General features: G+C 71.6%; 51 protein-coding genes and 1 pseudogene (2 of these 52 only partly in view). 23 read left to right on the forward strand and 29 right to left on the reverse strand.

The window, feature by feature from the left end; genetic code table 11:
• The 8 genes from ACIBVL_RS20540 to ACIBVL_RS20575 form a co-directional block, all read right to left on the reverse strand.
• Positions 1-840 carry the 5' portion of a LacI family DNA-binding transcriptional regulator gene (locus tag ACIBVL_RS20540; protein ID WP_399098871.1) on the reverse strand. Its footprint begins 198 nt before the window's first position, so the window shows 840 of its 1,038 coding nt (coding positions 1-840); it begins with the start codon at positions 838-840; its stop codon lies off the left edge, out of view.
• Positions 841-936: 96 nt separating this feature from the next.
• Positions 937-3,018 carry an alpha-L-fucosidase gene (locus tag ACIBVL_RS20545; protein ID WP_399098634.1) on the reverse strand — a complete coding sequence of 694 codons (2,082 nt, stop codon included), beginning with the start codon at positions 3,016-3,018 and terminating at the stop codon, positions 937-939.
• 26 nt (positions 3,019-3,044) lie between these two features.
• Positions 3,045-4,655, reverse strand: a complete 1,611-nt coding sequence (locus tag ACIBVL_RS20550; protein WP_399098635.1) for a GxGYxYP domain-containing protein — start codon at positions 4,653-4,655, stop codon at positions 3,045-3,047.
• Positions 4,652-5,746, reverse strand: coding sequence for an ABC transporter ATP-binding protein (locus ACIBVL_RS20555; RefSeq protein WP_399098637.1), 1,095 nt, complete (start codon positions 5,744-5,746; stop codon positions 4,652-4,654). Before ACIBVL_RS20555 ends, ACIBVL_RS20550 begins: the two co-directional genes overlap by 4 nt.
• The gene (locus ACIBVL_RS20560) at positions 5,730-6,800 is read right to left on the reverse strand and encodes an ABC transporter ATP-binding protein (protein WP_399098638.1); all 1,071 of its coding nucleotides are present in this window, start codon (positions 6,798-6,800) and stop codon (positions 5,730-5,732) included. The genes ACIBVL_RS20555 and ACIBVL_RS20560 overlap by 17 nt, the downstream gene beginning before the upstream one ends.
• A gap of 136 nt (positions 6,801-6,936) precedes the next feature.
• On the reverse strand, positions 6,937-7,902 hold the full coding sequence (locus tag ACIBVL_RS20565; RefSeq protein ID WP_399098639.1) for an ABC transporter permease: 966 nt from the start codon (positions 7,900-7,902) through the stop codon (positions 6,937-6,939).
• A 7-nt stretch (positions 7,903-7,909) separates the two neighbouring features.
• A complete protein-coding gene (locus tag ACIBVL_RS20570) occupies positions 7,910-8,992 on the reverse strand; it encodes an ABC transporter permease (RefSeq protein ID WP_399098640.1) in 1,083 nt (360 codons plus the stop codon).
• Positions 8,993-9,003: 11 nt separating this feature from the next.
• Complete coding sequence (locus ACIBVL_RS20575; protein ID WP_399098641.1) at positions 9,004-10,653, reverse strand: ABC transporter substrate-binding protein; 1,650 nt, start codon at positions 10,651-10,653, stop codon at positions 9,004-9,006.
• Positions 10,654-11,106: 453 nt separating this feature from the next.
• Here ACIBVL_RS20575 and ACIBVL_RS20580 point away from each other — a divergent pair, with 453 nt between their 5' ends.
• Together ACIBVL_RS20580 and ACIBVL_RS20585 are read left to right on the forward strand one after the other, a co-directional pair.
• Positions 11,107-14,160, forward strand: coding sequence for an alpha-mannosidase (locus tag ACIBVL_RS20580; protein ID WP_399098642.1), 3,054 nt, complete (start codon positions 11,107-11,109; stop codon positions 14,158-14,160).
• Positions 14,161-14,231: 71 nt separating this feature from the next.
• Positions 14,232-17,315: a glycoside hydrolase family 2 TIM barrel-domain containing protein gene (locus tag ACIBVL_RS20585; RefSeq protein WP_399098644.1), complete on the forward strand. Its 3,084-nt coding sequence runs from the start codon at positions 14,232-14,234 to the stop codon at positions 17,313-17,315.
• A gap of 545 nt (positions 17,316-17,860) precedes the next feature.
• On the opposite strand, the gene ACIBVL_RS20590 is transcribed toward ACIBVL_RS20585, so the two are convergent.
• Positions 17,861-18,499 carry a DUF305 domain-containing protein gene (locus ACIBVL_RS20590; protein ID WP_399098645.1) on the reverse strand — a complete coding sequence of 213 codons (639 nt, stop codon included), beginning with the start codon at positions 18,497-18,499 and terminating at the stop codon, positions 17,861-17,863.
• A 155-nt stretch (positions 18,500-18,654) separates the two neighbouring features.
• Here ACIBVL_RS20590 and ACIBVL_RS20595 point away from each other — a divergent pair, with 155 nt between their 5' ends.
• Positions 18,655-20,154, forward strand: a complete 1,500-nt coding sequence (locus tag ACIBVL_RS20595) for an LVIVD repeat-containing protein (RefSeq protein ID WP_399098646.1) — start codon at positions 18,655-18,657, stop codon at positions 20,152-20,154.
• On the opposite strand, the gene ACIBVL_RS20600 is transcribed toward ACIBVL_RS20595, so the two are convergent.
• The 5 genes from ACIBVL_RS20600 to ACIBVL_RS20620 form a co-directional block, all read right to left on the reverse strand.
• Positions 20,142-20,816 carry a TetR/AcrR family transcriptional regulator gene (locus tag ACIBVL_RS20600; protein WP_399098647.1) on the reverse strand — a complete coding sequence of 225 codons (675 nt, stop codon included), beginning with the start codon at positions 20,814-20,816 and terminating at the stop codon, positions 20,142-20,144. The two genes, ACIBVL_RS20595 and ACIBVL_RS20600, sit on opposite strands and share 13 nt — an antisense overlap.
• A gap of 153 nt (positions 20,817-20,969) precedes the next feature.
• Positions 20,970-21,683, reverse strand: a complete 714-nt coding sequence (locus tag ACIBVL_RS20605) for an HAD family hydrolase (RefSeq protein ID WP_399098648.1) — start codon at positions 21,681-21,683, stop codon at positions 20,970-20,972.
• A gap of 85 nt (positions 21,684-21,768) precedes the next feature.
• Positions 21,769-22,437 carry a phosphatase PAP2 family protein gene (locus ACIBVL_RS20610; RefSeq protein WP_399098649.1) on the reverse strand — a complete coding sequence of 223 codons (669 nt, stop codon included), beginning with the start codon at positions 22,435-22,437 and terminating at the stop codon, positions 21,769-21,771.
• A gap of 67 nt (positions 22,438-22,504) precedes the next feature.
• Positions 22,505-23,437 carry a M56 family metallopeptidase gene (locus ACIBVL_RS20615; protein WP_399098650.1) on the reverse strand — a complete coding sequence of 311 codons (933 nt, stop codon included), beginning with the start codon at positions 23,435-23,437 and terminating at the stop codon, positions 22,505-22,507.
• A gap of 81 nt (positions 23,438-23,518) precedes the next feature.
• Positions 23,519-24,079 carry a DUF5134 domain-containing protein gene (locus ACIBVL_RS20620; protein WP_399098651.1) on the reverse strand — a complete coding sequence of 187 codons (561 nt, stop codon included), beginning with the start codon at positions 24,077-24,079 and terminating at the stop codon, positions 23,519-23,521.
• 153 nt (positions 24,080-24,232) lie between these two features.
• Here ACIBVL_RS20620 and ACIBVL_RS20625 point away from each other — a divergent pair, with 153 nt between their 5' ends.
• Both ACIBVL_RS20625 and ACIBVL_RS20630 read left to right on the forward strand, forming a co-directional pair.
• Entirely contained in the window at positions 24,233-25,942 is a 1,710-nt protein-coding gene (locus ACIBVL_RS20625; protein WP_399098652.1) for an FUSC family protein, read from the forward strand.
• 17 nt (positions 25,943-25,959) lie between these two features.
• Positions 25,960-26,556 (forward strand): MarR family winged helix-turn-helix transcriptional regulator, encoded by a 597-nt coding sequence (locus ACIBVL_RS20630; RefSeq protein ID WP_399098872.1) that lies wholly within the window; start codon positions 25,960-25,962, stop codon positions 26,554-26,556.
• A 30-nt stretch (positions 26,557-26,586) separates the two neighbouring features.
• On the opposite strand, the gene ACIBVL_RS20635 is transcribed toward ACIBVL_RS20630, so the two are convergent.
• A complete protein-coding gene (locus ACIBVL_RS20635) occupies positions 26,587-27,351 on the reverse strand; it encodes a VOC family protein (RefSeq protein ID WP_399098653.1) in 765 nt (254 codons plus the stop codon).
• 250 nt (positions 27,352-27,601) lie between these two features.
• Positions 27,602-27,994, reverse strand: a complete 393-nt coding sequence (locus ACIBVL_RS20640) for a VOC family protein (protein ID WP_399098654.1) — start codon at positions 27,992-27,994, stop codon at positions 27,602-27,604.
• Between the two features lie 73 nt (positions 27,995-28,067).
• Between ACIBVL_RS20640 and ACIBVL_RS20645 the strand changes: the two genes are divergently transcribed.
• The gene (locus tag ACIBVL_RS20645; RefSeq protein ID WP_399098655.1) at positions 28,068-28,607 is read left to right on the forward strand and encodes a GNAT family N-acetyltransferase; all 540 of its coding nucleotides are present in this window, start codon (positions 28,068-28,070) and stop codon (positions 28,605-28,607) included.
• 6 nt (positions 28,608-28,613) lie between these two features.
• Here the strand turns inward: ACIBVL_RS20645 and ACIBVL_RS20650 are convergent, their stop codons facing one another.
• Positions 28,614-29,297: a glycerophosphodiester phosphodiesterase gene (locus ACIBVL_RS20650; protein WP_399098656.1), complete on the reverse strand. Its 684-nt coding sequence runs from the start codon at positions 29,295-29,297 to the stop codon at positions 28,614-28,616.
• Positions 29,298-29,571: 274 nt separating this feature from the next.
• Between ACIBVL_RS20650 and ACIBVL_RS20655 the strand changes: the two genes are divergently transcribed.
• The 4 genes from ACIBVL_RS20655 to ACIBVL_RS20670 all read left to right on the forward strand — a co-directional run bounded on the left by ACIBVL_RS20655 (position 29,572) and on the right by ACIBVL_RS20670 (position 33,483).
• On the forward strand, positions 29,572-30,969 hold the full coding sequence (locus tag ACIBVL_RS20655) for a DUF6421 family protein (protein WP_399098657.1): 1,398 nt from the start codon (positions 29,572-29,574) through the stop codon (positions 30,967-30,969).
• 41 nt (positions 30,970-31,010) lie between these two features.
• A complete protein-coding gene (locus ACIBVL_RS20660; protein ID WP_399098873.1) occupies positions 31,011-31,757 on the forward strand; it encodes an SDR family NAD(P)-dependent oxidoreductase in 747 nt (248 codons plus the stop codon).
• Complete coding sequence (locus ACIBVL_RS20665; protein WP_399098658.1) at positions 31,754-32,824, forward strand: threonine aldolase family protein; 1,071 nt, start codon at positions 31,754-31,756, stop codon at positions 32,822-32,824. Before ACIBVL_RS20660 ends, ACIBVL_RS20665 begins: the two co-directional genes overlap by 4 nt.
• An 83-nt stretch (positions 32,825-32,907) precedes the next feature.
• A complete protein-coding gene (locus ACIBVL_RS20670) occupies positions 32,908-33,483 on the forward strand; it encodes a transglutaminase family protein (RefSeq protein ID WP_399098659.1) in 576 nt (191 codons plus the stop codon).
• A gap of 18 nt (positions 33,484-33,501) precedes the next feature.
• Here the strand turns inward: ACIBVL_RS20670 and ACIBVL_RS20675 are convergent, their stop codons facing one another.
• Positions 33,502-34,230 (reverse strand): lysophospholipid acyltransferase family protein, encoded by a 729-nt coding sequence (locus ACIBVL_RS20675; RefSeq protein ID WP_399098660.1) that lies wholly within the window; start codon positions 34,228-34,230, stop codon positions 33,502-33,504.
• A gap of 186 nt (positions 34,231-34,416) precedes the next feature.
• A complete protein-coding gene (locus ACIBVL_RS20680; protein WP_399098661.1) occupies positions 34,417-34,833 on the reverse strand; it encodes a DUF4395 domain-containing protein in 417 nt (138 codons plus the stop codon).
• 75 nt (positions 34,834-34,908) lie between these two features.
• Here ACIBVL_RS20680 and ACIBVL_RS20685 point away from each other — a divergent pair, with 75 nt between their 5' ends.
• The 5 genes from ACIBVL_RS20685 (at position 34,909) to ACIBVL_RS20705 (ending at position 38,238) form a co-directional block, all read left to right on the forward strand.
• Positions 34,909-35,322: a TlpA family protein disulfide reductase gene (locus ACIBVL_RS20685; RefSeq protein ID WP_399098662.1), complete on the forward strand. Its 414-nt coding sequence runs from the start codon at positions 34,909-34,911 to the stop codon at positions 35,320-35,322.
• Between the two features lie 82 nt (positions 35,323-35,404).
• On the forward strand, positions 35,405-35,485 hold the full coding sequence (locus tag ACIBVL_RS20690; protein WP_399098874.1) for a putative leader peptide: 81 nt from the start codon (positions 35,405-35,407) through the stop codon (positions 35,483-35,485).
• 47 nt (positions 35,486-35,532) lie between these two features.
• A complete protein-coding gene (locus ACIBVL_RS20695; protein WP_399098875.1) occupies positions 35,533-36,042 on the forward strand; it encodes a flavin reductase family protein in 510 nt (169 codons plus the stop codon).
• A gap of 218 nt (positions 36,043-36,260) precedes the next feature.
• Positions 36,261-37,049 (forward strand): electron transfer flavoprotein subunit beta/FixA family protein, encoded by a 789-nt coding sequence (locus ACIBVL_RS20700; RefSeq protein ID WP_399098663.1) that lies wholly within the window; start codon positions 36,261-36,263, stop codon positions 37,047-37,049.
• A 226-nt stretch (positions 37,050-37,275) separates the two neighbouring features.
• Positions 37,276-38,238: an electron transfer flavoprotein subunit alpha/FixB family protein gene (locus ACIBVL_RS20705; RefSeq protein ID WP_399098664.1), complete on the forward strand. Its 963-nt coding sequence runs from the start codon at positions 37,276-37,278 to the stop codon at positions 38,236-38,238.
• A gap of 60 nt (positions 38,239-38,298) precedes the next feature.
• Here ACIBVL_RS20705 and ACIBVL_RS20710 read toward each other — a convergent pair whose 3' ends face one another.
• Entirely contained in the window at positions 38,299-39,207 is a 909-nt protein-coding gene (locus ACIBVL_RS20710) for an endonuclease/exonuclease/phosphatase family protein (protein WP_399098665.1), read from the reverse strand.
• Between the two features lie 184 nt (positions 39,208-39,391).
• Here ACIBVL_RS20710 and ACIBVL_RS20715 point away from each other — a divergent pair, with 184 nt between their 5' ends.
• Positions 39,392-40,696 (forward strand): DUF6986 family protein, encoded by a 1,305-nt coding sequence (locus ACIBVL_RS20715; RefSeq protein ID WP_399098666.1) that lies wholly within the window; start codon positions 39,392-39,394, stop codon positions 40,694-40,696.
• Between the two features lie 9 nt (positions 40,697-40,705).
• Here the strand turns inward: ACIBVL_RS20715 and ACIBVL_RS20720 are convergent, their stop codons facing one another.
• From ACIBVL_RS20720 to ACIBVL_RS20730, 3 genes are all read right to left on the reverse strand, one after another.
• The gene (locus ACIBVL_RS20720) at positions 40,706-41,095 is read right to left on the reverse strand and encodes a VOC family protein (protein ID WP_399098667.1); all 390 of its coding nucleotides are present in this window, start codon (positions 41,093-41,095) and stop codon (positions 40,706-40,708) included.
• An 86-nt stretch (positions 41,096-41,181) separates the two neighbouring features.
• Positions 41,182-41,919, reverse strand: a complete 738-nt coding sequence (locus ACIBVL_RS20725) for a hypothetical protein (RefSeq protein ID WP_399098668.1) — start codon at positions 41,917-41,919, stop codon at positions 41,182-41,184.
• Between the two features lie 93 nt (positions 41,920-42,012).
• The gene (locus ACIBVL_RS20730; RefSeq protein ID WP_399098669.1) at positions 42,013-43,050 is read right to left on the reverse strand and encodes a LacI family DNA-binding transcriptional regulator; all 1,038 of its coding nucleotides are present in this window, start codon (positions 43,048-43,050) and stop codon (positions 42,013-42,015) included.
• Positions 43,051-43,287: 237 nt separating this feature from the next.
• On the opposite strand from ACIBVL_RS20730, the gene ACIBVL_RS20735 reads away from it, so the two are divergent.
• The 3 genes from ACIBVL_RS20735 to ACIBVL_RS20745 all read left to right on the forward strand — a co-directional run bounded on the left by ACIBVL_RS20735 (position 43,288) and on the right by ACIBVL_RS20745 (position 45,738).
• Complete coding sequence (locus tag ACIBVL_RS20735; protein ID WP_399098671.1) at positions 43,288-44,232, forward strand: ROK family protein; 945 nt, start codon at positions 43,288-43,290, stop codon at positions 44,230-44,232.
• A gap of 120 nt (positions 44,233-44,352) precedes the next feature.
• Positions 44,353-44,547 carry a hypothetical protein gene (locus tag ACIBVL_RS20740; RefSeq protein ID WP_399098672.1) on the forward strand — a complete coding sequence of 65 codons (195 nt, stop codon included), beginning with the start codon at positions 44,353-44,355 and terminating at the stop codon, positions 44,545-44,547.
• 147 nt (positions 44,548-44,694) lie between these two features.
• The gene (locus ACIBVL_RS20745) at positions 44,695-45,738 is read left to right on the forward strand and encodes an NUDIX domain-containing protein (RefSeq protein WP_399098673.1); all 1,044 of its coding nucleotides are present in this window, start codon (positions 44,695-44,697) and stop codon (positions 45,736-45,738) included.
• A 268-nt stretch (positions 45,739-46,006) separates the two neighbouring features.
• Here the strand turns inward: ACIBVL_RS20745 and ACIBVL_RS20750 are convergent, their stop codons facing one another.
• Positions 46,007-47,362, reverse strand: coding sequence for a dipeptidase (locus ACIBVL_RS20750; protein WP_399098674.1), 1,356 nt, complete (start codon positions 47,360-47,362; stop codon positions 46,007-46,009).
• A 202-nt stretch (positions 47,363-47,564) separates the two neighbouring features.
• On the opposite strand from ACIBVL_RS20750, the gene ACIBVL_RS20755 reads away from it, so the two are divergent.
• The 3 genes from ACIBVL_RS20755 to ACIBVL_RS20765 all read left to right on the forward strand — a co-directional run bounded on the left by ACIBVL_RS20755 (position 47,565) and on the right by ACIBVL_RS20765 (position 51,036).
• On the forward strand, positions 47,565-48,815 hold the full coding sequence (locus ACIBVL_RS20755; RefSeq protein ID WP_399098675.1) for a geranylgeranyl reductase family protein: 1,251 nt from the start codon (positions 47,565-47,567) through the stop codon (positions 48,813-48,815).
• Positions 48,816-49,129: 314 nt separating this feature from the next.
• Positions 49,130-50,374: a sensor histidine kinase gene (locus ACIBVL_RS20760; RefSeq protein ID WP_399098676.1), complete on the forward strand. Its 1,245-nt coding sequence runs from the start codon at positions 49,130-49,132 to the stop codon at positions 50,372-50,374.
• Positions 50,371-51,036 (forward strand): response regulator, encoded by a 666-nt coding sequence (locus tag ACIBVL_RS20765; protein ID WP_399098677.1) that lies wholly within the window; start codon positions 50,371-50,373, stop codon positions 51,034-51,036. The genes ACIBVL_RS20760 and ACIBVL_RS20765 overlap by 4 nt, the downstream gene beginning before the upstream one ends.
• On the opposite strand, the gene ACIBVL_RS20770 is transcribed toward ACIBVL_RS20765, so the two are convergent.
• Positions 50,997-51,281: a DUF6332 family protein gene (locus tag ACIBVL_RS20770; RefSeq protein WP_399098678.1), complete on the reverse strand. Its 285-nt coding sequence runs from the start codon at positions 51,279-51,281 to the stop codon at positions 50,997-50,999. The two genes, ACIBVL_RS20765 and ACIBVL_RS20770, sit on opposite strands and share 40 nt — an antisense overlap.
• Before the next feature lie 114 nt (positions 51,282-51,395).
• Between ACIBVL_RS20770 and ACIBVL_RS20775 the strand changes: the two are divergent.
• Positions 51,396-51,755, forward strand: a pseudogene (locus tag ACIBVL_RS20775) (MarR family transcriptional regulator).
• Here the strand turns inward: ACIBVL_RS20775 and ACIBVL_RS20780 are convergent.
• The 4 genes from ACIBVL_RS20780 to ACIBVL_RS20795 all read right to left on the reverse strand — a co-directional run.
• A complete protein-coding gene (locus tag ACIBVL_RS20780; protein WP_399098679.1) occupies positions 51,748-52,497 on the reverse strand; it encodes a maleylpyruvate isomerase family mycothiol-dependent enzyme in 750 nt (249 codons plus the stop codon). The pseudogene ACIBVL_RS20775 and the gene ACIBVL_RS20780 sit on opposite strands and share 8 nt — an antisense overlap.
• A gap of 54 nt (positions 52,498-52,551) precedes the next feature.
• Positions 52,552-53,748: an MFS transporter gene (locus ACIBVL_RS20785; RefSeq protein WP_399098680.1), complete on the reverse strand. Its 1,197-nt coding sequence runs from the start codon at positions 53,746-53,748 to the stop codon at positions 52,552-52,554.
• A gap of 109 nt (positions 53,749-53,857) precedes the next feature.
• Positions 53,858-54,490: a response regulator gene (locus ACIBVL_RS20790; protein WP_399098681.1), complete on the reverse strand. Its 633-nt coding sequence runs from the start codon at positions 54,488-54,490 to the stop codon at positions 53,858-53,860.
• Positions 54,487-55,599, reverse strand: the 3' portion of a protein-coding gene (locus ACIBVL_RS20795) for a sensor histidine kinase (protein ID WP_399098682.1). Its footprint extends 102 nt past the window's final position; the window shows 1,113 of its 1,215 coding nt (coding positions 103-1,215); its start codon lies off the right edge, out of view; it ends in the stop codon at positions 54,487-54,489. The genes ACIBVL_RS20790 and ACIBVL_RS20795 overlap by 4 nt, the downstream gene beginning before the upstream one ends.

The following is a 55,599-nucleotide window of genomic DNA, read 5'->3' on the forward strand; positions in this document are numbered from 1 at the left end:
GTCGGGCACCCGCAGGCCGCGCCGGCGAGCGGCCCGCATGCCGCCGATCGCGACCAGGTCGTTGAAACCGACGACAGCGGTCACATCCGGATGCCGCTCCAGCAGCTCTTCAAGGGCCTGTTCGCCTCCGGCCAGGCTGTGGCCGCCGCACAGGACGAGCCAGTCCGGGCCCACCGGAAGCCCGTGGGCCCGTGCCTCGGCGAGGAAGTACTCGCCACGAGGACTGCGGGTCCCCGGCAGCGCGCAGTCCAGCATGCCGATCCTCCGGTGCCCGCGCTCCGTCAGATGGGCCACGCCCTGCCGCATACCGGCCGCGAAGTCGATGCCCACCGACCCGAACCGGGTCTCGTCCGGCGCCCGTTCCAGAAGCACCACCGGCAGGCCGGAGGCGTACTGGTCCAGTACGTCGTCGTCGCTGTCGCAGTAGCCGACGATCGCGTCAGCCTGCCGGGCGAGCAGGTCGAGTGCCGCGCGCTCCTCCTCGGCGTCGTTGCGGGACTCGCACACCGTCACGTTCCAGCCCTGCGGCTTGGCCGATTCCAGCACCCCGGCCGCGACCTCCGGGAAGTACGGGTTGGCCAGATCGGAGATGATCAGCCCGACCATCACCGAACCGGCCCGCCTGAGGCCCCGGGCGTGCCGGCTGGGCCGGTAGTCGAGGGTCCGCGCCGCCTCGAGCACCCGTTCCTTCGTCGCGGGATCGATCTCGCCCTTGTCGTTGATCGCGCGCGAGACCGTCTGCCGGGACACTCCGGCCAGGCTCGCGACGTCGAGGATCGTGGCCCGGCCCGCTCGCTTCAGCGGATGACGGGCGAGTCGCTCCTGTTTGCCCCCTACCACGCTCAACCGTCCTCATATCTCGACGCAACTGGCACGCTCGTTCCGGCGACCGCCCGGACCAGGGGACATAGCCCGTCCGAGCACTCTAACGCGGCCTCAGCCGACCGCGACGGCGAAGATGTGCACTCCTGGCTCCTCAGGACTGGCCCCCTCTCCATAGCGGGGAAGCGTGATCGACTCCAGCGTCCTCGCCGGGTCGAGTGGTGCCGCGCACCAGCCGACGCGGGCGGGCTCGTCCACGCGTCCGGCCGGACGGTTGTGGTACGGCGTCGACACGACCGTCTGCGCGGCGGCCGGGTAGTCGCCTTCCCCGAGGGTGTCCAGGGCCAGCAGAGGGATCTCCTGTTGCGTGCCGTCCGTGTAGGTCGCAAGGCCCGGCCCGAAACTGCGGTCCGCGGTGCCGGCGAGCAGGAAACCGATCCGGGAGCCCGATCCGCCGATCCGGATGGTCTGGCCGTCGGCCCTCACGTTGTCCGGCTCCCCGGGGGCGACGTCGGGCCACCGGAACTCCAGCCCGCCGTGCGCGACCCGGCCGCCGGGGACGACGCCGGCCGCCGCCAGAGCCTGCGCGGACAGGCTCATACCGGTGCCGTCGAGATCGGCGAGCCGCGGCGCGTCGTCGCTGCTGATCCCGGTGTTGTCGCGGGCCTCGGCGAAGGAGCCGTGGACGACGGGGGCGGGAACGGTCGGGTCCAGGTAGAGGGAGACCACGAGTGGACGGGCGGCACGGGCGTCGAGGACACGCACCCGTACGCCGTCGGACGTGACGGGGCGCGGGAGGGACACCAGGCGCCTGTGTCCCACGGTCGTGCCGGTCGCCACCCGGGTCCAGGTCCCCTCCAGGCGTACGTCGACGGCGAAGGCCTCGACCTGCTGGCCCCGCGCGATGTCCTCGCTCAGGCCGACGACGTTGAAGGTCCGGGACTCGGGCAGTTCGACGACGACCGCGTTCCCCGGCGGGTGCTCGTGCGGACGGGCTCCGGCGGCCAGGTCATGGCCGTACACCTCGCGCAGGACGCGGCCGAACTCGGCGAGCCGCGCCACGTCCGGGCCGGGCAGCAGGCCGCGCCGGTCCGGTGGCACGTTGAGCAGCAGCACCGCGTTGCGGCCCACCGAGTGCCGGTACAGGTCCATCAGCCGGGGCAGCGACTTCACGGCCGCGTCCTGGGAGGCGTGGTGGAACCAGCCCGGCCGGATGGAGACGTCCACCTCGGCCGGGTACCACTTGAGGTAGTCCGCCCGGCGCATGGGGCCGGGGCCCGCGAGGTCGTGCTCCTCCTCCGCGACGGCCGTGGTCTGCCCGAACGCGGAAGGCTCGCCGCGCAGCGGTACGACGCTCCACTCGCTGTAGCGGGCGTAGCCGCTCTCGTTGCCGACCCAGCGGACGTCGGGGCCGCCGACGGCGCACGTGGCGTCCGGCGCCAGCGCGCGCACCATGCCGAACCACGCGTCCTGGTCGTAGTTCTGTTTCGTGGCGGTCGGGTCGGCGCCGTCCAGCCACACCTCGTTGACGGGCCCGTACTCGGTGAGCAACTCGTAGAGCTGGTTGAGGTAGTAGCGGTTGTAGTCGTCCACCGCGCAGGAGAAGGACGGCAGCTCACCCGACGCGACCCGGTCCGCCCGGTCGTCGCCGGGCACCAGAGTGGGGATCACCGATGCGACGGCGGGGCTGCCGTTGCCGTAGCACCCGTCGGGGGCGTTCGACTGGTGCAGGTCGGCGGGGGAGAGGTACACCCCGAGGCCGAGGCCGAACTCGCGGGCAGCGTCGGCGAGTTCGCGCACGACATCGCCGCGGCCGGCGCGCCAGGGCGTGGCCGCCACCGAGTGACCGGTGTAGCGGCTGGGCCACAGGACGAAGCCGTCGTGGTGCTTGGCGGTGAGGATCACGGACCGGAAGCCGGCCTCGGCGAGGACGCGCACCCACTGGCGGCAGTCCAGCTCCGCCGGGTCGAACAGCGAGAGGTCGTCCAGGCCTGTGCCGCACTCCAGACCGGTGAAGGTGTTGATGCCGAAGTGCACGAAGGCGACGAGTTCCTGCCGCTGCCAGGCGACCTGGCGGGGTGCAGGCCGGACCATTGACGCCTTGCGGCGCAGCTCGTCGTCGCTGTCGTCGGGGCCGACGGCAACCCAGAGGGAGGGGTCGGAGGGTTCGGACGGCTCGGAGTGTTCGGAGGTCATGGGGGTTCCCTGATTCCCTGGGGTGCTCACTGCGCGTGGTTGTCGTTGATGAGACGGACGAAGGTGCGCGGGGTGACGACCTCGACCTGGGGCCCCAGCCCGTTCACGACCGTCTGCACGTCGGTCAGGCTCTTCGTCCAGCAGTGCACCAGGACGAGCGTGTAGCCGTCGGAGGAGGACGGTGCGGCGGGCCGGCTGTTGATGTGCTCGATGAGCGCGGGTTCCTCGGTCTGGCCCGCCCACAGGACGTCCCGCTGCGCGATCACGGGCTTGCCGTTCACCCATCGGATGCCGCCCTTCGTTCCGGAGCCCTGCGGTCCGGGGCCGAAGTAGAACAGGGCGTCGATGTTGGGCTGCCGCAGATAGGGCGCCCACAGGTCGGAGCGTTTGAAGACCGGCTGGTCGTCGAGGATCTCGCAGATCCGCAGGTCCCCCTTGCCCATGTACTCGTCGAGGGTGACGGCGTGGGCGTCGAGCGCGTCGGCGGGCATGTGGCTCGGGTAGGTGTATCCGCGGCCGCTGGGACCGGCGATGAAGTGGTCCCGGGCCGGGCCGTCGGAGGCGTTCTCGTAGTACCAGCGCATGGGTCCTGGAGCCAGGTCGACCAGGGAGGGGCTGATGCCGTAGCCGACGTTGAAGCTGCCGCGCACGGGGTTGGCGAAGTACTCGTGCAGTCCCCACAGGTTCCAGGCCACGTTGTCGCCGTCGCTGATGACGAAGGTGACGTAGTGCTTGTCGCCGGTCACCGGTGCGGGCTCCGGCTTCTGGGTCAGGCCGTCGGTGCTGTGGATGCCGCTCAGTACGGAGAGGTTGGGGGCCAGGTCGGAAGGAATGGAGGTGACACCCTCGTCGGAGGCTTGCGCGATCATCGCGGTCTCGTCGTTGCCGTACCCCATCAGCGTGGCGGCGGGCTCCAGGTTGTCCAGGACGCCGGCGCGCCACTTGGTCACCCCGTCGTAGAAGGTGAACGAGTCCGTCAGGGCGATGTAGTCGCGCAGGTGGTAGTACACCGTGGAGTTCAGCTCCGCCGCGATGTGGCCGGAGAACAGGGCCTGGTACGTGGTGTAGGCCCAGTGTTCGTCCTTGTCCGAGACGTCCAGCAGCAGACGGGTGAGGCCGAGGGCCTGGACGGCTCTCTCCTGGCTCCGGTCGACGACGAGGGCGTTGAGGGGGCCGCTGAGGGAGGAGGCGACGTTGACGGAGGCGGGGTTGGCGGTCATGTCGTAGCGGATGTAGCCGCGCACCTGGCGCCGGAAGCGGGTCAGGAGCTGCTGCCAGGTGGGGTAGGAGTCGTTGAGGGTGATCCCGTAGGTGGTGTGGAGGAAGTTCTTCCAGAGGGCCCCGGGGCCGCCCTCGTCGATGAAGATGCCCTCGGGTGACGTCTTGGCGACCAGGCCCTGGAGGCATGCGACCAGCACCCGGTCCGCGTTGGTGGTGAGGCTGGAGGACGGGATCACGTCCAGCGAGCGCAGGGCGGTGCCCCGGGGCAGTGCGGTACCGGTACTCGCCCCGGCCTCCTGGCCCGCGGCGGCCGCGCAGGCGGCCGTGGGCGGTGCGACGGCCAGCCCGGCGGAGGCGGCGAGGACCGACTTGCCGAGGGTTCTGCGGCTGATGGTCGTTCTACGGCCTGGGTTCATGGCCTTGCTCCTGTACGCGTTCCGGCGGGGTACAGCCAGCAGTGCACCCACTGGCCGGTGGGGTGTTCGGTGCGGGCGGGGAAGGCCGTACGGCAGTCGTCGGTGGCGAACGGACAGCGGGGGTGGAAGCGACAGCCGGGCGGCGGGGAGGCGAGGTTCGGCGGTTCGCCGGACTCCTCGACGTCCGCGAAGACGGACCCGGCACCTGCGCGGGCGGCGACGGTCCGCGCGGGGTCGGGGGAGGCGTCGAGCAGCAGTCGCGTGTAGGGGTGCTGGGGGTTCTGGATGACCTCCTCGGTCGGGCCCCCCTCGACCATCTGGCCGGCGTACATCACATGGATCTCCTCGGCCAGGTACCGGGCGCTGGCGATGTCATGGGTGATGTAGAGGAGGGCCAGGTCCTCCTCGTCGCGGAGCCCGGCCAGCAGGTTGAGGATGTCGAGCCGCATCGACACGTCGAGCATGGAGATCGGTTCGTCACCGAGGACGACCTTGGGGCCGACGGCCAGCGCCCGGGCGATGGCCACGCGTTGCCGCTGGCCGCCGGAGAGTTCGTGGGGCAACTTGCCGATGAAGTCCTCGGTGGGGGTGAGGCTGACGCGCTCCAGGAGGTGGTGCATCCGCTCCTCGATGTCGTCCCGGTCGGCCCGGCCGTGGATGCGCAGGGCTCGCGCCAGGTTGTGGCGGACGGTGTGCAGGGAGTTGAGGGAGGCGAAGGGGTCCTGGAAGACCATCTGGACCTCGGAGTAGTACTCCCGGGCCGCCCGGCCGCGGCGCGGCCCGACCGGCTCGCCGCGCAGCCGGATCTCGCCGGAGGTCGGGGTGTACATGAGCGCGAACAGCCGGGCCAGGGTGGTCTTGCCGCTGCCGCTCTCCCCGACCAGGGCGACGATCCGGCCGCGCCGCAACCGCAGCGAGGCGTGCTCCAGGGCGCGTACGGTCGCCGTGCGGCCGAGGCCGGCGCGCACCGTGAAGTGCATGGAGACGTCCACGGCTTCCAGGACGGGCACCTCGGCGTCGGCGCCGGTGCCCGTGTCCGGTCCCTCGGCGTTCGCGGGTGCGGTCACGCCGTCGTCAGTGCCCGACAACATCGTCGGCCTCCTTCCGTGCTCGCGGGGAGCGTCCGTGGCTCTCCGCCAAGGGCCCGGTGTGCAGCAGGCAGGCCACCCGCTGCCCGCCGCCGAGCCCGTCGACGTCCCGCAGCACCGGGACAGTGGTGTCGCACGGCGCGAACCGGTGCGGGCAGCGGGGGTGGAAGGCGCAGCCGGAGGGAGGGTCGCGCAGGTCGGGCGGTGAGCCGGGGATGCCGCTGAGTCGGCGGACCGGTTCCCGAAGCGGCGGGAAGGAGGCCCGCAGGCCCTCGGTGTAGGGGTGCTGCGGCTGGTGGTAGAGGTCGAAGGCGGTGCCGATCTCCACGATCCGGCCCGCGTACATGATCGCGATACGGTCGGCGAGTTCGACGAGCAGCGACAGGTCGTGGGTCACGAACACCACGGCGAATCCCAGACGTTCGCGCAGACGCAGGATGTTCGCGAGAATCTGACGCTGCATCACCACATCGACGGCGGTGGTGGGTTCGTCCATGACGACGAGGTCGGCGCCGCAGGCGAGCGCGAGGGCGATGGCGGCGCGCTGCCGGGTGCCGCCGGACAGCTCGTGGGGGTAGCGGCCCGCCTGCTCGGCGGTGAGGCCGACGAGGGCGAGCAGTTCCTCGGTGCGGGAGCGCGCGTCCTGCTTGCCCAGCGTCCGGTCGTGTTCGCGCAGGACATCGGCGAACTGGGCGCCGAGCCGCATGACGGGGTTGAGTGCGTTCATGGCGCTCTGCAGCACGATGGCCAGGTCCCGCCAGCGCAGTTTCCTCAGCTTGCGCTCGGTGAGGCCGACCAGGTCGAGGGGGTCGGCCGCGTTCCGGGGACGGAAGAGGATCCGGCCGGCCGTGGTCACGGCAGGGGGTCGTTCCAGCCGGGTGAGGGCGGTGATCAGGGTGGACTTGCCCGAGCCGGACTCGCCCGCGACGCCGAGGATCTCCCCGCGCCGCACCGTGAAGGAGACGTCGTCGCAGGCGCGCACGGCCCCTCGAGCGGAGAGGTACTCGACGGTGAGACCCCGCACGTCGAGCAGGGGCGCACGGTCCTCGCCAGGCATACGCGCTTCGTCAGATGCGGGCCGTTCGAGAGGGAGGCGTCCGTCGTCAGGGGTGGGCTCTTCGCGAGGCACGCGTCCGGCGTCAGGCGTAAGCGCTTCGTCAGGCATACGACCGTCGTCAGGCATACGACCGTCGTCAGGCATGCGACACCTCCTGCGCGCGCCCGGCGTCCTGATCCCGCTCCTGCCCCCGTTCCTCCTCCTGTTCCCGCTCCTTCGCCCGCCGCGCGTCCCCCGCCCGTTTCACCAGCAGCCGGTTGGCGTCGCGCAGCCGTGGGTCGGAGATCTCGTCCACCGCGAAGTTGATCAGGGCGACGGAGGCGCCGAGCAGCGCGATGCACAGGCCCGGCGGGGCGAACCACCACCACATGCCGCCGATCAGGGCGTTGCCCTGCTGCGCTTCGCTGATCATGACGCCCCAGCTGACGGTGGAGGCGCTGGACACCCCGAGGAAGGCGAGGCCGGACTCGGCCAGCACGCCTCCGATGAAGCCGGTGAGGAACATCGCGGAGATCCAGCCGGTGAGGTGGGGCAGCACCTCGACCATCGCCAGGCGCCAGCGGCTCTCGCCGAGCATCCGCATCGCGTGCACGAAGTCCCTGCTGCGCAGGCTCAGCGTCTGCGACCGCAGGGCCCGCGTCCCACCAGCCCAGCCGAAGGCGCCGATGATGACGCCGACGGCGACCGGGCCCGAGCCCTGGGTGTAGCCGCTGATCACGAAGATCAGCGCGAAGGAGGGCATGGTGAGGAAGACGTTGGTCAGGCCGGTGAGCGCGGAGTCCACGATCCCGCCGGCCAGCCCGGCGGTCACCCCGATGACGACGGCGATGAAGGTGCCGAGCACGGAGGCGACCAGGCCCGCGATCATCGACTCGCGTGCACCGGTGATGACCTGGGCCAGGACGTCGTGTCCGCTCGCGGTGGTGCCGAGGAGGTGTTTCGCACTCGGCGGGGAGCTGACGGCGTTGAGGTCGAGCGCTGTGGGGCTCTGATGGAGCAGGTGGTCCGTCACCCACGGCCCGGCGAGGGCGAGCACGCAGAAGAAGGCGAACACGGCGAGGCCGAGCCGCACCTTCCAGCCGGCCAGCAGTCGCTTGCTCATCGGGGCGTCACCTCATTTCCCTGGTGCGGGGGTCCAGCAGTGCGTAGAGGGAGTCCGCCAGGAAGTTGGCGAGCAGGACGGTGAGGGTGATCAGCAGGAACACGGCCTGCATGGTCGGGTAGTCGCGCTTGGAGACCGCGTCGAACAGCAGGAAACCCATACCGGGGTAGGAGAAGACGATCTCGGTGAGCAGGGAGCCGCCGACCAGGCCGCCGATGGCGAGGGCGAAGTTGGTGACGCTCGGCAGCATCGCGTTGCGGGCCGCGTACCGCAGCATGACTTTCCAGCCGGGCAGTCCCTTGGCCCGGGCGAGCAGGACGAAGTCCTCGCTGAGCGTGGTGACCATCATGTTGCGCTGGCCGAACACCCAGCCGCCGAACCAGGAGAAGACGATGGTGGCGACGGGCAGCAGTCCGTAGTGCAGGGTGCCCAGCAGGAAGTGCAGGTTGAACCCGGGCACGCTGTCCGGCGGGTAGCCGCCGGACACGGGGGCCCAGCCGAGCTGGACGGCGAAGAGCCACACGCCCAGCAGGGCGACCCAGAAGTACGGTACGACGCTGAGAACGGTCGACAGCGGGGTCACCACGGTGTCGAGCCGGCGCCCGGGCCGCCAGCCGACGACGATGCCGAGGCCCACGCCGATGACGAACGAGATGACCGTGGTGCTGCCGACGAGGGCCAGGGTCCACGGCAGCGCGGCCTTGACCAGGTCCGCCACCGGCACCGGGTACTGGCTGACGGACAGCCCCAGGTCGCCGTGGGCGAGTTCGCCGAGGTAGCCCAGGTACTGGGAGAACAGCGGCTTGTCCGGGTTCCCGAAGAGCAGCTGGACGGAGCGGACGGTGGCGGCCGACGGCGGGGTGCCGGTGCGCTGGGCCAACGCCTGGAGGATGGCGCTCGCCGGGTTGCCCGGCATCAGCCGGGGGATGAAGAAGTTCAGCGTGATCGCGATCCAGCTGACCAGCAGATAGAAGCCTAGGCGGCTGCCGAGCCAGCCCAGCCGGCCCCGGCGGCGCGCCGGGCGCTCGGCCGGCCCGGCCTCACCCTGGGGGGCGAGACCGGCGTCCGTGGCGGTCAAGGGTGTGGTCATGGGAACTCCCGTCAGCCCTTGCCCGTGGCGGGCTTGAGGTGCAGGAGCGTGGTGATGAACTCGGAGCCCGAGCCCGTGTTGGCGAGGTAGGCCGGGTTCTCGGCGTCGGGCCACCCGGTCCAGCGCAGGGTGCTGGCCACGCCGGCCGCGCCCGAGGAGAAGAGCGGGATGGTGGGCACCTGGTCCACGAAGATCGCCTGGGCCTGCTTCGAGAGGGCCTTGAGCCGGGACTCGTCGTCCGTTCCGGCCATCTGGCTGAGGATCTTGTCGAAGTCGCCGTTCTTCCACCGGACGGTGTTGTTGCCACCGACGGACTCGGTGCCGAGCGGCTGGATCAGGCGTCCGTCGAACTGCTGGAGGGCGTAGTACATGCTGTCACCGCGGGACAGCCAGGTGGCGGCCATGTCGAACTTGCCCTTGTTGATGTCGGAGCCGGTGTTGGCGCCGGAGCCGCCGCTGAGGGTGACCTTGATCCCGAGGCTCTGCTGGATCTGCTGCACGACCAGCTGACCGATGGTCTTCAGGAACGGCGTGTCGCTGGGGGCGACGTAGGTGATCGGGTACTTCTTGCCGCCCTTCGTCAGCGCGCCACCGCGCACGCTCCAGCCGCCTGCTCGCAGATCGGCCTCGGCCGCGGCGACGTCCTGCCTGCGCGGTGTCAGGTACTTGGGGTCGATCCAGCCCTCGTACGTCTTGGGCGACAGGCCGCTGGGGCTGGCGGGGGGCTGGGTGAGGGGGAGTCTGCTGGAGGAGAGCTTGGCGATGGCGTCGATGTCCACCGCGCTCGCGAAGGCGCGGCGTACGTTGACGTCGTTGAAGGGCGCCTTGGCGTTGTTGAGCATGACGGAGACCACCGAGCCGTCCCACGCCATGATGAAGTGGTGGTTCTTGGGATCTGAGGAGACGTAGCTCTTGGCGTCGATGTCGCAGGTGCAGAAGTCGATGCTGTTGTTCTGCAGTTGCGTCTGGACGTTGGCGCTGGTCGCGGCCACGTACCGCAGATCGCGCATGGCGGGCTTGCCGCCCCAGTAGTCGCTGCGGGACGCCATCGTGACCGCCTGGGGCGAGAACGTCCTGATGCTGAACGGGCCGGTGCCGACCGGCTTCTTGTCCACGTAGGTCAGCGGATCGCGACCGCTCCAGAGCTTCTTCTCGACGATGTTGATGTTCTTGACGTTGACCAGTGACTGGTACGCGGGGTCCTTCCAGGTGACCGCCACCTCGTCCGACCCCACCGCCTTGACGGAGGTGTAATCGACGCCGGCCACCTTGGGGTTCTTCAGGGGCAGTTCGAGGCTGTAGAGCACGTCCTGTTGCGTCAGCGGGTTGCCGTCGGAGAACGTGACGCCGGGCCGGACGACGAAGGTCGCGGTGCGGCCGTCCGCGGACCACGTCCATGACTTGGCCAGCCAGGGGATGAGCGTGCCGCCCTTCGCGCGGTCGGTGGCGACCAGCGGCTCGTAGATGATGTTCAGCCCCGGTCCCGTCTCCGAGGCGCTGAACGGGTTGAAGTTGTTCGTGAAGGTCGGGGCGCTGTTGGGTGCCTCGACGGTGATCGTGTCCGAGGTCCCCGGCGTCTGCTTCGTCGCGCCCGACGAGCAGGCGCCGAGCGACAGGGCCAGCCCGAGTGCGAGGGCACCCGGCCACAGCCGCTTTCTCATGGTGTGTTCCTTCCACGGGTTGTCTGACTCTCGGCGTGCTCGTCGCGACGCGGATGTGGCCTCGGTGTGCTGGGCCGACCAGAAGGAGAAGGCAACGAAGACATCGGATCTCTAGCTGTGCGGGACTCCTGCGAGTGGCGCACTCCGATAACGATCCCGGGATCGTTCACGGGCTTCGTTGCGAACCGACTATGGGCGGGCCCGGGGTACTTGTCAACACCTCGGGCAGAAGCTTGAGAAGCCTAGGTGAAAGGTGTGTTGGGAAACCGCTTCCCCCGAGTCGGGATCGCTCGGCAGGTGTGGGGGGAGGGGTTCTGTGGCCGTCGGCCATTGACACTTCTCCCGTCGCGGTGCAAGCCTCGAAAAGATCCGATGAGTTGCGATCGGGAGATCCGGTGAGTCGCGATCGGTCACTGAGGCCACGGCCTCCCGCGGGCACAGGGAGCATCCGTCATGCATGACGACAGGAGCCTGATCGAGACCAGGCTCGCGCAGGCGCTCGAGGACCGCATCCGGCCATGCGTCCATCCCCGGTCGGTGCCCTTGGACGTGCAGGCATGGAGCGCCCCCGGCGAACCCGTACCGGTGGCCGAGGGCCTGGCCGCGCCGTACGAGCCGGTCGAGGTCGGCCGGGCCTGGGGCCGTCCCTGGGCAACCGTCTGGTTCCGGATCCGGGGCACCGTGCCCGACGACTGGGCCGGGTCGGCCGTCGAGGCCGTGCTGGACCTCGGCTTCACCGGCGCGGGCCCCGGCTTCCAGGCCGAGGCGCTCGTCTACCGCCCGGACGCCACCGCGATCAAGTCACTCAATCCCCGCACCCGTTGGGTCGGGATCGCCGACAAGGCCGGGGGTGGCGAGGAGGTCCTGCTGTACCTGGAGGCCTCCTCCAACCCGGAGATCGACGGCCCGGTCAGCCTCATGGGCGACTGGGACACCTCCGGTGACGACCCCCTCTACCGGCTGCGCAGAATGGACCTGGCGGTCTTCGACTCCGAGGTGTGGGAACTGGTCCAGGACTTCGAGGTGCTGCAGCAGCTGATGCTGGAGCTGTCGGTCGACGACCCCCGCCGCTGGGAGATCCTGCGCACCCTGGAACGCGCCGTGGACGTCCTGGACTTCCGCGGCGACGTGGGCGCCGCCGCACCCGAGGCCCGGGGTGTCCTCGCCGAGGCCCTGGCACGGCCCGCGCACGCATCGGCCCACCGGATGAGCGCGGTCGGCCACGCGCACATCGACTCGGCGTGGCTGTGGCCGCTGCGCGAGACGGTCCGCAAGGTCGCCCGCACGACGTCCAACGTCACCGACCTCATGGACCGTGACCCGGAGTTCGTCTTCGCGATGTCCCAGGCGCAGCAGCTCGCCTGGATCAAGGAGCAGCGGCCCGAGGTGTACGCCCGGGTCAAGGAGAAGGTGGCGAGCGGGCAGTTCGTGCCGGTCGGCGGGATGTGGGTGGAGGCGGACACCAACATGCCGGGCGGCGAGGCGATGGTCCGTCAGTTCACCCACGGCAAGCGGTTCTTCCTCCAGGAGTTCGGCATCGAGACCGACGAGGTCTGGCTCCCCGACTCCTTCGGCTACTCGGCCGCGCTGCCGCAGCTGGTACGGCTGTCGAACTCCACGTACTTCCTGACCCAGAAGATCTCCTGGAGCCAGTTCAACAAGTTCCCGCACCACACCTTCTGGTGGGAGGGCATCGACGGCACCCGCGTCTTCACCCACTTCCCGCCGGTCGACACCTACAACGCCTCCTTCACGGGCGCGGAGATGGCACACGCGGTGCGCAACTTCCAGGACAAGGGCTCGGCCACCCGCTCCCTGGTGCCCTTCGGCTGGGGCGACGGCGGCGGCGGTCCCACCCGCGAGATGCTCGCCCGCGCGAGGCGCCTCGCCGATCTGGAGGGATCGCCACGCGTCGAGATCGAGCCGCCGTCGGCGTTCTTCGCCAAGGCCCGGGCCGACTACCCGAACGCCCCGGTCTGGCTGGGCGAGCTCTACCTGGAGCTGCACCGGGGCACGTACACCTCCGTCGCGACGACCAAACAGGGCAACCGGCGCAGCGAACACCTGCTGCGCGAGGCCGAGTTGTGGTCCGCCACGGCGGCCGTGCGCAGCGGGCTTCCCTACCCGTACGAGCGGCTGGACCGCCTGTGGAAGACGGTGCTGCTGCACCAGTTCCACGACATTTTGCCCGGGTCGGGCATCGCCTGGGTCAACCGGGAGGCCCGCGACACCTACCGGGAGGTCATGTCCGAGCTGGAGGACATCATCGGCGCGGCGCTGCGCGCGCTGGCCGGTGACGGCTCGGCGGGCGGCACCGTGGTCTTCAACGCCGCTCCCCACGAACGGGGCGGGGTGCCGGCGCTGGGCGCCGCGGCCGGCTCCGCGCGTCCGGGAGCGGCCCCGGTCACCGTCAGGCCCACCGACGACGGCTGGGTGCTGGACAACGGGCTGGTGCGCGTCGACGTCGACGGCCAGGGGTTGGTCAGCTCCGTGCGGGACAGCGGCACCGGGCGGAACGCGATCGCTCCCAGCGGTCACGGCAATCTGCTGCAGGTCCACCCCGACCTCCCCAACAACGGGGACGCCTGGGACGTCGACCACTACTACCGCCACACCGTCACCGACCTGACAGGGGCGGACGAGGTGACGGTGGTCGAGGACGGGCCGGCCACCGCAAGCGTGAAGGTCGTCCGTCGCTTCGGCAACTCGACGGTGGAGCAGACGCTGCGGCTCGCCGCCGGCGCGCGGCGGCTGGACATCGCCACCACCGTCGACTGGCGCGAGACCCGGACCATCCTCAAGGCCGCGTTCGCGCTCGACGTGCACACCGACCACTCCACCTCGGAGACGCAGTTCGGGCATGTGCGGCGACCCGCGCACACCAATACCTCCTGGGACGCCGCCAAGTTCGAGATCTGCGCCCACCGGTGGATCCACGTGGGAGAACCCGGCTACGGCGTGGCCCTCGTCAACGACTCGACGTACGGGCACGACGTCACCCGGTCGCGGCGCGACGAGGCGGCCGACGACGGCGGCACCACCACGACCGTCCGGCTGTCGCTTCTGCGCGCGCCGACCTTCCCCGATCCCCACCCCGACCAGGGCGTACACCGGCTCGGCTACGCGCTCGTGCCCGGAGCGGCGATCGGCGACGCCGTCCGCGAGGGCTACCGCATCAACCTGCCGGAGCGCGAGATACCCGGTGACACGCCGGTCGCTCCGCTGGTCGCGGTCGACCACGACGGCGTCGTCATCGAGGCGGTCAAGCTGGCCGACGACGGCTCCGGTGATGTCGTCGTCCGGCTGTACGAGGCGCACGGCGGGCGGGCACAGGCCCTGCTCACACCGGGATTCCCGGCCGCCGGGGCCGTGGAGACGGATCTGCTGGAGCGACCCTGGCGCGATGCCCGGCCCCGGCCCGCGCTGACCGTCGTCCGCGATGACGGCGCGGTGGCGCTGGACCTGCGGCCGTTCCAGATCGTCACCCTGCGCCTGGCCCGTGCGTAGCCGCCAAGGCTCCGCCACCCCCCACACCGCCCCCGGAGCACGTCCGGCGGCACGGCCCTGGAGGAAACCGCATGACCGGCTCTCCCGCCCTCCCGCTGCGCCTGTGGGACGCGCCCGACGTCAGCGGCTGGCGGCGGCTGCCCCTGCACGCCGTCTCCCGCCACGACCACGGCGACCGCATCGCCCTCGACGGCCGCTGGCGCTTCCAGCTCCTGCCGACCCCTCAGTCCCCCCTCGCGGACCGCTGGACGGAGCTGAGGGTCCCCGGATGCTGGACCGTGCAGGACTTCGACGACGTCCACGGGGTCGGCGACCTGCCGCAGTACACCAACTTCCGGATGCCCTGGCCTGAGCCGCCGCCCCATCTGCCGCCGGTCAACCCCACCGGGGTGCACGAGCGCGAGGTCGACATCCCGGCCGGCTGGGCGGGCCGCCGCATCGTGCTGCACGTGGGCGCCGCCGAGAGCGCACTGATCGCCGAGGTCAACGGGCAGCCCGTCGGCGGCGGGAAGGACGCGCACCTGGCGAGCGAGTTCGACATCACCGGTGCCGTGCGAGCCGGGCGGTCGAACACCGTACGGCTGACGGTGGTGAAGTGGTCCGACGCCACCTACGTCGAGGACCAGGACCACTGGTGGCACGGCGGCATCACCCGGTCCGTCTTCCTGTACGCGACCGACCCGCTGTACCTGATGGACCTGCGGGTGACGGCGGACCTCGCGGCGGCCGGCACGGGGCGGTTGCGGGTGGACGTCGAGGCGCGGCACACCGCCGGGTTCCTCCCCGAGGGCTGGTACGTCTCGGGGGCCCTGTCGGACCCTCAGGCCCCGGACCTGCCGCTCAGCCCGGAGCCCCTCGAAGACCACCGCGCCTCCGACTGGCAGGGCCGGGCCGCGCTGACGGCCACCGTCCCGGGCGTACGGGTCTGGTCGGCCGAGACGCCCGAACTGTACGGACTGACGGTACGGCTGCACCGTCCCGACAGCACCGTCGTCGACGAGGCTCGCTGCCGCGCCGGCTTCCGCACGGTCGAGATCCGCGGCCGGGACCTGCTCATCAACGGCGAGCGGGTGTTCGTCCGGGGCGTCAACCGGCACGACTTCCACCCGCTCACCGGCCGCGTCCTGACCGAGGACGACCTGCGCGCCGACCTGACGACGATGAAACGCTTCGGCTTCAACGCCGTGCGCACCTCGCACTACCCCAACGATCCGGCGCTTCTCGACCTCGCCGACGAACTCGGCCTCTACGTCGTGGACGAGGCCGACATCGAGAGCCACGGCCACTACGACGAGATCGCCCACGACCCCGCCTACCGCGCCGCCTTCCTCGAACGGGTGGCACGCATGGCGGCCCGCGACAAGAACCACCCGAGCGTCGTCATCTGGTCCCTGGGCAACGAGAGCGGCTACGGCCCCGGCCACGACGCGGCCGCCGGCTGGCTGCGCCGGTACGACCCCACCCGCCCGCTGCAGTACGAGGGCGCGCTCGGCGACGGCTGGTCGAGGCCGGGGACCGCCACCGACATCGTCTGCCCGATGTACACGTCGATCGACCGGATCGTCGCGCACGCCACCTCCGGCGAACAGACCAAGCCACTGATCCTGTCCGAATACTCGCACGCCATGGGCAACAGCAACGGCTCCCTCGCGGACTACTGGACGGCCATCGAGTCCACACCCGGTCTGCAGGGCGGTTTCATCTGGGAGTTCTGGGACCACGGCATCCTTCAACGGCTCTCCGACTCACGCCCCGCCGGGCCGGACACGACCGACGGATACACGGACGGCGTCACCGCGCCCGGCTACCGCTGGGCGTACGGCGGTGACTTCGGCGACAGCCCGCACGACGGTGCCTTCTGCGCGGACGGGCTCGTGCTTCCCGACCGCACGCCCAAACCGGGGATGTACGAGCACCGGGAACTCGCCTCACCCATACGCCTGGAGCTGCTCGACTCGGGCGAGGTGCTGGTTCACAACCGCCAGCACTTCCGCGATCTTGGGTGGCTGACCGGCCAGTGGCACCTGCAGACCGCCGATGCCGATGCCCATGCTGACGCCGACGCGGATGCCCACGACACCGCCGTCACCGCTCAGGCCGAGCTTCCGCAGATCGGCCCCGGAGACTCCGCCGCGATCCCGATCCCTCCCCACCTGCTCGCGCTTCTGCCCGAGGCGGGAGAGGTCTGGCTGACGCTGCGCGTCTCCACCGCCGCCGACCAGACATGGGCACCGCGCGGCACCGAACTGTGCGCACCGCAGGTCCGGTTGCGGGGAGAGGCGCGCGGGCTCCCGTCCCGCGCCGGAGCGGTGACAGACACCGGGACGAGCGCCCCGCCGGTGCCTGCCGGGGCCCGCACCCCCCACCGGCCCGAGGTCGACGACCAGGGTTTCCTCATCCATCCCCTCCTCACCGCTCCGCCCACGCTCAGCCTGTGGCGCGCCCCCACCGACAACGACCGCCTCGGCGGAGCCGCCACTCTGTGGGAGGAGTGGGGCCTGACCAATCCAAAGCGATCGCTGACGGACATCAAGCGCGACGGCGAGCGCCTCGTCGTACGCGCCGAGTACGCCACCGCGAAGGGCCCCGTCGTCCACGAACAGACCTTCACCGCGCTGTCCGCGGACGCCCTCCTCGTGGAGGAGACCGCGGTGGTCCCCGACGGCCTCGACGACCTGCCCCGGGTCGGCACCGTCTTCAGCGTCACGAGCGGGCTGGACCAGGTGGAGTGGTTCGGGCACGGCCCCGGCGAGTCGTACCCCGATCGTCGGGCCGGCTGCCCGGTCGGCCGCTACCGCTCCGCGGTGCGGGATCTGTTCACCCCGTACGTCCATCCGCAGGAGAGCGGTGGGCGGTACGGGGTGCGCTGGTTCGCGCTCACGGGTGACAGCGGCTCCGGTTCCGGGGTGACCGTTCACCTGGACGTCCCCCGGCAGGTTGCCCTGACCCACTTCACGGTCGCGGACCTGGCCGCCGCGCGCCATCACGACGAACTCACCGCCCGCCCGTACGTCTCCGTCCACCTGGACGCCGGCCACCGAGGGGTGGGTACGGCGTCGTGCGGCCCCGACACGCTCCCTCCTTACCGGGTCGGAGCGGGCCGTCACCACTGGTCGTGGCTGCTGGGAGGACGGGCCATCGCGAGGCGCGGGTGACACTGGTTTTTCGCCCCCCGCCGCCCCTACCCGCCCCATCCCGAACCCGGGGGCTCCGCCGCGTGGGCGCGACGAGCCACAACCAACCCGCAGCCGAAACGCAACCCGAACCCACCCAGGGGGTCGAAGGGGCGCAGCCCCTGGGCGAACCCCCGTCGTGGTCACCCGCCAACTCCTCACGATCCTGCGATGTCAACCTGACCGGCCGCTTCTTCGGTGAACCCATGACGACAGTCCTGTCCGGCAGAAGGGAGGGAGGGAGGGAGCCATCAGACACCAACCTCCCCACCAGATCTGCCACAATTAAGCAGCGACGCGCTACTGGTCGGCCGTCACCTGGTTCGAGGCCGGCCGGTGTTCACGGACGGGGCATGCGTGGATCCACCGGCCCCGGTCCGCGCGGGCCGCGTCTCCCTGGCGTACCCCGCCGTGCCCGCCGCCTGGCCGCCGGGTGGGGGGAGGGGCGCCGGCTGGTCGCCGAGGAGTACCCGACTCTCCTCACGCCCGGCGCCGAGCTGCCGACTTGCCGCGCCCTCGGCGACGGCTCACCGCATCCCCCGCATACGGGTGATCTCGCTCGTCTGCTGTGCCACCACGTCGTCCGCCATCTCCTCGATCCGCAGGTTGTTGCCCTGCGCCTTGACGTCCGTGGCCATGGTGATCGCGCCCTCGTGATGGGTGATCATCAGGGTGAGGAACAGCGCGTCGAACGCCTTGCCGTGGGCCGCGCGCAGCTTCTCGAGCTGGGCCTCGGTCGCCATGCCGGGCATCGCGGTGTGCTCGTGTCCGTCCGCCGTCTCCTTCTTGCCGTACGACGTGAGCCAGCCTCTCATCGCCTCGATCTCCGGCCCCTGTGCGGCCGAGATGCGCAGGGCGAGGCGCTTGACGTCCGCCGACCGGGCGTGGTCGGGGGCGAGTCCGGTCATCTCCAGGGCCTGGGCGTGGTGCTGGATCATCATCCGGGCGTACGACACGTCCGCCGAGTTGGGAGTGTCGTCCTCGGCCCGTTGCTCGGCGGCGTCCTGGGCGGAGAGCGTCCGGTTCGCCTCACCCGGCTTGCCCGGCGCGATCACCGAAGGGCCGCTCGTCGCATCCGACCGGTGCTCCGTGCCCGAGTCGCAGCCCGCGAGAGCGAGCACGAGCAACACGGCCGCGGTGGCGAGGGATGCGCGGCGGATGGGCACAACGACCTCCAGGGGCACGGGGATTGAATCTTCGCACTAACGATCGGAAAGATTCATTACGAGTGCGTTGCCAGCCTTTGATATGTGCATGATGAAGACGATACTTCAGAGGACCGTGAACCGTTCCACAGCGAACGGCGACGAGGGAGGACGCAGTGACCCTGAACGATCCCCGAACGCGGCGCAGACGGCTGGGAATTGCCGCCGCCTGCACCGGGCTCCTGGCCGCGCTGCTCACGGCGGTCCCGGCGGCCGCCACACCCGACCCGGGGGACAAGCCCGCGGTGGAGCACCAGGTCTCCAAGGGCGTGCAGGCCGAGGCGGCCGAGGCGATCGCCGACGGCGAGATACCCGGGCAGGACGAGATCGTCCACTCCGACAACATCGAACACCTCACCAACATCCCCAAGGACACGCTGGCCGGAACCAACTCGGACCTGGCCTTCCAGGGGAAGTACGCCTTCGCCGGCAACTACGACGGCTTCCGGATCTTCGACATCAGCAATCCGAAGTCCCCGAGGACCGTCTCCCAGGTGCTCTGTCCCGGCTCGCAGAACGACATCTCCGTCTCCGGCGACCTGCTCTTCCTGTCCACCGACTCCTCGCGCAGCGACAGCAGTTGCAACAGCACCACGCAACCCGCGACCGAGAAGTCCTCCTGGGAGGGCATGAAGGTCTTCGACATCAGCGACAAGGCGAACCCGAAGTACGTCGCCGCCGTCGAGACCGCCTGCGGCTCCCACACCCACACCCTGGTGCCCGAGCGCAAGAACGTCTACATCTACGTTTCCTCGTACTCGCCCAGCGCCACCTACCCCGACTGCCAGCCCCCGCACGACGGCATCTCCGTCATCAAGGTGCCGCGCAAGGCTCCCGAGACGGCTGCGGTCGTCAACTTCCCCGTCCTCTTCCCGGGCGAGGGCCCGGACGGCGGCGGCAACCCCGGCTCGCCCACCAACCCGGGTGTGTCCAAGACCACCGGCTGCCACGACATCACCGTGCTCCCGGAGAAGGACCTGGCGGCCGGCGCCTGCATGGGTGACGGCATCCTGTTCTCCATCAAGGACCCGGAGAACCCGAAGGTCATCGACCGGGTGCAGGACAACGTGAACTTCGCCTTCTGGCACTCGGCGACCTTCAACCAGAAGGCGAACAAGGTGGTCTTCACCGACGAGCTGGGCGGCGGCGGTGCGGCCACCTGCAACGCGGTGATCGGCCCGAACCGCGGCGCCGACGGCATCTACGACATCGTTGGCAAGGGCGACAAGCGCAAGCTCGTCTTCCGCAGCTACTACAAGATCCCCCGCTACCAGGCGGACACCGAGAACTGCGTCGCCCACAACGGCTCACTGATCCCGGTCAAGGGCAAGGACATCATGGTCCAGGCCTGGTACCAGGGCGGTGTCTCCGTCTGGGACTTCACCGACTCCTCCAAGCCCAAGGAGATCGCCTACTTCGAGCGCGGTCCGCTGAGCACCACGACGCTGACCGGCGGCGGCGCGTGGTCGGCGTACTACTACAACGGCTACATCTACTCGAACGACATCGCCAAGGGCTTCGACGTCCTGAAGATCAGCGACCGGCGCACGGATCCGGCCAAGCACGTCCGCCTGCGCGAGCTCAACGTCCAGACCCAGCCGGACTACTTCGACTGATCCCCGGTCGCCTCCCGCGTCGCGAAGAACCGCGACAGGTCGGCGTCACACCTCCCGCCGGGCGCCTCGGCGTCCGGCGGGACCCCCATCCCCCAGTCCAGCCGGTAGCGCTCGAACAGCTCCGCGCGCAGCGTGGTGAGCGGCATGGGCACGTTGGGCAGCACCAACGCGTAGACGGCGCCCATGAGTTGGGAGCGCAACATCGGGTAGTCGTGGTCGACGTCCGACGAGCCGTGCCGGGCGGCGGTCTCCCGCAGCAGCTCGGCCAGCCGCTGCTGCTCCGGACACTGCGTGAACCCCTCGGCCTGCAGCAGGCCAGCCATGTGCTGGCGCATCAGCACCGTACGGTCCCGGGCCAGTCCCAGGATCGCGTCGATGGCCCGCGCCATCCGCTCCCGGCCGTCCTCGGTGCACGGCTCCCGCTCCAGCGCCTCCTGCAGCGTACGGTGCATCAGCCGGTGCACGGCCGACTGCACCAACTGCCGCTTGCCGGGGAAGTAGTACGAGACCAGCCCGCGTGCCGAGCCCGCCCGGTCCGCGATGTCGCCGAGCGTCGTCGCCTCGTACCCGCGCTCACTCACCAGCTCCAGGGCCGCCTGCAGAAGCCGCTCCCGCGAACGGCGCCGCAATTCTTCATTGACCGAGGCGCTGCGCGGGGACATCCGGAAAACTCCTGCGTTGACTGGCTATCAGCCAACTATACTCAGCGCATCCCGGACAGTTCCGTACGGAGGTGGACCGGGCTGCCGCCTGCTCTGGGCGACGCGGGGGATCGTCCAGAGTGGGCGTGCCTCCGCCCCGATGGTGGCCTGGGGCTACCGACCTGTGGTGTCCCGGCGCCGGCCCACCAGGTCCAGGACCGGCCGCAGCCCGTCCGGACGGTCGGCCGTCGGCAGATGGTCCACGAAGTGCACCCCGCAGCCCAGCGCCGCCGCCCCGCCGTCCGCCCGCCGGTCGTCCCCGACCATCAGCGCCGCGCGCGGATCGACCCCGAGCGCCTCGCAGGCCACCGTGAACAGCCGCGGGTCCGGTTTCTGCACCCCGTGCTCGTACGACAGCACATACACGTCGACGAAGCGGTCGAGCCCGTGCTCCCGGAACACCGGCCGCAGATCCCAGCCGATGTTGCTGACCACGCCCACGCGGACACCGCGCTCGCGCAACCCGCTCAGCACCTCGACGGCGTCGGGGTACGGCGCCCAGGCCGCCGGCGTCATGTGCCGGTCGTACAGCGCGTCGTGCAGGTCCGGATGCGACAGCGGCACCTGACGGGACAGCCCGGTGTACGCGGCCCGGTGCGCCTCGGCGCTCTCGTCCCGCACCCGCCACACCCCGGCCACCTCGTCCGGCACCCGCACCGGCGCCGCCCCACCCGGCAGCGCACCTGCCCGCTCCAGCGCCCGCGCCGTCTCGGCCAGTTCCGCCACCGGCAGCGCGACGCCGGCCTGGTCCAGCACGGCATTCAGCCAGGAGTCGGTCGTCTCGACCCGGAAGAGGGTCCCGGAGAAGTCGAACAGAACGGCGGTCATACGGCCGATCCTAGGAAGGCCGCGGACCTCATGGGGCAGGTTGCGCAGAAGGGGAGGTGAAGGCATCCGCCGCGCGGCCGTACGATCACGGCCGCCACCGCAGGTGAGCCGCGATCGCCAGCGCCACCAGGGTCGCCCCCAGGAGCCAGCCGCCGAGCACGTCGGAGGGCCAGTGCACGCCCAGCCAGACGCGGGTCAGTCCCACGCCCGCCACGGAGACCACCACCGCCGACACCGCCGTACGCCACAGGACGCGGCCGACGCCGTGCCGGTGCAGCAGCCACAGCAGGAGGCCGCACACCACGGTGGCGGTCAGTGCGTGCCCCGAGGGGTACGCCTGGTAGTGGGCGGAGTCGACGGGGTCGGGCCAGACCGGGCGGACCCGGCCGACCGCGGCCTTGAGCCCCTGCTGGACCAGCGTGCCCACCGCGGACGTGACGACCAGCCAGCCGGCCGTCCACCAGGCCCCGTGCCGCCACACCAGCCAGACCGCCACCGCGGCCGCCAGCAGACGCATGGTCAGCGGGTCCCACACCCAGTCCGTGAGGATCCGGCAGACCCGTGTGACGTCGGGGTCGGCGACGGCCCAGCGGTGGGTGGTGCGGGAGACGTCGCCGTCGACGGAGAGCAGGGGGCGCCACTCGGCCGCGACCAGTGCGAGAAGGAGGACCGAGCACAGACCGAGGGCCAGGGCGGCGCGGGCCGCCGTGCGCGCGGGAGGGCGGGGCGATGAGTCGACGGACGGGGAACGCATGATTCGATCCTCGCCGATCCGTGGGGCGGGAGGCCAACCCGGCTGACGGCGGCCGTTCGGCCGGATCTCAGCCCAGCGCCCGCAGCCCCGGGACCAGCGCCACCAGTACCGGGATCACCGGAACCAGCGAGGCCGCCACCGCCAGCCGCAGTCTGCGGGCCGCCGGGAGCCGGTCCGGGGGTGTGAGCAACCGGTCGACCCGTTGCGGGACATGTGCCTGCGGGGTGGGGGATGGGCCGAACACACCCCGGTCCTCGTTGAGTTCGACGAGGGCGAGCGCGGTGGTCAGGCGGCCGAAGCGGCGGGAGGCCATGTCGTCCGCGGCCAACTCGACCAGCCGGTGCATCTCGTCGCGGAACGCGGCGAACACCGGCACCTGCGGAAACCCGGTGGCCAGCGCGGCCGACGTGTGCAGCAGCCAGTCGTGCCGCGCCTGCGCGTGACCCTGCTCGTGCGCGAGCAGGGCATCGAGCTGCCGTCCCTTGAGGCGCCGCAACGCGGCCGTGCTGACGACCAGCCGGGGCGCCGCGCCCGGCAGCCACCAGGCGTCGGGCCGCTCGCTCTCCAGGACGACCAGCCGTCCCGCCGCCCCCTCGCCGGGCAACACCGGGGCGCGCAGCCGCAGTTCCGCCCGACGCGACCGGCTGCTGGCCCGGGCGCGCACGATCTCCCGGACGAGCATCGCCCCGCTCCACAGCCCGGCGCACGCGAGCGCCACGGCCGTTGCCGCCGCCCACGATCCGGACGGGCCGAGCGCATAGGCCTCCACGACCCCGCGCGGGGCCGACGCGAAGACGTGTCCGCGCACCGCCTGCCAGGCCGCCGCCGCGCTGAGCGTCATCGACAGCGCACAGCACACCAGGACCGCGGCCACCACGCACTGCCACGCCCACAGCGCGACCACCGGTTCACGGTCCTGCCAGTCGGCCCGGGCGAGCAGCCGGGGCGCGCCGACGGCGGTCAGGGCGCCGAGCAGCAGCAGGACCGCGGGGACCATCATGGGCAGCACCCTATGAGCGGCGCACCGCTCAGGGGTACGGCTTGCCGCGGCAAAGTGACGCAGGCCACGGCCGAGTTGGTTTCACACGGTCAGCAGCATCGCCAGCATCCCGATCCCCATCGACAGCCGGCACGCCCGTGCCAGTTCGGGCCGGTCGCCCCAGGCGACGGCGGTGCCACCGCCGCCACCGGTGTCTCCCGCCGCGGTCGCCGGCAGCAGCCGTGCCCCGGAGACGAGGACGTACGCCGTGAAGTAGAGCAACAGCAGGCCGGTCAGCAGGGGATTCCCGGAGCCGCCGTGCCCGTGCTCCCGCGCGGACGGGGCGGCCATCGCCGCCGCCATGTAGACCATGGCCAAAGCGCCGACGAGGTGGTGCAGATGGTGTGCGCCGCCACGGATCGTCCACAGGGCCCGCAGCGCGGCCGCCCCGAAGAGTCCCGCGTAGGCCGGCCAGGCCCACCACGGCGGGGTGAACACCGCCGTGGGCACCGCCATCGCGGCCATTCCGAACCCCATGAGCGCCTCGCCGCCCGCGGCCCGGCGCTGTTCCTCGACACTGCTGCGCATCCGCAGCAGGCAGTAGGCCCCGGTCGCCGCACACAGCGCGACCAGCAGCCAGCCGGGCGAAGCCGGTCCGTGCACGCGCACCTCCCCGCCTCGACGGTCCGTCGAGGGTTGCGATGCCCACGGCACGCGGTGCGCACGCGAGCGCAAGGGAGTACACGGGGAGCATTCGAGGGAGCACAGCACGTCACTGTATTATTCACGAGTAAAACACATGCTAAATTGATGGGCATGTCCGGACCCCGCCTCCCGCTCGCCGACGTACTGCGCCTCGGCCGGCCCTCCGACATCTGGTTCAAGCCCGCCCTGAGCGTCGTCGCCGCGGTCGCCCCGCCGAACCTGATCCTGCTGGCCCTCGGCCGCCTCGACCTGGCGGCGTACACGATGGCCGGGTCCATGTGCGCCCTGTACGCCCACAACCGCCCCTACGCGGCCCGGGCCCGGGTTCTCGCCCGGGTGGTAGTCGGCATGACCGGCGGTCTGGCCGTCGCCCTGCTCGCGGCCTCGCTGACCACGAACACGGTCGTCCTGGTGACCGTCGGCGCGCTGCTGGCGGCCGCACAGAAGGCGCTCTGCGACGCGACCCGCCTCGGTCCGCCCGCCAACGTCGTCCTCACCTTCGTCAGCTCCGCCGCCCTGTTCGTCCCCCAGACGCCGGCCCAGGTCCCCGGCCACCTGGGCCTCGCCCTGGCGGCGGGCGCCTGGGCCTGGCTGATCGGCATGGCGCCGGGACTGGTGCGCCCCTGCGGCCCCGAGCGCCGCGCCACCGCCCACGCCCTGCACACGGCCGCCGCGTACGCCGGGACAGCCGGAACCCCTGGACCGACCGGGACAACCGGAACGAACGGAACGCCAGGGCCGGCCGTATCCCGTGCCCGCGCCGCCGCGGCAGCCGCCGTGCACGCGGCCTGGCAGACCCTGCTGGCGGCACGCGGCGACAGCCCCCTGCCGAGCCGCCGCGGAACCCCGTCGACGACCCGCCGGGCGGAGAACCACCGTGCCCTGGAGCGGTTGCTCGTCCGCGCCGAGGTGGCCCTCGCCGCCCCCGCCGACACCGACCCCGAGCGGCTGCGCACCTGGGCCCGCGCCCTGCGCGGCACCGGCCCCGTCCCCCACCCCGACGACCTCCTGGACGACGACGAACTCCTCGGCATCGACGCCGAACTGGCCGGCGGACAACCGTCGTTGTGGCGCAGGCTCGGTCCCCTCACGCCGATCGCGGCCCGCACCGCCCTCGGCTGCGCCCTCGCCGGGTACACCTCCCTCGCCCTTGGTGTCGGCCGCCCCTACTGGGCCCTGGTGACCGCCGCCTCCCTCTACCAGGCGAACGTCACCCTCACGTGGAACCGTGCCGTCCAGCGTGTGGTCGGCAACCTCGTCGGCGTCCTCGCCTTCGCCGTGCTCGTCCCGCTGGCCCATCTCCACCAGGCGGCCCTGGTGCTCGTCTGCCTCGCCCTCAACTTCGGCGCGGAGGCGCTGATCAGCCGCAACTACTGGCTCGGCAGCGTCTGCGTGACCCCGATGGCGCTGCTCATCACGGAGTTCGCCCACTACCAGGACTCCGGACGGCTGATCACCGAGCGGCTCGTGGACACGCTCGTCGGCGCCGCGGTCGGCTTCGTCGCCGCGATCGCCGTGACCAACCGACGGGCGGGCGACCGCCTAGACGAGGCCCTGACGGCGGTGGAAGCCGCCCGCGACCAGGCCGGCAACCTCCTCGCCCGGCCGCACCCCGCCCCCGCCGCCCTGGAGTCCGCCCGCCGCGCCCTCGCCGCCGCCCTGGTCGACCTGCGCGCCACCGCCGACGCCGCGTCCGGCGAGTGGTGGCGGCGCGCCCTGCCCGAGGAGCGGGTCGTGGCCGCCGAACAGAGCGGACACCGTACGCTCGCCGCGACGGCACGGCGCCAGGGCCTGCTCCTGGACGAGGACGCGACCACATGAGCGGAGGACGAACGGCGATGACGGCGACGCACGGACGAGCGGCGGCCGGAGACGGAACGAGAGGGGAAGAGGGACCGCTGGAGGGGGCCGCTGCCGCCGGGGAGGATGCGCGGCGGGACACGGTGGCAGCGGTCGTACGGCAGTGGCAGGCCGTGCGGCCCGACCTCGACACCGGGCCCATGGAGATCATCGGCCGCGTCAACCGCTGTGCCGCCCTGCTCCAGCAGGCCGAGGACGCGCCGCTGCGCCGGGCGGGCCTGAGTCGCCCCGAGTTCGATCTGCTCGGCGCGCTCCGCCGCACCGGCCACGAACTGACCCCCGGCGAACTGGCCCGGGAGACCTTCTCCTCCGGAGCCGCCGTCACCAAGCGCCTCAAGCAGCTCACCGAACGCGGCCTGGTGGAACGCCGGGGCGACACCCGCGACCGCCGCGTCGCCCATCTCCGCCTCACGGACGCCGGCCGCGAACTCGTGGACGGCATCATGCCGGAGCAACTCGCCTACGAAAGCGCCGTGCTGTCCGCCCTGGACGGTGACCGCCAGGACGAACTGGCCGATCTCCTCGGCGAGTTGCTGAGCCGTCTGGAAGGGCACATGCGGGCGCTGCGGGTCTGAGCCCTCACATGGCCCCCCAGCAGCCGGCGTTCACCGCTCGTCACCCGCCCGGTACACCCCGAACACCGCATGCTGCGGATCCCGCAGCACCGCGATCCGTGGACCGTCCGGCACGGAGGTGGGTTCCATGAGCGCGGTGCCGCCGGCCTGGATCGCGGTCGCCGCGGAGGCGTCCACCTCGGCCACCGCGAAGTACGGCAGCCAGTGCGGCGGTACCTCCGGCGGAAACTTCTCGTCCATCCTGATCATGCCGCCGAAGTCCGCGCCGCCGACGCCCCACTGCAGATAGTTCTCCGAGGAGCTCACGGTCCACCCGAACACCGTGATGTAGAAGGTCTCCGCCCGGTCGGGGTCGCGGGTCAGCAGCTCCACCCAGCCGAGCGAGCCGGGCGCGTTGAACAGCCCCGCGCCCGGGAAGGTGCGCGCCTGCCACAGCTGGAACGAGGCACCGCCCGGGTCGAGGGCGACCACGAAACGGCCCACGTCGAACACGTCCATCGGGCCGACCAGCACCTCGCCGCCGGCCTCGGTGACCAGCCGGGCGCTGACATCGGCGTCGGTCACCGCGAACGACACGTTCCAGGCGCACGGCTGCGCCTGCTGAGAGAGGGGGCTCAGCGCGGCGACGGCGGCCTCGCCGAGGTGCGCCACCGTGTAGCCGCCCGCCTCCTGTCGCGGATCCGTCTCCGCCCGCCAGCCGAACAGCTTCGCGTAGAACCGCTTCGCCGCCTCCAGATCACTGGTCCCCAGCTCGGCCCAGCAGGGCCCGCCGGGTACGGGCGCGTCGAGCTTCATGGCGTTCCTCCTGAAAAGGGGACCCCTCCAGCATGCTAAGAGCTCCGAACAAAAGGCGAGCCGGGCTCCACTTTTGCTCGGAGCTCTCATCCCGCCCCGCGCCCCGGCACCCGCTCACGCCGCCGACGGGGCCCGCCGACATCCCGGGCGCGGGGCCGTGCCGAAGTGCGGCCCGCCGTGCGGGCGCGACCAGCCACGACGCGTCCGCACTCGCCGTCGGCCGGCGTGCCCCGCTGCCGACCACCGCCCCTCAGATTCCCGGCCGGTACCGGATCGGATGATCCGCGGGCACCTCCACCAGCACGATCGGCGTCCCGTCCGGATCCGCGATCCACATCTCGACCAGCCCCCACGGCTCCTTCACCGGCGGCCGCACGATCCCGACCCCCTTCGCCCGCAGCTCGTCGTGCGCCGCTGTCACGTCCGCGACCTGCAGCCAGAGCCGTACGGCAGGATCCCGCGGCGCCTCGGACCGGCCCGAGACCTCCAGAAAGCCGCCGTCGACGAAGTAGACGACCCCGCGCTCGGGCCCCGTGCCGAACTCGCGGTAGACGCCGAGGCCCAGCTGCTCGCCGTAGAAGAACCGCGAACGCTCGGGATCGGCGGGGTGGAGAAGGATCCTGCTGCTGAGTACGTGCACCATGCGGTCGGAGCTTAGGCGAGGGTGGTTACCCTCGTCCGAGTCCCAGCCGCGCCACACTCCGGAGATCGCCCGCATGGACACCGCCGCCACCGCACTCACCTTCCGTGACGCCACCGACGCCGACGTGGACGAACTGGTCGCCCTCGTCGAGTCGGCCTACCGCGGGGACTCCAGCCGGGTCGGCTGGACCACGGAGGCGGACATCCTCCAGGGGCAGCGGACCGACCCCGAGGGTGTACGGGAGATCATCAAGTCGGCCGACGGCCGGGTGCTCACCGTCGAGCAGGGCGGCCGGACGGTCGCCTGCTGCCAGCTCGAACGCCGCGGCGGCCACGCCTACTTCGGGATGTTCGCGGTCACTCCGACGGCCCAGGGCGGCGGACTCGGCAAGGCGGTCCTCGCGGAGGCCGAGCGGCAGGCCCGCGAGACCTGGGGCGCCACCGAGATGCACATGACCGTGATCTCCGTACGCGACGACCTCATCGCCTGGTACGAGCGGCGGGGCTACCGCCGCACCGGAGAGATGACCCCTTTCCCGTACGGCGACGAGCGCTACGGCATCCCGCAGCGCGACGACCTCCAGTTCGAGCTGCTGGTCAAGCCGCTCGCCTGAGACCGCTCACGCCGTGCGGCGGCCCGTGCGCGTGATCTCCGGATAGTCGGTGGTCGCCCCGTCCAGCTCCAGCGCGCGCACGAGCCCCAGCTGGTGCTGTGTGTTGACCACCCAGCCGATGATCCGCAGATCGCGCCTGCGGGCCTCCTCGACGATCTCCAGGGTGAGCCGCCGCAGGTTCAGGCACACGGTCGTGGCCCCGGCGTCCACGGCCCGGGCAACGATGTCGAGGCCGTAGCGGCTGCCGATCAGCGCGGTGCGCACGCCAGGGACCAGCCGGGCCATCTCGGCGACCGCCTCGTCGTGGAACGAGGACACCTCCACCCGCCCCACCAGATCCCGCGCACGCATCACCTCGGCCAGCGCCCGCGCCGCCTGTACGTCCTTGATCTCGGCCTGCATCGGCAGCGCCACCGCGTCCAGGACCTCCTCGAACACCGGCACCCGCTCCCCGCGTCCCGCGTCGAGGGTCTTCAGCTCCGCGAGCGTCTGATCGGCGATGGGCCCCGTCCCGTCCGTCGTACGGTCAACATCCGGATCGTGCATGACCACGAGTGCTCCGTCTTTGCTCAAGTGCAGATCAAGTTCGATCACATCGAGGCCGGCCTGCTCGGCCGCGACGAAGGAGCGCAGAGTGTTCTCGGGCTCGACACCCATGACTCCGCGATGACCGATGGTGACGAAGTTCAAGACGGGACTCGCTTCCGTCGACAGCTGGGGTGGAGCGGGGGGTGGAGAAGTTCGCAGCCTAACGGCCTGGAAGCCGTCATGGACACGTGTAGGCGCAAGGGCTTTCTGCGCCTACCCCGCCGTAGCGGAGTCAGACACTCCTTCGATGTCCAACAGGAAAAAGTGCGGTGAAGGCGCGGGCGCGCAGGATAACTTCCCGTGATCCTACTTGCTGGAGGAAACCCCGTATGCATACGGTGTCCATACGCGAGGTTCTCCCGTGAAGGATGGGGTCATGACGGAAATTCTTGTGCAGGCGGCGACGAGGGAGCAGGTTCCTCCCGCGACCAGGGTGGTGGAGCACCCGGCGTGGCCCGTGCTCAAGGATGCCGTGGAGCGGATCCGTCCCTGGCAGTCCAAGGACGGCTCGATCGACTTCACGGCCGAGGGCGCCCCGGAGCGCGCGGAGGCCGAGCGGGCCGTCCGTGCCGTGACGGAGGCGGTCGAGGAGCTGTCCCCGCTGCTCCGGCACGACGCCGAGTACCACCGGGCCCTGGTCGGGGACCTGCGGGCCTGGGCCGACGGCGGCTTCGAGGTGCCGGACTTCCTCGACTCGCTGCTGGCCTTCCAGCCCGCGGCGAACCGCGCGGACGGCCTCCAGCACCTGGTCGTCTTCCCGATGTACACGCAGAACGGCAACCCGGACCGCAACCTCGAGGCGGTCGTGCTGCGCATGGTCTGGCCGGACTGGCTGGCCGAGCTGGAGCGCACCCGCTATGACAACCCGTTGTTCTGCGGCATCACCTTCGAGGACTTCACGTCCGGCTACGACACCAACTCCGCCGTACTGTTCCCGGAGACCATTGCCGTTCGCGAGGCGCCGGAACGTTTTTCCTGGGGTGGGATCTTCTGCGACCGTGAGGCCGCCCGCTTCCGCCGGGTCACCGACGCCGCCGTCGACATCCTGGGCCTGGAACTGCCCGAGGACATCGCGGCCATGGTCGACGACCAGAAGCGCTGCGAGGAGGCCTTCGTCCTGTGGGACATGGTCCACGACCGCACCCACAGCCACGGCGACCTGCCCTTCGACCCGTTCATGATCAAGCAGCGCCAGCCGTTCTGGATGTACGGTCTCGAGGAGCTGCGCTGCGACCTCACCGCCTTCAAGGAGGCCGTCAAGCTCGAGGCGGACGGTGTCCCGCAGGCCCGTGACGTGCAGTACGCGGTCCTCTTCGACCGTATGTTCCGCTTCCCGGTCACCGGTGAGCGCGTGCGCAACTACGACGGCCTCGGCGGCCAGCTGCTCTTCGCCTACCTGCACAAACACGACGTCGTGCGCTGGACCGACAACAAGCTGTTCATCGACTGGCAACGCGCCCCGCGGGTGACGAACCAGCTCTGCGCGGACATCGAGCAGCTCTACCGCGACGGCATCGACCGCCCGAAACTGGTCCACTGGTTCGCGGGCTACGAACTGGTCTCCACCTACCTCGCCCCGCACCCGGGCTCGAAGTGGGCCAAGGGGCCCGACGCCCTGGACCTGAGCCAGCCGCCGCGCAAACTCGTGGATGACGTGCTTCCGGACGAGTTTCCGCTGAGCATGTTCTATGAGGCACTGTCCAAGAAGCTGAAGAACGTGATCGCGTCCACCAAGGGCATCACGGCGGACGGCGCCGAGCGGATCGCCGCGTGAGCGACCTGCGTACCGAGAACACTGCTCAGGAGGCGAAGAACATGGGGAACGGGGCTCTCAGCGGTGCGGTGATCGCGGTGGCCGGCGCGGGCGGACCCGCCGGCCGGGCGGCACTGCTCAAGCTCGCCAAGGAAGGCGCGACCGTCGTCGGCGCGGACAACGACGCCGAGCGTCTGGCGGAGGCCGTCGACCACGCGCGCTACGAGGCCGGCGGCGCCACCGTCACCGGCGACACCGTCGATCTGCTCGACCTGAACCGCACCCACGAGTGGGCCGCCCGTGTCGAGAAGGACTTCGGACGTGTCGACGGCCTGGTCCACCTCGTCGGAGGCTGGCGCGGCAGCGAGACCTTCACCAAGACCAGCCTCGACGACTGGGACCTGCTGGAGCTGCTGCTGGTCAAGACCGTGCAGCACACCTCCCTGGCCTTCCACGAGGCGCTGCAGGCCAGCGACCGCGGCCGGTACGTCCTGATCAGCGCCGCGGGCGCCAGCAACCCCACCGCGGGCAACGCCGCCTACGCCGCCGCCAAGGCCGCCGCCGAGGCCTGGACGCTGGCCCTCGCCGACTACTTCCGCAAGGCCGGGGGCGCCGGGGGGCCGACCTCCGCGGCCGCCATCCTGGTGGTGAAGGCGCTGGTGCACGACGCGATGCGCGCCGAGCGGCCCAACGCGAAGTTCGCGGGCTTCACCGACGTCACAGACCTGGCCGAGGCCATCGCCGGAGTCTGGGAGAAACCCGCCCCCGAAGTGAACGGACAGCGTCTGTGGCTCACCGAGAAGCCGTGAACCCTCCGAAGACCGACGCCCGTCGTCACCACGACCCCGAGGTCCGCGGTTTCGCCAGCGACAACTACGCCGGAGCCCACCCGGAGGTGATGGCCGCCCTGGCCCTGGCCAACGGCGGCCACCAGGTGGCGTACGGCGAGGACGACTACACCGAGAACCTCCAGCGGATCATCCGCAGCCACTTCGGTCCCACGGCGGAGGCGTTCCCGGTCTTCAACGGCACCGGCGCCAACGTCGTCGCGCTCCAGGCGGTCACCGACCGCTGGGGCGCGGTGATCTGTGCCGAGAGCGCGCACATCAACGTGGACGAGGGCGGCGCGCCCGAGCGCATGGGCGGCCTGAAGCTGCTCACCGTGCCCACCCCGGACGGCAAGCTCACTCCTGAGCTGATCGACAAGCAGGCCTGGGGCTGGGAGGACGAGCACCGCGCGATGCCTCAGGTCGTCTCGATCACCCAGAGCACGGAGCTCGGCACCCTCTACACCCCGGACGAGATCCGCGCGATCTGCGACCACGCCCACGCGCACGGCATGAAGGTGCACCTGGACGGCTCCCGCATAGCCAACGCGGCCGCCTCGCTGAACGTCCCGATGCGCACGTTCACCAACGCGGTCGGCGTCGACATCCTCTCCCTGGGCGGGACGAAGAACGGCGCGCTGTTCGGCGAGGCGGTCGTCGTCATCGACCAGGACGGCGTCCGCCGGATGAAGCACCTGCGCAAGCTGTCCATGCAGCTCGCCTCCAAGATGCGCTTCGTCTCGGTGCAGTTGGAGGCGCTGCTCGCCAAGGACCTCTGGCTGCGCAACGCCCGTCACTCCAACGAGATGGCCCAGCGGCTGGCGGAGGGCGTGCGCGCGGTACACGGCGTGGAGATCCTCCACCCGGTCCAGGCCAACGGGGTCTTCGCCAAGCTGCCGCACGAGGTGAGTGTGCGGCTGCAGAAGCGGTTCCGGTTCTACTTCTGGGACGAGGCGGCGGGGGTCGTCCGCTGGATGTGCGCGTTCGACACCACCGAGGAGGACGTGGACGCGTTCGTCGCGGCGGTCAAGGAGGAGATGGCTCGCTGAGCGACACCCGCAGCGATGCATAGGTATGCGGTCATCCGGAAATTCATTGACGCCGGGTGATCGCGTTCCTATGCTCTTCAGCCATGGAGCTGATCCAGGAGAACCCAGACCTGTCCGCCTATCTGGCCGCTGACGAGGTCATCGACCATCACCACCCGCTGGTCCGCGAGACAGCCGCACGCCTCACCAAGGACGCCACCGACTCGTATGACTATGCGCGTCTGGCGTTCGAGTTCGTGCGCGACGCCATTGCCCACTCGCAGGACTCCGGCGACCCGCGCGTCACCTGGCGCGCCTCCGACGTGCTGGAGCAGGGCACGGGTATCTGCTACGCCAAAGCCCATGCGCTCACCGCGCTGCTGCGGGCCGAGGACATCCCGACGGCGCTGTGCTACCAGAGGTTCGACGTGGTGCACGGCCTGGTCGCCGTTCGCTTCAACGGCGCCTGGCACCGCCAGGACCCCCGGGGCAACAAGCCGGGTGTGGACGCGCGGTTCTCCCTGAACGGCGAACAGCTCGCCTTCCTCCCGGACTCGGAGGCGGGCGAGCTGGACTATCCGGTGCTGTACGCGGCACCGCACCCGGCGGTGCTGAACGCGCTCAAGGCCGCGCCGGACCGGCCCGGTCTGTGGGAGACGCTCCCGGTCGCACTGCCGTAGAGCGTCTCCAAGGGGACCTCAGTGGGTCTCGGCCGCCCGTACCTGCTCCGGGGTCGGCGCCGTGCCGCCCAGATGGGCCGGCATCCACCAGGTGTCGTTGGCGTCCTTCGGGCGGACCGGATAGGCGCGCTGGGCCGCCTCCAGGAGCTCCTGGACGCGCTCGCGCACCTGTCGGGTGATGGCGCCCGCGTACTTGTCCTTCGACGCCTCGATGGCCTCGCCGACCCGGATGGTGATCGGGGTGTGGCTGCGCTTGAAGTTGCGTGGGTGGCCCTTGGTCCACAGCCGCTGCGTCCCCCACACGGCCATCGGGATCAGCGGCACGCCCGCCTCCTGGGCCATCCGCGCCGCACCCGACTTGAAGCTCTTCAGGGTGAACGACTGCGAGATGGTCGCCTCCGGGAAGACCCCGACGATCTCACCCGAGCGCAGTGAGTCCAACGCGTGCTGATAGGCGGCGTCGCCCTGGTTGCGGTCCACCGGGATGTGCTTCATTCCGCGCATCAGCGGCCCCGAGATCCTGTGGCGGAAGACGGACTCCTTCGCCATGAACCGAACGAGACGTTTCTGCGGGAGAGCGGCCAGGCCGTTGAAGATGAAGTCGAGGTAGCTGATGTGATTGCTCACCAGCACGGCACCGCCCGAGCGCGGGATGTTCTCCGAGCCCTTGCAGTCGATCTTGAGGTCCCAGGCCTTGAACAGCGTCTGGGCGAGGCCGACAACGGGACGGTAGACAAGCTCTGCCATGGGCGGCGCGTACCCTTCCTTCCGCCCGGGCGGGGATTCCCCTCGGGCAAAGTTACGCTGCCGTAGGTTTACGGCATCTCGCAGATCGTGCCCGAAGAACGGCCGGGGGGCCAGTCCTCGTGCCCCATGGCGACGAGATCCTCGTCACTCGGTCCCTGTGATCCACCTCGGGCTTTTACGGCAGGTTTACTCAGCTCGTACCGCCATCCGCCGTACGAGCAGGTACAACTCGCACCCCAGGCAGTACCCGAAAGCGGCATTGAGGAACGCGGCCGCGAGCGCCGCACCGGTCGCAGCGAGCCCCAGCCAGTCGAGACCCAGGGCGAAGCCCACCAGGCCCAGAGCCGCGAAGGCGAGCCCCACGGCCTGCGCGAACCGCGGCGGTTCGGGCGACTCGAACTCCGTCGGCGGCCCGATCCGCGGCCGTACCACCCGACGGAACACCCAGCCGTACGGCGAGCGTCCGACCCCGCCCGCCGCGCCCAGCGCGAACGCCAGCGTCTGCCAGGCCAGCAGCCAGGGGCTGCCCGCGACCAGAACGACCGCCAGCACCACGGTCGTGACAATGGCCCCGAAGCGCGGGCCCCTCACATCGATGTCCATGAATCAAGCATTCCGCAGTGGAAACGATTCCTGGGGTCGGGAATCTTTGCAGTCTCGTGAACGCTGGAGCCGTCGATGACCGGACTGGTGGTGTGCGTGGCGGTGCTCGCCGCGGCGAGCGCCTACGGAGTGCTGCAGCGGCGGCGGAGCGGGAGGGTACGCGTGCGCGTGCGCGACGACGGAAAGCGGCTCGGTGCCGACCGGCTGGGCGGCGAACTCGGGGAGCGGGCCACGCTCGTCCAGTTCTCCAGCGCTTTCTGCGCGCCCTGTCGGGCCACCCGCCGGGTCCTCGGCGAAGTGGCGGACCTGGTGCCCGGCGTCGCGCACATCGAGATCGACGCCGAGGAGCACCTGGAGCTCGTGCGCGAGCTCGACATCCTCAGGACCCCGACCGTTCTGGTCCTCGACGCGGGCGGCCGGGTCGTACGGCGCGCCACCGGCCAGCCCCGGAAGGCCGATGTCATCGCGGCGCTGGGGGAGGCGGTGTGACGGGCGGTCGTCCGCGGTGCGGCGCCTCCCGGATGCCGGGGCGTACTTGACTGTGCGCACCACCTGTCGTCAGCCTGACCGCATGCCCGAAGAACTCCTTCTCCACGGACGGGTCCACGTCGACCTGGCCCGTACCGCGAGCGCGTGCTGTCCGGGCCGTTGAGCACCCACGGACCCTCCCGCCGCTCCCTCCAGAAGGACGACAGCTCCATGACGGCCTCGCCCGACCTCGGCACCGCTCAGCTCGCCTCCCCCGATCTCCTGCGTTCCGTCTTCCGGCGACACGCCGCCGGAGTCGCCGTGATCACCGCCTCCGGTGAGTCCGGCCCGGTCGGCTTCACCGCCACCTCCCTCGCCTCCGTCTCCGCGGAGCCCCCACTGCTCTCCTTCGGCATCGGTACGGGAGCCTCCAGCTGGCCCGCGATATCCGGGGCCGAGCACGTGGGCGTGCATCTGCTCGGCGAGCACCAGCAGGAGCTGGCCGGGACCTTCGCCCGCAGTGGCGCCGACCGCTTCGGCGCGCCCACCGCCTGGCGCGAGGGCCCCCAGGGCGTACCGGTCCTCCACGACGTGCTCGCCTGGCTGGTGTGCCGGGTCGTCGCGCGTGTGCCCGCCGGGGATCACCGCATCGTGCTGGCCGAGGTCGTTCTGGGCGACCCCGCGGGCGCGGGCCGGCCGCTGCTCTACCACCAGGGCAGGTTCAACGCGCTGCGGGATTGATCACTGCCCGGCTCTCCTGCGAAGTCGTCGGGTTCCGGTTACGCTGCGTTGCAGACGTCACAGTTCAAAGCGCTTGCTTAGTGGGCAGGAACTGGGTGTACTGACGAGTAATATTTCGTTCGGAGCGCGGGCCGCCCCGATCGGGATCGGCCGCTTGTGGCGCCTATGCTGCCTGAAAGAAGGCAGCCGAGAACCGACGATGCAGTAGGAGAGCCGGCGTGAGCTTGAGGATCGTTGTCACTGTGAAGTACGTGCCCGACGCCACTGGCGACCGGCACTTCGCCGATGACCTGACCGTCGACCGGGACGACGTGGACGGTCTGCTCTCCGAACTGGACGAGTACGCGGTCGAACAGGCGCTGCAGATCTCCGAGAACTCCGACGACGACGTGGAGATCACCGTCCTCACGGTGGGCCCCGAGGACGCCAAGGACGCCCTGCGCAAGGCCCTCTCGATGGGCGCCGACAAGGCGATCCACGTCGAGGACGACGACCTGCACGGCACCGACGCCATCGGCACCTCCCTGGTGCTCGCCAAGGCCGTCGAGAAGGCCGGCTACGACCTGGTGATCTCCGGCATGGCCTCCACCGACGGCACGATGGGCGTCCTCCCGGCCCTGGTCGCCGAGCGCCTGGGCGTCCCGCAGGTCACGCTGCTGTCCGAGCTCTCCGTCGAGGACGGCACCGTCAAGGGCCGCCGCGACGGTGACGCCGCCTCCGAGCAGCTCGAGGCCTCCCTGCCGGCGGTCGTGTCGGTCACCGACCAGTCGGGCGAGGCCCGTTACCCGTCCTTCAAGGGCATCATGGCGGCCAAGAAGAAGCCGGTCGAGTCCTGGGACCTGTCCGACCTCGACATCGAGGCGGAGGAGGTCGGCCTGGAGGGCGCCTGGACCAAGGTCGAGACCGCGGCCGAGCGTCCCGCCCGCACCGCCGGCACGATCGTCAAGGACGAGGGCGAGGGCGGCAAGCAGCTCGCCGAGTACCTCGCGAGCCAGAAGTTCATCTAAGGGTGGGTGGCGCGGGGCCGGTTGCAACGCGACCCGCGCCCCTCGGAGTGCTCCTCCTCGCAGGAGAGCAATCCCGTGACTCCGCCCCAAAGGGGCTTCTCACTCGACTGTCGAGACAGCCTCATGACGGACAAGCCCTGTCCGGTGCCTGAAGGCACGGACGTGAGCGTAGCAGTCAACAAATCTTGCCCCGGCTGAAGTTCGGGGTATTCGCCCAGGAGTAGTAATGGCTGAAGTCCTCGTCTACGTCGACCACGTGGACGGTGCCGTCCGCAAGCCGACCCTCGAACTGCTGACCCTGGCCCGCCGCATCGGCGAGCCGGTCGCCGTCGCGCTGGGTGCCGGTGCCGAGAACACCGCCGCCGCGCTGGCCGAGCACGGCGCCGTCAAGGTCCTCACCCACGACGCGTCCGAGTACGCCGACTACCTCGTCGTACCGAAGGTCGACGCGCTGCAGGCCGCAGTCTCCGCCGTCTCCCCGGCCGCCGTCCTGGTCCCGTCCTCCGCCGAGGGCAAGGAGATCGCCGCGCGTCTGGCGCTGCGCATCGGCTCCGGCATCATCACCGACGCCGTCGACCTCGAGGCCGGCGACGAGGGTCCGGTGGCCACCCAGTCGGTGTTCGCCGCGTCCTTCACCACCAAGTCCCGTGTCGTCAAGGGCACCCCGGTCATCACCGTCAAGCCGAACTCGGCCGCGGTGGAGGCCGCCCCGGCCGCCGGCGCGGTCGAGGCGCTGTCCGTGTCCTTCTCCGAGCAGGCGACCGGCACCAAGGTCACCGGCCGCACGGCCCGTGAGTCGACCGGGCGTCCGGAGCTGACCGAGGCCGCGATCGTGGTCTCCGGCGGCCGTGGCGTCAACGGCGCGGAGAACTTCTCGATCATCGAGGCCCTCGCCGACTCCCTCGGCGCGGCCGTGGGCGCCTCGCGCGCCGCGGTGGACGCGGGCTGGTACCCGCACACCAACCAGGTCGGCCAGACCGGCAAGTCCGTCTCGCCGCAGCTGTACATCGCCAACGGCATCTCCGGCGCCATCCAGCACCGCGCCGGCATGCAGACCTCGAAGACCATCGTGGCCGTCAACAAGGACGCCGAGGCCCCGATCTTCGACCTGGTCGACTACGGCGTGGTGGGCGACCTGTTCGACGTCGTCCCGCAGCTCACCGAGGAGATCAACACCCGCAAGGGCTGATCACCCGATCGGATGTACGGGGCCCCCGTGACCGCACCGGTCACGGGGGCCCCGGCGTGTTCATCCCAGGCTCACCGACGCCGCCACCGGCAGATGGTCGCTCGGATACTGGCCGTTCGCGGAGTACGTGTCGACCCACGCCCGCCGGACCGTGACGCCCGGCGTGGCCAGGATCCAGTCGATGCGGTCGCCGTCCGGCGTCAGCGCCTTGTACCCGTGGAACGTCCCGTACGCCGGTCCGCGCCGCCGTGCCGTGTCCCAGGCATCGACGAGACCGGCGTCCAGCAGGGTGTCGTAGGCCGCGGAGGCGTGTGCGACGGCGTTGAAGTCGCCGGTCAGCAGCACCGGCCGGGAGGGGCCGAGGGCCCGGATCCGCTCGGCGATCAGGGCGGCGGCACGCGCGCGTGCGTATGCGCTCCGGTGGTCGAGGTGGGTGTTGAGGACGTGGAACTCCCGGCCCGAGTCGAGCCGGTCGCGGAAACGGACCCGGGTCACCAGCCGGGGATAGGCCGCGCCCCAGGTGTTGGAGCCGGGCACGGTGGGCGTGTCGGACAGCCGGAAGACGTCGTGCTCGAGGGGGGCGAGCCGGCGGACGTCGTAGAAGACGGCTGTCGATTCCTCGTTGCCACTGCCGGGCGTGCCGATCCAGTCGTAGTGCGGACCCAGGTCGGCCCCGACGTTCAGCAGCTGGGAGAACTGGCCCTCCTGAGTGCCGATGACGTGCGGGGCCGCCCGCTGTAAGAGCGTGCGCATGACCGGACGGCGGAGTGTCCAGGGGTCCGAGGCGGCGGGCACGCGGAGGTTGAACGACATGACCTCCAGCGGTGGAACCCGGTCCGGCTCGCGCGGCGCCGGGTCCTCGTGCCGGGCCGCGGAGGCTCCCACCGTGCCGAGCAGGGGCACGGCGACGACGGCGGCCACCATCGTCCTCAGCCCCGCCCGCCGGGTCGGCCCCTCGTTGCCCGTCATGTGTCCCCTCTCGCCTCGTGAGCCAGGATGAAGGTGTGCGGCTCTGTGCGGAAGAGGGAGAAGGTGCGGAAGTGATCACACGGGACCACCGGGTGGACAGGGTGTTGACCCGCCGGAAGGTCCACAGCTAGCTTCATTCTACGGATTGTTGATTCCGCACAACGGAAAGCAGGAGGGTGTGGGAATGGGGCAGGGGCAGCAGGAGACGGTGACGACGAGCCTCGCGGGTGCCGTCAGCGAGGAGATCAGCGCCTCCCTCACCCCCGTCGACGCCGAACTCGACCGCTGCTACCCCGGAGACCCCGGCACCCGCCAGCCCGTCCACACCGTCTACGTCCCCGCCGACGCGTTCGCCGCCGACACCCTCCGCTCCTGGGGCGAGAGGGCCCTCGCCGCGCTCGACGAGCACGCCCCGGACGCCGCCTCCTTCGCCGACTGCCTCGGCCTGTCCGGCGAACTCGCCGGACCCGTGTACGCGCGTGTGCGGGCCAAACTGGAGCGCGAGCCCATCGAGGATCTGCGGGTCGACTTCGAGGACGGCTACGGCCTCCGTCCCGACGCCGAGGAGGACGAGGCGGCCGCTCGGACGGCACGGCTCGTCGCCGAGGCCCACGCCAAGGGCACGGCGGCCCCGTACATGGGCATCCGCATGAAGTGCATGGAGGCCGCCGTACGCGACCGGGGGATCCGCACCCTCGACATCTTCCTCACCGGCCTGATGGGTGCCGGGGGTCTGCCCGAGGGCCTGGTGCTGACATTGCCGAAGGTGACGTATCCCGAGCAGGTCACCGCCATGGTGCGGCTCCTGGAGGCCTTCGAGAAGGCGCACGGGCTCGCACCCGGCCGGCTAGGCTTCGAGATCCAGATCGAGACCAGCCAGGCCATCCTCGCCACCGACGGCACCGCCACGGTCGCCCGTATGATCCAGGCCGCCGAGGGCCGCGCCACGGGCCTGCACTACGGCACCTTCGACTACAGCGCCTGCCTCGGCGTCTCCGCCGCCTACCAGGCCTCCGACCATCCCGCCGCCGATCACGCCAAGGCGGTCATGCAGGTCGCCGCCGCCGGCACCGGCGTCCGCGTCTCCGACGGCTCCACCAACGTCCTGCCCGTCGGCCCCACCGAGAAGGTCCACGACGCCTGGCGCCTGCACTACAGCCTCACCCGCCGCGCCCTCTCCCGGGCCTACTACCAGGGCTGGGACATGCACCCCGCCCACATCCCCACCCGCTACGCGGCCGTCTTCGCCTTCTATCGCGAGGGGTTCGCCCAGGCCGCCGGGCGACTGTCCCGGTATGCCAACCGGGCCGGGGGAGACGTGATGGACGAACCGGCCACCGCCAAGGCCCTCAGCGGCCATCTGCTGCGCGGCCTGGACTGCGGCGCCCTCGACCTCGCCGAGGTGACCGCGGCGACCGGGCTGCCCCGGGCGGCACTGGAGGGCTTCGCGGCACCTCGGCGAGGGGATCTGACGGCTTCGGCGCCCTAGCCGCCTGGGCTACTGCTCGGGGAACTCGTACGGGCGCGTGATGATCTCCATCCCGTGCCCGGCCGGATCCATGAAGTACAGGCCCCGGCCGCCGTGGTGGTGGTTGATCTCACCGGGGTGCTTGCCGTGGGGATCCGCGAAGTACGTGATCCCGGCTCGCTCGATCCGGTCGAACGCGGCGTCGAACTCCTCTTCGGAGACGAGGAACGCGTAATGCTGCATGACGATCGACTCCGCCGGGATGGCGGCGAAGTCCAGAGTGACCCCGTTGCTCGTGCTCACCGGGACGAACGGGCCCCACTCGGCCCCGACTTCGAGCCCGAGGACGTGTGCGAGGAATTCGGCGGACTCCCGGTTGTCCCGGGAGTGGACGATGGTGTGGTTCAGCTCGACTGACATGTGTGGAATGCCTCCGCAAGGCAAACTCACGGGCACCTCCATGCCTCACCCGGCCGGTGACCGACACGCGATGCCGTGCCTTGATCCTAACCGAGGCGCAGGTGCTCCAGCCCGGAATGCGTCACGAGATTCTCCTTCGCGAACAGCCGGGTGCCCCGTTCGCACAGCAGCGCGTCGGCCCGGGCGCGGGTGACGAACTCCTCCGGGGTGGTTCCGAACATCTCCCTCAACGCCGTTGATCTGAGCAGGAGTTCAGTGATCAGCGCGTGCTGGCCGGGGTGGCGGCGCGGGGTGTCGGTGCCATTGCGCAGGACACCGTGCCGATTCACGTACGAGAACACTTCGGGGAGCGTCTCGCCGTTCTCCGCCTCGACATGGAACCGCGGCGCGGGCAGGACGACACGGTCGTAGTTCGGCTCGGTCGCGTCCACGGCGGCGAGTTGCTCGGCGTCCAGCCAGATGACGAACAACCGACGCGTCGCACCGGGGGAGTCGACGGGGGAGGCGGAGACGTATCCCAGGCGGCTCACATGCGCGGAGACGCCGATACCGATGCCCGTCACCCGGGTTCGCACCATCGGAATGGGCGAGGTGATCCCCAACGCGGCCATCTTGTGCCGCAGTTGCCCCGGGGAGGCGTTGGAGCCGACGGCCAGGACGGGGGTGCGGCCGGGATGCGTGAGGCGCTCCAGCGGCAGCAGCAGATCGCCGGCGAGCAGGCCCGACTCCGTCGGCCACTTGCCCGGGTAGGCGAGCGGGTGGTCGCGTGGCGCATGAGCCAGACCCAGCGCCTCCAGCGTGCGGTGCTCGTGTCGTTCGTCCATCTCCGTCCAGTCTGCCTCAGCCGGCGGACGCCCGGCGCGGTCTGCGGTCCCACGGCGGGCGGACCCGCGGCGGTCCGCCGGACCGGCCCCGCCTCAGTCCGCCGGCGGCAGCTCGCCCGAGCCGCGGGTGATGAGCCGGGTCGGGAGCTCGATGCGTTCGGGGACGATCAGGGTGCCCTCCAGCTGCCGGAACAGGCGCTCGGCGGCGGTGCGGCCGAGCGCCGCCGCGTCCTGGGCGACCACGGTCACACCCGGCTGCAGGAGATCGGCCAGTTCCAGGTCGTCGAAGGCCACCAGGGCGACCCCGTGGGAGCGCTCCGCGAGGACCCGGATCACGGTGACCGTCACCCGGTTGTTGCCCGAGAAGATCGCCGTGACCGGCTCGGGACCGGACAGCAGCTCCTCGGCGGCCCGCCGCACCCGGTCCGGATCGGTGCTGCCCAGCGACATCCAGGCGTCCTCGACCACTATCCCGGCGTCCTCCATCGCCGCCCGATAGCCGCGCAGCCGTTCCACCGCCGTGTGGATGCGCGGCATGTCGCCGATGAAGCCGATCCGGCGGTGCCCCTGCGCGATCAGATGGGCCACCCCCTCACGGGCCCCGCCGAAGTTGTCCGACAGCACGCAGTCCGCGTCGATGCGCCCGGCCGGCCGGTCCACGAAGACCGTCGCCACGCCCGCCTTGATCTCGGGCTCCAGGTACCGGTGGTCGTCTCCGGCCGGGATGATCACCAGACCGTCCACCCTGCGGGCGCACAGCGCCAGCGCCAGCTCCTGCTCACGGTCCGGGTCCTCGGCGCTGGAGCCGTTGATGAGCAGTGCGCCGTGGGCGCGGGCCACCTCCTCCACCGCGCGGCTGAGCGGGCCGTAGAACGGGTCCGCGAGGTCCTCGAGGACCAGGCCGATGCTCGCGGTGCGGCCCTTGCGCAGCACCCGCGCGCTGTCGTTGCGCCGGAAGCCGAGCGCGTCGATGGCCTCCTGGACCCGGCGCTCGGTCTCGGGAGTGACCCCGGGCTCGCCGTTCACCACGCGCGAGACGGTCTTGAGTCCCACCCCGGCGCGTGCCGCGACGTCCTTCATGGTGGGACGGTTGCCGTAACGGCTCTCGGGGCGGCGCTGCGTCTCGGGCACGATGCGGTGTCCTGTTCCTGTCGTCCGCGGGACGTGTCTCCAGGCCGCCGTGCACGAAATGTTGCCGACGGGGTGGCTGGGTCCCTGGGTTTGTATGAGGATGTGGCGTCGAGCATAGAACCTGGACAACGTTGTCAGATCCGCGAGAGACTGTCCAACGACAAACTCCGGCCCACGTCCCCCACCACAGGCCGGCCGGGCCCTTTTCCAAGGCTGACGGGGAGAACCGAGACTTTGATGCAGACCGACCTCGTGGCCGCGCTCGACATAGGCGGCACCAAGATCGCCGGAGCCCTGGTGGACGGCGACGGCTCGATCCTGGTTCGCGCCCAGCGGCCCACGCCCGCACGGGAGGGCGGCGACACGGTGATGGCGGCCGTCGATGAGGTGCTGAAGGAACTGACCGCCTCGCCGCTGTGGCCGCGCGCCTACGCCGTCGGCATCGGCAGCGCCGGGCCCGTGGACGCCTCCGCCGGCACGGTCAGTCCGGTGAACGTGCCCGGCTGGCGGGACTACCCGCTCGTCGACCGCGTGCGGTCCGTGACCGGCGCCCTGCCGGTCGAGCTGATCGGCGACGGCGTGGCGATCACGGCGGCCGAGCACTGGCAGGGCGCGGCCCGCGGGCATGACAACGCCCTGTGCATGGTGGTCTCCACGGGCGTGGGCGGGGGCCTCGTCCTCGGCGGACGACTGCACCCCGGCCCCACCGGCAACGCCGGTCACATCGGTCACATCAGCGTCGATCTCGACGGCGATCCCTGCCCGTGCGGGGCGCGCGGCTGTGTGGAGCGCATCGCGAGCGGCCCCAACATCTCCCGCCGTGCCCTGGAGAACGGCTGGCGGCCCGGCCCCGACGGCGACACCTCCGCTGCCGCGGTGGCTGCCGCCGCCCGCGCGGGGGACCCGGTGGCCGTGGCCTCCTTCGAGCGGGCCGCCCAGGCCCTCGCCGCCGGCATCGCGGCCACCGCGACCCTCGTGGAGATCGACATCGCGGTGATCGGCGGAGGCGTGGGCAAGGCGGGCGAGATCCTCTTCGCGCCCCTGCGCCGATCCCTCGGCGACTACGCGACCCTGTCGTTCGTCCGGCGTCTGACGGTGGTGCCGGCGCAGATGGGGACGGACGCGGGGCTGGTGGGCGCGGCCGCGGCGGCGCTGGCGGGGAGCGCGGCGGCCCGGGTGTGAGGGGTTCTGGAGGGCTCATGAGTCGAGCGGGTCCTGCAGGAACGTTCAGGCGGGTCGGTCGGCGGGGCTGATCCCCGCCGGGGGGCGTGACCTCGACCCGCCGTCGCCGTTGGAGTGGGCATGAAGAAGCGCAGCATGCTCGCCATCGCCTCCCTCGCCACCGGCTTCGTCGTCGCGGCGATCACCCCTTCCCACGGCCTGGGCGCCGAGGACCTCGACGGCCTGAACGTGGGCGACACCCTCAGCACGCTCGACCACACCATCGCCGAGGACAGCCTGGCCGTCGACGACGACGCCCTGGGCCAGGGCGACTGACGGCGGACGCGGGACGTATCGGGCCGTGGCGCCGCCCCCCCCACCGGGCACCGGCGCCGCGGCCTTCTTGCGCCCTCTTCCCCGAACTGGTTTCCGTGGCAGGGTGGAGCGGGCAAGCCACAGGGGGCCAACAGAAGAGGGGGACATGTGACCGTCGTTTGGATCAACGGCGCGTTCGGTGCGGGCAAGACCACGACCGCACGGGAACTGATCGACCTGATCCCGAACAGCACGCTCTTCGACCCCGAGGTCATCGGCGGAGCGCTCCCGCACCTGCTGCCGCCCAAGCGCCTCGCCGAGGTCGGCGACTTCCAGGACCTGCCGATCTGGCGACGGCTCGTGATCGACACCGCCGCCGCGCTGCTCGGTGAGCTCGGCGGCACCCTCGTCGTCCCCATGACCCTGCTCCGCCAGGAGTACCGCGACGAGATCTTCGGCGGCCTCGCCGCCCGCCGCATACCCGTCCGCCACGTCCTCCTCGCTCCGGCGGAAACGATCCTGCGCGGGCGGATAGCCGGCCGGGAGGTGCCGCCAGACCTCCCCGACGGCGACATACGCGTCCGGCAGTGGTCCTACGAGCACATCGAGCCCTACCGCGCGGCCCTGGCCTCCTGGCTCGCCGCCGACGCCCACCTCGTCGACACCAGCCACCTCAATCCGTACGAGACCGCCGTCCGCATCGCCGAGGCGGTCGGCACCGGTGCCGCGCTGGCCTGCGACATCGTGCAGACCCCCGAGCCCACCGGCGAGACGCTCGCCGCCGGGGTGCTGCTCTTCGACGACCAGGACCGCGTGCTGCTCGTCGACCCCACCTACAAGCCGGGCTGGGAGTTCCCCGGCGGAGTGGTGGAACCCGGCGAGGCGCCCGCGCGCGCGGGCATGCGCGAGGTCCTGGAGGAGACCGGGGTCCGGCTGGACGACGTCCCCCGGCTGCTCGTCGTCGACTGGGAGCGGCCCCTGCCGCCCGGCTACGGCGGACTGCGCCTCCTCTTCGACGGCGGCCGGCTGGACCCGGTGGCCGTCGAGGGCCTGCTGCTGCCCGGGCCCGAGCTGCGCGGCTGGCGTTTCGTCACGGAGGAGGAGGCGGCGGACCTCCTGCCGCCGGTCCGCTACGAGCGGCTGCGCTGGGCGCTGCGGGCACGGGAGCGCGGCGCCGCCCTGTACCTGGAGGCCGGGATCCCGGTCGGCTGAGCGCCCGGCGCACCTCCTGAGCCGAAATCGGGGTCGAGGGGTTCTGTTCCGCCAGCCGACGCTCGACTCCTGCCCCAAGACGGCGACCGGCGCGTGACGGCGCACCGGCGAGGCCGCCCCTGGGGAACCCGTCCCCACCGCAGCCCCTCGGCGCAGGCGTGCCCGAAGGACTCAGGCTCCTCACCGACACACCGCACAGGTCGGTGACCGCCGTCCCCGGCGCCCGGCGCCGGATCTGTCCGCCGCTTCCGCAGTACCGCCGAGGGGCTCAGCTCGCCGCGTAGTTGCGCAGGAACAGGGCCTCGGCCACCGAGAGGCGCTCCAGTTCCTCCGGGGACACGCTCTCGTCGACCGCGTGGATCTGCGCCTCCGGCTCGCTCAGGCCGATGAGGAGGATCTCCGCGTTCGGGTAGAGGGCCGCGAGGGTGTTGCACAGCGGGATGGAGCCGCCCTGGCCGGCGTACTGCATCTCCTGGTCCGGATAGGCCACCGCCATCGCCCGGGCCATCGCCGCGTACGCCGGGCTGGTGGTGTCGGCGCTGAACGGCTGGCCCTGGCCGATCTGCTCCGTGCTCACCCGCGCACCCCACGGGGTGTGCGCCTCCAGGTGGGCCTGGAGCAGCTTGGCCGCCTCGGCCGCGTCCACCCCCGGCGGCACTCGCAGGCTGATCAGCGCGCGGGCGCTCGCCTGCACGGACGGGGTGGCACCGACGACCGGCGGGCAGTCGATGCCGAGGACGGTGACGGACGGGCGGGCCCAGATGCGGTCGGCGACCGTGCCCGAGCCGATCAGCTCGACGCCGTCGAGGACCTTGGCGTCCCGGCGGAACTGCTCCTCCCCGTACTGCAGGCCCTCCCAGCGGGCGTCGTCGGTCAGCCCGTCGACGGTGGTGGAGCCGTCCTCGGCGCGCAGCGAGTCCAGTACGCGGATCAGCGCGCCCAGCGCGTCGGGGGCGGCCCCGCCGAACTGGCCGGAGTGCAGGTTCCCCTCGAGGGTGTCGATCTTCACCCGCATCATGGTCATGCCGCGCAGGGTGGAGGTGACGGTGGGCAGGCCGACACGGAAGTTGCCCGCGTCGCCGATGACGATGGTGTCGGCGGTGAGCAGCCGCGGGTGCTCCTCGGCGTACCGCTCCAGACCGCCTGTGCCCTGCTCCTCGGAACCCTCGACGATCACTTTCACGTGCACCGGGACCCCGCCGTTCGCCTTGAGGGCGCGCAGCGCGAGCAGGTGCATGATGAGGCCGCCCTTGCAGTCGGCGCTGCCGCGCCCGTACCAGCGGCCGTCGCGCTCGGTCAGTTCGAAGGGCGGGGTGGTCCAGCCGGACTCGTCCAGCGGCGGCTGGACGTCGTAGTGCGCGTAGAGCAGCACGGTCCGGGCACCCTCGGGGCCGGGCAGGTAGCCGTATACCGACTGGGTGCCGTCGGGCGTGTCGAGGAGGGTCACGTCCTGGAAGCCCTCGGCGCGCAGCGCGGCCGTGATCCAGCGTGCGGCGGCCTCGCTCTCGCTCTTCGGGAACTGGTCGAAGTCCGCCACCGACTTGAACGCCACCAGTTCGGCGAGCTCCGTCTTCGCCCTGGGCATCAGCGACGCGACGGTCTCGGCGACCGGATTCGACGACATGGGCACGCTCCTTGTGGGTGCGACGTTGTACAGGGTGACACTGGTCCGTTCGGGGGACCGTGCGAGCGTACGCGCCTGTCGGATGGGGTCGCGCACGCCGCCGATCCTGCCACAGCGGACCGTCATCGGACCGTGACGATCTCCGCCGTAGGATGCGGGGGACAGGTGCGGCAGGCGGCTTGATCGGGAGCAGTAGACCATCGTGAGCAGCGAGAACTCTTCGGCGGACGACGTGCGGCAGGTGTGGGACGTCGTCGTGGTGGGCGCGGGACCGGCGGGGGCTTCCGCCGCCTACGCGGCGGCGGTCACGGGACGGCGCGTGCTGTTGCTGGAGAAGGCGGAGCTGCCCCGCTACAAGACGTGCGGCGGCGGCGTCATCGGCCCTTCCCGGGACGCGCTGCCCCCGGGCTTCGAGCTGGCCTTCCGCGACCGGGTGCACGCGGTGACCTTCTCGAACAACGGGCGCTTCGCCCGCACCCGGCGCTCCCGTCAGATGCTGTTCGGGCTGATCAACCGGCCCGAGTTCGACCAGCAGCTGGTCGAGCACGCCCAGAAGGCGGGCGCCGAACTGCGTACGGGCGTCACCGTCACGCGGGTCGAGCAGCACGGCTCGGCGGTGCCCGACCGGCGCACGGTCGCCGTCGTCCTGCAGGGCGGCGAGACGCTGCTGGCGCGGGCGGTCGTGGGCGCGGACGGCAGCGCCAGCCGGATAGGGGCGCATGTCGGCGTGAAGCTCGACCAGGTGGATCTCGGCCTGGAGGCGGAGATCCCGGTGCCGGAGACGGTCGCCGAGGACTGGAAGGGACGCGTCCTCATCGACTGGGGGCCGATCCCGGGCAGTTACGGCTGGGTGTTCCCCAAGGGGGACACGCTGACGGTCGGCGTGATCTCCGCGCGTGGCGAGGGCGCCGCCACCAAGCGGTATCTGGAGGACTTCGTCGGGCGGCTCGGCCTGGCCGGATTCGAGCCGAGCATCTCCTCCGGCCATCTCACCCGCTGCCGCGCCGACGACTCACCGCTCTCCCGCGGCCGGGTCCTGGTCTGCGGTGACGCGGCAGGTCTGCTGGAACCGTGGACCCGGGAGGGGATCTCCTTCGCGCTGCGCTCGGGCCGGCTCGCGGGCGAGTGGGCGGTGCGCATCGCGGAGGCGCACGACGCGGTGGACACCCGCCGCCAGGCCCTGAACTACGCGTTCGCCGTCAAGGCGGGCCTCGGCGTCGAGATGGCCGTCGGCAAGCGGATGCTCGCCCTCTTCGAGCGCCGCCCGGGCCTCTTCCACGCGGCCCTCACCGGCTTCCGCCCGGCCTGGCGGGCGTTCACCGACATCACGCGCGGCCGGACGAGCCTCGGCGAGCTCGTCCGTACCCATCCGATGGCCCAGCGGGCGCTGTCCATGATGGACCGGCGTCAGGAGGAGGCGGCTGCGCCGGCGGCGGAGGCCGACGAGTCCTGAGCCGCGGATACGGCAGTCGGCCCTCGACCTCGATCCGGGAGACCGGCACCCGCCCCGAACGGCTCCGCCCTCACGGACGCCGGGCGCGCCGCGTACGCGGACGTCCAGGACCGCGCGGCGACCACCCGGGGCACCGTCCTCACGGGCCTCACACCCGTGCGGTACGCCGAGACCGTGTGGGTGCTGTCCGTGACGGCACGGGACGTGGAGGCCGCGCTCGCGGACCGCAGACCCGGCGTACTTCCAGGGGAGTACCGCCGACCACCACGCCCGGCGGACGTTCCTTGCGGCCGCCGGCGTCTAGCGTGGCCGACATGGACGTAGAGCAGGTGCGCGCGGGTGGGGGCCCGGGGCAGTGGTGGGGGCACGGGCCGCCGTGGATGCGTCGCTGGGCGGGCGAGGAGCCGGACGGCCGCCGCCGGCCCTGGCGGTCCACCCTGCTGCTCACCGTCTTCGTCCTCGCCGGATCCACCTTCGCCGCCCATGTGCAGGAGGGCGAGCGCGCGGACCTCGACCCCTTCGCCCGCGTCCTGCTGCTCATCGCCTGCGGTCTTCTGCTGTGGCGACACCGGTACCCGGTGGCCGTCGTGTTCGGTACGGCCGTCACGGCCGCGCTCTATCTCGGTGCGGGCTACGCCTACGGCCCGGTCTTCTTCACGGTGGCCGTGGCCTGCTTCGCCGCCGTCGTCGCCGGGCACCGGGAGGCCGCCTGGACGGCGCTGGGGCTGCTGTGCGCCGTCCATCTGCTGGTCGCGCACTGGCTGTACCGGTGGCTGCCGCCGTCCGGGGACGCGCCGGCCTCCTTCGGGCAGGAGCTCGTGGTCACCGGCTGGGTCGTGGCGATCGTGGCGGTCGCTGAGCTGGCCCGGGTGCGGCGCGAGCAGTGGGCCCGGGAGCGGGCCGAGCGCGCACAGGCGGCCCGGCGGCGCGCCGACGAGGAGCGGCTGCGGATCGCCCGTGAACTGCACGACGTCCTCGCGCACAGCCTCTCCGTCATCCATGTGCAGGCGGGCGTCGGACTCGCCCTCCTCGACGCCGACCCGGAGCAGGCGCGCACCGCCCTCACCACCATCAAGTCGGCCAGCAAGGAGGCGCTCGGAGAGGTGCGCCAGGTGCTCGACAGTCTGCGCACGCCGGGAGACGCGCCGCGCGCGCCCGTGCCCGGCCTGGACCGGCTCCCCGAACTGGTCGAGCAGGCGGCCCGCGCGGGCCTCACGGTCCAGGTGGAGGGACAAGCGCCCCGGTTGCCGCCCGGCACCGACCTCGCCGCCTTCCGCATCGTCCAGGAGGCCCTCACCAACGTCGTACGCCACTCGGGCTCGCGCCACGCGCGCGTACGGCTCGATCGGGCGGGCGGGACGCTACGGCTCCGTATCGACGACGACGGACCGGCGACCGGCGCGGACGCGGGCGGCAGCGGGAACGGGCTCGCCGGCATGCGGGAGCGGGCCGCGGCGCTGGGTGGCACGATCGAGGCGGGGCCGCGTCCCGACGGCGGCTTCCGTGTGCTCGCCGTGCTGCCGGCGGGGGCGACGGAGGAGACGGGGGAAAACCAGTGATCCGCGTACTGCTCGCCGACGACCAGTCCCTGGTCCGGGCGGGGTTCCGGGCGTTGCTCGACGCCCAGACCGACATCGAGGTGGCCGGGGAGGCCGCCGACGGCGAGGAGGCGGTGGGCAAGGTTCGAGAACTGCGGCCGGACGTGGTCCTGATGGACATCCGCATGCCCCTGCTCGACGGGTTGGCGGCCACCCGCAGGATCACCGCGGACGCGGCACTGGCGCAGGTGAAGGTGGTCATGCTCACCACCTTCGAGCTCGACGAGTACGTCTTCGAAGCGATCCGGTCCGGGGCGTCCGGCTTCTTGGTGAAGGACACCGAACCCGACGAACTCCTGCGCGCCGTACGGGCGGTGGTGGCAGGCGACGCGCTGCTGTCGCCGGGCGTGACGCGCCGGCTCATCGCCGAGTTCGCCGCCCGCTCCAAGGAGCCCGCGGAGGCGGAAGAGCTGAGCCGGCTCACGGAACGCGAGCGGGAGGTGATGGCGCTGGTCGGCATCGGCCTGTCCAACGAGGAGATCGCCCGCCGCCTGGTCGTCAGCCCCCTCACCGCCAAGACCCACGTCAGCCGCACCATGGTGAAACTGGGCGCCCGCGACCGGGCCCAACTGGTCGTCCTGGCCTACGAGTCCGGATTGGTACGGCCGGGCTGGCTCGGCTGACGCGCCCCGGCGAACCGCAACAGCACACTCACCACACGGGCCACGAACAGGACCGGGACCAGAACGAGTCCCGCGCGGATCAGCAACCACTCCACCGTGCCCGGGAGCCGGAACAGCAGGGCGGGACCGGCGACGGCCCCGAAGACCACCGCCGCCGCGAACCCCGCACTGAACAGCGCGTATCCGATCTCGACGGTGATCGCATCCCGCTCCGCCTGCGTCCGCCGCCCCCCGTGACCGCTCATCCGGTGATTCTCACAGGCGTGCGCCCGGCGGAGCAACCGCCCCCGCCGGGCGCACAGTGGGAGACGTCGCCCAGTCGCGGACCGCCGTGGGCTCCGGCTCCGCAGTGGCGGGACATGCCGGCGCCGCGTGCCCCGACCGGTGCGACCTCGACCGCGCACTGCGCCGACACCGGCTGTGCGCCGGTGACTTCGAGGTTCTGGACGTGCTCGCCGAGTCGGCCGCGCCGGACGCCGCGGGCAGCTACCGTGTCCAGGAGATCGCCGAACGCGTCCAGCTTCAGCCAGAGCGCGCTCTCCCGGCCGATCGCCCGCCTGGAGAGGTACGGCCTCGTCGAGCGCGGAAGCGCCGAGGACCGCCGGGGCGTCCGGGTGGCGCTCACGGGCAAGGGGCGCGCGCCGCACGGCGACCTCCTGCCGGTGCGGCGCGCGGTGCTGACGCGGGTGCCGGCGCAACCGGACGTCGGCGTCACGTGACGGCGGACCTCTCCCGCCACAGCGCAGCGAGCGTCGCGTCCCCGGAGACGGCCGGGAACGGCGACCGGTTCCACAGCGCCAGATAGAGCCCCGCCGCCGTCCCGGTGAGTTCGCAGTCCGCGTCCCCGTCGGCGGTCCGCTCCGTCACGGGCGGCTCGGGGGACAGCCGTACGGTCCACACGGCGTCCTCGGCCAGGTCCGTGGCCCGGACTCGCAGGACCCGGGGCTCCTCGGTCCGCACCCCGCTCTTGGCGCGGGCGTGGAAGCCGCACAGCAACTCGTCGATGCCGTCGGCGGCGAAGGCGGCGGGCAGGTCGAGCGCGCTCTCCTCGGGCGTACGGCCGAGGGCCGAGTCGGCGTCCACGCGGTGCACGGCCGTCTCGTGCGCCTGCCGCCTGGCCCAGAACGCCAGTGGTGAGGGGGCGGGCAGGAAGTGCCAGCACTCCACGTCCGGCGGGGCGGAGGCGAGGGTGTCGACGAGCATGCGATGCCCGTCCCGGAACCAGTCCAGCAGCTCGGCGCCGTCGAGGTCCGGCAGCCCCCCGCCGGGCTGGGGCGAGGTACGGCCCTCGGCCACGAACGACCTCGCCCAGCGGTGCACCATGCCCGTGTGCCGCAGCAGGTCTCGGACCTGCCAGTCCGGGCAGGTCGGCACCTTGGCGTCGGGACCGGCCCCGGCCGCGGCGTCGGCCAGCGACCGGCCCTGTCGGTCGAGGACGCGGATGAACTCGGCAGTCTCCATGGTGGTGAGTCTGCCGGATGGAGTGCGATCGAAGGCCTGTCTTTTTCCGTGGCGTCAGCTCGCCCGTCGGGTGCCGAAGCCGATCAGCGCGGCCAGCCCCGCGAGCACGGCCACGCTGGTCAGTGCGGCGGGCAGGGAGAACCACTCGGCCATGAAGCCGATGGCGGGCGGCCCGAGGAGCATGCCGCCGTAGCCGAGGGTGGAGGCGACGGCGACTCCGCTCGGGCCCGCCAGGGTGCCCGCGCGCTCGACGGCCACCGGGAAGAGGTTGGCCAGGCCGAGCCCCGTGACCAGGTAGCCCAGGAGCGCCGCCCACAGTGCCGGCGCCAGCGAACCGAGCAGCATCCCGGCCGCCGCGACACCGCCGCCGGCCACCACCGTACGCGTGCTGCCGAGCCGTTCGAGGAGGGTGGTGCCGGTCAGCCGGCCGACCGTCATGGCGAGCGCGAAACACGAGTAACCGAGCGCGGCGGCTTCGGCGGAGGAGCCCAGGTCCTGCTGCAGGTGCAACGCGCCCCAGTCGGCGAGGGCGCCCTCGCCGTAGGCCGTGCACAGGGCGATGAGGCCGAAGACGAGGACGAGACGGCGGGTACGGGGCGTGGGGCGGCGGGACACCGACTCGGTGGCGGTCCGCGGCCGGCTCGCCGGCGTCGGCGGCGGGTGCCGCAGCAGTGTCGGTCCGGCGAATGCGGTCACGAGCAGGCCGACGATCCCGAGGCCGAGCAGATGGCGGGCGGGGGAGAGGGATCCCGCGACCAGCCCGCCGAGTCCGGCGCCGATCATGCCGCCCAGGCTGAAGGCCGCGTGGAAGGTGGGCATGATCGGCCTGCGCAGTGCCGCCACCAGGTCGACGGCGGCAGTGTTGAAGGCCACGTTGATCCCGCCGTAGGCCGCGCCGAAGAGCAGGAGTACGGCGCCGAGGGCGAGGGGGGAGAGGGTGAGTGGGGGCAGGGTGACGGTGAGGGAGAGCAGGACGGCACAGACGACCGTGACCGGATGGCTGCCGTGGCGGCGGCAGAGCCGTCCGGTGAGGGGCATGGTCACCACCGCTCCGGCGGAGACACCGAGAAGTGCCAGGCCCAGGGTGCCGGCGGAGGCGTCGGTCTGCTCCTTGACGGCCGGGATGCGCACGACCCAGCCGGCGAAGACGAAGCCGTCGAGGGCGAAGAAGGCGGTGAGGGTGATCCGGAGCCGGGTGAGGCTCTCGGCCGGTAGCGAGGTGTGCGTACGGGATTTGTTTATCGACGGCACAAAGTCAGGCTAGGTGCGGGCCGGAACCTGGGCAAGGGCGTGACCCAGTCGCGGGCCGGGGGCGTGTGGAAGAGCGATTCTCCTGGAGCCTCCCGGTCACATCGCCCCCCTAGGGCAGCAGCCGCCGCTCCTTGGCCACCGCCACCGCCCCGGCCCGGGTCTCCACCCCCAACTTGGCGTAGATCCGCCCGAGATGGGTCTTGACGGTCGCCTCGCTGATGAAGAGGGCCCGCGCGATCTCCCGGTTGCCGAGGCCCCGGGCCAACTGGCCGAGGATCTCGTGCTCACGCTCCGACAGCGTGGGCGCGGGGCTGCGCATCCGGGCCAGCAGCCGATCGGCCACCGGCGGCGACAGCGCCGTACGGCCCGTCGCGGCGCTGTGGATCGCCGCGAACAATTCCTCGGGGCGTTCGGCCTTGAGGAGGTAGCCGGTGGCGCCCGCCTCGATGGCACGGGTGATGTCGGCGTCGGTGTCGAACATGGTCAGCACCAGCACGCGCGGGGCCGGTGAGCCCTCGGCGGCCAGGCGCCGGATCGCCGTCACCCCGTCCATCCCCTCCCCGAGCTGGAGGTCCATCAGGACGACGTCGGGGCGCAGCCGGGAGGCCAGGGCGAGCGCCTCCTCGCCGCCGCCCGCCTCACCGACCACCTCGATGCCCTCGGCGCTGGACAGCAGCGCGCGCAGACCGGCCCGTACGACGGCGTGGTCGTCGCACAGCAGGAGACGTACCGGCGCCCTCACGAGACCGGCTCCCTCGGGGTGTCGAGGACGAGAGGGACCGCCACGGACACGACCGTGCCTTCGCCCGGCGTGGACTCCACGGTGAGCGTGCCGCCCGACTGCCGGGCCCGGATCCGCATGGCCGGCAGCCCGTGCCCGCGCGTCCGGTCCGGCGCACCGGCGGCGGGCGACCGCACGTCGAAGCCGCGGCCGTTGTCGGCGACGTCCAGCGAGACCTGGTCGTCGAGACAGGTCAGGGTCAGCGCGGCCCGGGTCGCGGCGGCGTGCTCGCGGACGTTGGCCAGCGCGCCCTGGGCGATGCGCAGGAGTGTCGCCTCCACCCGCTCCGGGAGCGGTCCGGCCGCGCCGTCCAGCCGGAAGACGACCGTCAGACCGGGGCCGCTCTCCCGCTCGGCGAGGGCGGCGAGGGCCGCGGGGAGGGAGTGGCCGTCCAGGTCGGCGGGTGCCAGGTCGTGGACGAAGCGGCGGGCCTCGGCCAGGCTGCGGGAGGTGATCTCGGCCGCCCTGCCGACGTGTTCCCGCGCCGCGTCGGGGTCCGTGCGCCACACCCGCTCGGCGGCCTGCAGCAGCATCCGCTGGCTGGACATGCCTTGCGCGAGGGTGTCGTGGATCTCCGAGGCCAGCCGCTGCCGCTCCGCCAGCACCCCCGCCCGCCGCTCGGTGGCGGCCAGGTCCCGGCGGGTGCGCACCAGATCGTCGATCAGCACCCGCTGCCGGGCGCCCTGCCGCTGCAGATGCACCAGTACGGCGGTGGCGACCGCGGCGACGGCGGGCGGGGCGACGACCATGTTCGGGTTGAGCGCGCCCTCCGCCACCCGCACCTCGCTGACCACGACCAGCGCGGTGAGCACGGCGGCGAGCGGCACCGAGAGCCGCGGCGGCAGCGCGTGCAGCCCCGCGAACAACAGCGGCATCACACACCAGGTGGCGCTCGGCGCGAGCGCGAGCAGGACCACCCAGACCGCGGACACCGAGCCCAGCCACCCCAGGTGCCGGCCGGTGGGCGCCGAGCCCGGGCGGGGTGCCGGCGCGAGGAACGGGCCGAGAAGGTAGAGCAGGCAGAAGACGGCGAACAGCGCCCCCACCCATCCCGTGCGCGCCCCGCCCTG

Origin of the sequence: Streptomyces sp. NPDC049687 (assembly GCF_044465285.1) — a bacterium.
Lineage (GTDB): Bacteria > Actinomycetota > Actinomycetes > Streptomycetales > Streptomycetaceae > Streptomyces.

What these genes read in the sequence shown, in the direction of transcription:
- ACIBVL_RS20545 (WP_399098634.1), bottom strand. Translation starts at nt 3,018, where the DNA reads ATGACCTCCGAACACTCCGAGCCGTCCGAACCCTCCGACCCCTCCCTC.
- ACIBVL_RS20550 (WP_399098635.1), bottom strand. Translation starts at nt 4,655, where the DNA reads ATGAACCCAGGCCGTAGAACGACCATCAGCCGCAGAACCCTCGGCAAG.
- ACIBVL_RS20555 (WP_399098637.1), bottom strand. Translation starts at nt 5,746, where the DNA reads ATGTTGTCGGGCACTGACGACGGCGTGACCGCACCCGCGAACGCCGAG.
- ACIBVL_RS20560 (WP_399098638.1), bottom strand. Translation starts at nt 6,800, where the DNA reads ATGCCTGGCGAGGACCGTGCGCCCCTGCTCGACGTGCGGGGTCTCACC.
- ACIBVL_RS20565 (WP_399098639.1), bottom strand. Translation starts at nt 7,902, where the DNA reads ATGAGCAAGCGACTGCTGGCCGGCTGGAAGGTGCGGCTCGGCCTCGCC.
- ACIBVL_RS20570 (WP_399098640.1), bottom strand. Translation starts at nt 8,992, where the DNA reads ATGACCACACCCTTGACCGCCACGGACGCCGGTCTCGCCCCCCAGGGT.
- ACIBVL_RS20575 (WP_399098641.1), bottom strand. Translation starts at nt 10,653, where the DNA reads ATGAGAAAGCGGCTGTGGCCGGGTGCCCTCGCACTCGGGCTGGCCCTG.
- ACIBVL_RS20580 (WP_399098642.1), top strand. Translation starts at nt 11,107, where the DNA reads ATGCATGACGACAGGAGCCTGATCGAGACCAGGCTCGCGCAGGCGCTC.
- ACIBVL_RS20585 (WP_399098644.1), top strand. Translation starts at nt 14,232, where the DNA reads ATGACCGGCTCTCCCGCCCTCCCGCTGCGCCTGTGGGACGCGCCCGAC.
- ACIBVL_RS20600 (WP_399098647.1), bottom strand. Translation starts at nt 20,816, where the DNA reads ATGTCCCCGCGCAGCGCCTCGGTCAATGAAGAATTGCGGCGCCGTTCG.
- ACIBVL_RS20605 (WP_399098648.1), bottom strand. Translation starts at nt 21,683, where the DNA reads ATGACCGCCGTTCTGTTCGACTTCTCCGGGACCCTCTTCCGGGTCGAG.
- ACIBVL_RS20610 (WP_399098649.1), bottom strand. Translation starts at nt 22,437, where the DNA reads ATGCGTTCCCCGTCCGTCGACTCATCGCCCCGCCCTCCCGCGCGCACG.
- ACIBVL_RS20615 (WP_399098650.1), bottom strand. Translation starts at nt 23,437, where the DNA reads ATGATGGTCCCCGCGGTCCTGCTGCTGCTCGGCGCCCTGACCGCCGTC.
- ACIBVL_RS20625 (WP_399098652.1), top strand. Translation starts at nt 24,233, where the DNA reads ATGTCCGGACCCCGCCTCCCGCTCGCCGACGTACTGCGCCTCGGCCGG.
- ACIBVL_RS20630 (WP_399098872.1), top strand. Translation starts at nt 25,960, where the DNA reads ATGACGGCGACGCACGGACGAGCGGCGGCCGGAGACGGAACGAGAGGG.
- ACIBVL_RS20635 (WP_399098653.1), bottom strand. Translation starts at nt 27,351, where the DNA reads ATGAAGCTCGACGCGCCCGTACCCGGCGGGCCCTGCTGGGCCGAGCTG.
- ACIBVL_RS20640 (WP_399098654.1), bottom strand. Translation starts at nt 27,994, where the DNA reads ATGGTGCACGTACTCAGCAGCAGGATCCTTCTCCACCCCGCCGATCCC.
- ACIBVL_RS20645 (WP_399098655.1), top strand. Translation starts at nt 28,068, where the DNA reads ATGGACACCGCCGCCACCGCACTCACCTTCCGTGACGCCACCGACGCC.
- ACIBVL_RS20655 (WP_399098657.1), top strand. Translation starts at nt 29,572, where the DNA reads ATGACGGAAATTCTTGTGCAGGCGGCGACGAGGGAGCAGGTTCCTCCC.
- ACIBVL_RS20660 (WP_399098873.1), top strand. Translation starts at nt 31,011, where the DNA reads ATGGGGAACGGGGCTCTCAGCGGTGCGGTGATCGCGGTGGCCGGCGCG.
- ACIBVL_RS20670 (WP_399098659.1), top strand. Translation starts at nt 32,908, where the DNA reads ATGGAGCTGATCCAGGAGAACCCAGACCTGTCCGCCTATCTGGCCGCT.
- ACIBVL_RS20675 (WP_399098660.1), bottom strand. Translation starts at nt 34,230, where the DNA reads ATGGCAGAGCTTGTCTACCGTCCCGTTGTCGGCCTCGCCCAGACGCTG.
- ACIBVL_RS20680 (WP_399098661.1), bottom strand. Translation starts at nt 34,833, where the DNA reads ATGGACATCGATGTGAGGGGCCCGCGCTTCGGGGCCATTGTCACGACC.
- ACIBVL_RS20685 (WP_399098662.1), top strand. Translation starts at nt 34,909, where the DNA reads ATGACCGGACTGGTGGTGTGCGTGGCGGTGCTCGCCGCGGCGAGCGCC.
- ACIBVL_RS20690 (WP_399098874.1), top strand. Translation starts at nt 35,405, where the DNA reads ATGCCCGAAGAACTCCTTCTCCACGGACGGGTCCACGTCGACCTGGCC.
- ACIBVL_RS20695 (WP_399098875.1), top strand. Translation starts at nt 35,533, where the DNA reads ATGACGGCCTCGCCCGACCTCGGCACCGCTCAGCTCGCCTCCCCCGAT.
- ACIBVL_RS20705 (WP_399098664.1), top strand. Translation starts at nt 37,276, where the DNA reads ATGGCTGAAGTCCTCGTCTACGTCGACCACGTGGACGGTGCCGTCCGC.
- ACIBVL_RS20710 (WP_399098665.1), bottom strand. Translation starts at nt 39,207, where the DNA reads ATGACGGGCAACGAGGGGCCGACCCGGCGGGCGGGGCTGAGGACGATG.
- ACIBVL_RS20715 (WP_399098666.1), top strand. Translation starts at nt 39,392, where the DNA reads ATGGGGCAGGGGCAGCAGGAGACGGTGACGACGAGCCTCGCGGGTGCC.
- ACIBVL_RS20720 (WP_399098667.1), bottom strand. Translation starts at nt 41,095, where the DNA reads ATGTCAGTCGAGCTGAACCACACCATCGTCCACTCCCGGGACAACCGG.
- ACIBVL_RS20725 (WP_399098668.1), bottom strand. Translation starts at nt 41,919, where the DNA reads ATGGACGAACGACACGAGCACCGCACGCTGGAGGCGCTGGGTCTGGCT.
- ACIBVL_RS20735 (WP_399098671.1), top strand. Translation starts at nt 43,288, where the DNA reads ATGCAGACCGACCTCGTGGCCGCGCTCGACATAGGCGGCACCAAGATC.
- ACIBVL_RS20740 (WP_399098672.1), top strand. Translation starts at nt 44,353, where the DNA reads ATGAAGAAGCGCAGCATGCTCGCCATCGCCTCCCTCGCCACCGGCTTC.
- ACIBVL_RS20750 (WP_399098674.1), bottom strand. Translation starts at nt 47,362, where the DNA reads ATGTCGTCGAATCCGGTCGCCGAGACCGTCGCGTCGCTGATGCCCAGG.
- ACIBVL_RS20760 (WP_399098676.1), top strand. Translation starts at nt 49,130, where the DNA reads ATGGACGTAGAGCAGGTGCGCGCGGGTGGGGGCCCGGGGCAGTGGTGG.
- ACIBVL_RS20770 (WP_399098678.1), bottom strand. Translation starts at nt 51,281, where the DNA reads ATGAGCGGTCACGGGGGGCGGCGGACGCAGGCGGAGCGGGATGCGATC.
- ACIBVL_RS20780 (WP_399098679.1), bottom strand. Translation starts at nt 52,497, where the DNA reads ATGGAGACTGCCGAGTTCATCCGCGTCCTCGACCGACAGGGCCGGTCG.